General features: G+C 69.5%; 50 protein-coding genes (2 of these 50 only partly in view). 23 read left to right on the top strand and 27 right to left on the bottom strand.

Going from position 1 to position 57163, the window contains the following annotated elements:
- Positions 1 to 889, bottom strand: partial view of a peptide chain release factor 2 gene (gene prfB / locus ACYVDG_RS16590; protein WP_460752845.1) — the 5' portion only. The gene continues 221 nt to the left of window position 1, outside the view; 889 of the gene's 1110 nt are visible here — the first part of the coding sequence; its start codon is at positions 887 to 889; its stop codon lies off the left edge, out of view.
- A gap of 212 nt (positions 890 to 1101) precedes the next feature.
- Here prfB and ACYVDG_RS16585 point away from each other — a divergent pair, with 212 nt between their 5' ends.
- The 7 genes from ACYVDG_RS16585 to ACYVDG_RS16555 are packed head-to-tail and all read left to right on the top strand — an operon-like array spanning position 1102 to position 6450.
- Positions 1102 to 1551 carry a hypothetical protein gene (locus ACYVDG_RS16585; RefSeq protein ID WP_460752815.1) on the top strand — a complete coding sequence of 150 codons (450 nt, stop codon included), beginning with the start codon at positions 1102 to 1104 and terminating at the stop codon, positions 1549 to 1551.
- A 33-nt stretch (positions 1552 to 1584) separates the two neighbouring features.
- Positions 1585 to 2682: a peptidoglycan-binding protein gene (locus ACYVDG_RS16580; RefSeq protein ID WP_460752812.1), complete on the top strand. Its 1098-nt coding sequence runs from the start codon at positions 1585 to 1587 to the stop codon at positions 2680 to 2682.
- Complete coding sequence (locus ACYVDG_RS16575) at positions 2679 to 3146, top strand: ATP-binding cassette domain-containing protein (RefSeq protein WP_460752807.1); 468 nt, start codon at positions 2679 to 2681, stop codon at positions 3144 to 3146. Before ACYVDG_RS16580 ends, ACYVDG_RS16575 begins: the two co-directional genes overlap by 4 nt.
- Entirely contained in the window at positions 3034 to 3393 is a 360-nt protein-coding gene (locus ACYVDG_RS16570) for an ATP-binding cassette domain-containing protein (RefSeq protein ID WP_460752840.1), read from the top strand. Before ACYVDG_RS16575 ends, ACYVDG_RS16570 begins: the two co-directional genes overlap by 113 nt.
- Positions 3390 to 4580, top strand: a complete 1191-nt coding sequence (locus ACYVDG_RS16565; protein WP_460752803.1) for an ABC transporter permease — start codon at positions 3390 to 3392, stop codon at positions 4578 to 4580. The genes ACYVDG_RS16570 and ACYVDG_RS16565 overlap by 4 nt, the downstream gene beginning before the upstream one ends.
- A 17-nt stretch (positions 4581 to 4597) precedes the next feature.
- On the top strand, positions 4598 to 5779 hold the full coding sequence (locus ACYVDG_RS16560; RefSeq protein ID WP_460752799.1) for a sensor histidine kinase: 1182 nt from the start codon (positions 4598 to 4600) through the stop codon (positions 5777 to 5779).
- Between the two features lie 53 nt (positions 5780 to 5832).
- A complete protein-coding gene (locus ACYVDG_RS16555; protein WP_460752837.1) occupies positions 5833 to 6450 on the top strand; it encodes a response regulator in 618 nt (205 codons plus the stop codon).
- Between the two features lie 65 nt (positions 6451 to 6515).
- Here the strand turns inward: ACYVDG_RS16555 and ACYVDG_RS16550 are convergent, their stop codons facing one another.
- From ACYVDG_RS16550 to ACYVDG_RS16510, 9 genes are all read right to left on the bottom strand, one after another.
- Positions 6516 to 11396, bottom strand: coding sequence for an NAD-glutamate dehydrogenase (locus tag ACYVDG_RS16550; protein ID WP_460752794.1), 4881 nt, complete (start codon positions 11394 to 11396; stop codon positions 6516 to 6518).
- A 476-nt stretch (positions 11397 to 11872) separates the two neighbouring features.
- Positions 11873 to 12619: an HAD family hydrolase gene (locus tag ACYVDG_RS16545; protein ID WP_460752790.1), complete on the bottom strand. Its 747-nt coding sequence runs from the start codon at positions 12617 to 12619 to the stop codon at positions 11873 to 11875.
- A gap of 477 nt (positions 12620 to 13096) precedes the next feature.
- Entirely contained in the window at positions 13097 to 14257 is a 1161-nt protein-coding gene (locus ACYVDG_RS16540; protein WP_460752785.1) for a pectate lyase family protein, read from the bottom strand.
- A gap of 257 nt (positions 14258 to 14514) precedes the next feature.
- Entirely contained in the window at positions 14515 to 14982 is a 468-nt protein-coding gene (locus tag ACYVDG_RS16535) for a DUF6912 family protein (RefSeq protein WP_460752782.1), read from the bottom strand.
- A 78-nt stretch (positions 14983 to 15060) separates the two neighbouring features.
- Positions 15061 to 15717, bottom strand: a complete 657-nt coding sequence (locus ACYVDG_RS16530) for an HAD family hydrolase (protein WP_460752777.1) — start codon at positions 15715 to 15717, stop codon at positions 15061 to 15063.
- A gap of 101 nt (positions 15718 to 15818) precedes the next feature.
- Positions 15819 to 17501 (bottom strand): glycoside hydrolase family 3 protein, encoded by a 1683-nt coding sequence (locus tag ACYVDG_RS16525; RefSeq protein WP_460752774.1) that lies wholly within the window; start codon positions 17499 to 17501, stop codon positions 15819 to 15821.
- Positions 17502 to 17579: 78 nt separating this feature from the next.
- Positions 17580 to 18068: a PTS sugar transporter subunit IIA gene (locus ACYVDG_RS16520; protein ID WP_460752771.1), complete on the bottom strand. Its 489-nt coding sequence runs from the start codon at positions 18066 to 18068 to the stop codon at positions 17580 to 17582.
- A gap of 92 nt (positions 18069 to 18160) precedes the next feature.
- Positions 18161 to 18397 (bottom strand): PTS transporter subunit EIIB, encoded by a 237-nt coding sequence (locus ACYVDG_RS16515; RefSeq protein ID WP_460752766.1) that lies wholly within the window; start codon positions 18395 to 18397, stop codon positions 18161 to 18163.
- Between the two features lie 120 nt (positions 18398 to 18517).
- Complete coding sequence (locus tag ACYVDG_RS16510; protein ID WP_460752763.1) at positions 18518 to 19255, bottom strand: GntR family transcriptional regulator; 738 nt, start codon at positions 19253 to 19255, stop codon at positions 18518 to 18520.
- Between the two features lie 182 nt (positions 19256 to 19437).
- Between ACYVDG_RS16510 and ACYVDG_RS16505 the strand changes: the two genes are divergently transcribed.
- Positions 19438 to 20481: an SIS domain-containing protein gene (locus tag ACYVDG_RS16505; protein WP_460752760.1), complete on the top strand. Its 1044-nt coding sequence runs from the start codon at positions 19438 to 19440 to the stop codon at positions 20479 to 20481.
- A gap of 57 nt (positions 20482 to 20538) precedes the next feature.
- Here the strand turns inward: ACYVDG_RS16505 and ACYVDG_RS16500 are convergent, their stop codons facing one another.
- Positions 20539 to 21138, bottom strand: a complete 600-nt coding sequence (locus ACYVDG_RS16500; RefSeq protein ID WP_460752757.1) for a LysE family translocator — start codon at positions 21136 to 21138, stop codon at positions 20539 to 20541.
- A gap of 143 nt (positions 21139 to 21281) precedes the next feature.
- On the opposite strand from ACYVDG_RS16500, the gene ACYVDG_RS16495 reads away from it, so the two are divergent.
- Positions 21282 to 21734 (top strand): Lrp/AsnC family transcriptional regulator, encoded by a 453-nt coding sequence (locus ACYVDG_RS16495; RefSeq protein WP_460752753.1) that lies wholly within the window; start codon positions 21282 to 21284, stop codon positions 21732 to 21734.
- Between the two features lie 140 nt (positions 21735 to 21874).
- Here the strand turns inward: ACYVDG_RS16495 and secA are convergent, their stop codons facing one another.
- Entirely contained in the window at positions 21875 to 24721 is a 2847-nt protein-coding gene (gene secA, locus ACYVDG_RS16490) for a preprotein translocase subunit SecA (RefSeq protein ID WP_460752750.1), read from the bottom strand.
- 326 nt (positions 24722 to 25047) lie between these two features.
- On the opposite strand from secA, the gene ACYVDG_RS16485 reads away from it, so the two are divergent.
- Positions 25048 to 25494 (top strand): hypothetical protein, encoded by a 447-nt coding sequence (locus ACYVDG_RS16485; RefSeq protein ID WP_460752747.1) that lies wholly within the window; start codon positions 25048 to 25050, stop codon positions 25492 to 25494.
- A gap of 118 nt (positions 25495 to 25612) precedes the next feature.
- Here the strand turns inward: ACYVDG_RS16485 and hpf are convergent, their stop codons facing one another.
- Both hpf and ACYVDG_RS16475 read right to left on the bottom strand, forming a co-directional pair.
- A complete protein-coding gene (gene hpf / locus ACYVDG_RS16480) occupies positions 25613 to 26290 on the bottom strand; it encodes a ribosome hibernation-promoting factor, HPF/YfiA family (protein ID WP_460752744.1) in 678 nt (225 codons plus the stop codon).
- Positions 26291 to 27021: 731 nt separating this feature from the next.
- Positions 27022 to 27873, bottom strand: a complete 852-nt coding sequence (locus tag ACYVDG_RS16475) for a ComF family protein (RefSeq protein ID WP_460752742.1) — start codon at positions 27871 to 27873, stop codon at positions 27022 to 27024.
- 171 nt (positions 27874 to 28044) lie between these two features.
- Here ACYVDG_RS16475 and ACYVDG_RS16470 point away from each other — a divergent pair, with 171 nt between their 5' ends.
- Complete coding sequence (locus ACYVDG_RS16470) at positions 28045 to 28431, top strand: VOC family protein (RefSeq protein ID WP_460752739.1); 387 nt, start codon at positions 28045 to 28047, stop codon at positions 28429 to 28431.
- Between the two features lie 36 nt (positions 28432 to 28467).
- Here ACYVDG_RS16470 and ACYVDG_RS16465 read toward each other — a convergent pair whose 3' ends face one another.
- The 3 genes from ACYVDG_RS16465 to mtrA are packed head-to-tail and all read right to left on the bottom strand — an operon-like array spanning position 28468 to position 32868.
- Entirely contained in the window at positions 28468 to 30384 is a 1917-nt protein-coding gene (locus tag ACYVDG_RS16465; RefSeq protein ID WP_460752737.1) for an LpqB family beta-propeller domain-containing protein, read from the bottom strand.
- On the bottom strand, positions 30381 to 32174 hold the full coding sequence (gene mtrB, locus ACYVDG_RS16460; RefSeq protein ID WP_460752734.1) for an MtrAB system histidine kinase MtrB: 1794 nt from the start codon (positions 32172 to 32174) through the stop codon (positions 30381 to 30383). Before mtrB ends, ACYVDG_RS16465 begins: the two co-directional genes overlap by 4 nt.
- Positions 32175 to 32190: 16 nt before the next feature.
- Positions 32191 to 32868: an MtrAB system response regulator MtrA gene (mtrA, locus tag ACYVDG_RS16455; RefSeq protein WP_014908694.1), complete on the bottom strand. Its 678-nt coding sequence runs from the start codon at positions 32866 to 32868 to the stop codon at positions 32191 to 32193.
- A gap of 439 nt (positions 32869 to 33307) precedes the next feature.
- On the opposite strand from mtrA, the gene ACYVDG_RS16450 reads away from it, so the two are divergent.
- The 6 genes from ACYVDG_RS16450 to ACYVDG_RS16425 all read left to right on the top strand — a co-directional run bounded on the left by ACYVDG_RS16450 (position 33308) and on the right by ACYVDG_RS16425 (position 41097).
- Positions 33308 to 34729, top strand: coding sequence for a glycerophosphoryl diester phosphodiesterase membrane domain-containing protein (locus ACYVDG_RS16450; protein WP_460752731.1), 1422 nt, complete (start codon positions 33308 to 33310; stop codon positions 34727 to 34729).
- Positions 34726 to 35412: a DUF4129 domain-containing protein gene (locus ACYVDG_RS16445; RefSeq protein ID WP_460752729.1), complete on the top strand. Its 687-nt coding sequence runs from the start codon at positions 34726 to 34728 to the stop codon at positions 35410 to 35412. The genes ACYVDG_RS16450 and ACYVDG_RS16445 overlap by 4 nt, the downstream gene beginning before the upstream one ends.
- Positions 35409 to 36602 (top strand): DUF4350 domain-containing protein, encoded by a 1194-nt coding sequence (locus ACYVDG_RS16440; RefSeq protein WP_460752726.1) that lies wholly within the window; start codon positions 35409 to 35411, stop codon positions 36600 to 36602. The genes ACYVDG_RS16445 and ACYVDG_RS16440 overlap by 4 nt, the downstream gene beginning before the upstream one ends.
- A gap of 88 nt (positions 36603 to 36690) precedes the next feature.
- On the top strand, positions 36691 to 37674 hold the full coding sequence (locus ACYVDG_RS16435) for an AAA family ATPase (protein WP_460752722.1): 984 nt from the start codon (positions 36691 to 36693) through the stop codon (positions 37672 to 37674).
- Complete coding sequence (locus ACYVDG_RS16430; RefSeq protein WP_460752719.1) at positions 37674 to 38972, top strand: DUF58 domain-containing protein; 1299 nt, start codon at positions 37674 to 37676, stop codon at positions 38970 to 38972. Before ACYVDG_RS16435 ends, ACYVDG_RS16430 begins: the two co-directional genes overlap by 1 nt.
- A 70-nt stretch (positions 38973 to 39042) precedes the next feature.
- A complete protein-coding gene (locus ACYVDG_RS16425) occupies positions 39043 to 41097 on the top strand; it encodes a tetratricopeptide repeat protein (RefSeq protein WP_460752714.1) in 2055 nt (684 codons plus the stop codon).
- Here the strand turns inward: ACYVDG_RS16425 and ACYVDG_RS16420 are convergent.
- Together ACYVDG_RS16420 and ACYVDG_RS16415 are read right to left on the bottom strand one after the other, a co-directional pair.
- The gene (locus ACYVDG_RS16420; protein ID WP_460752709.1) at positions 41081 to 41293 is read right to left on the bottom strand and encodes a DUF397 domain-containing protein; all 213 of its coding nucleotides are present in this window, start codon (positions 41291 to 41293) and stop codon (positions 41081 to 41083) included. The two genes, ACYVDG_RS16425 and ACYVDG_RS16420, sit on opposite strands and share 17 nt — an antisense overlap.
- Positions 41294 to 41351: 58 nt before the next feature.
- Positions 41352 to 42344, bottom strand: coding sequence for a stage II sporulation protein M (locus tag ACYVDG_RS16415; protein WP_460752704.1), 993 nt, complete (start codon positions 42342 to 42344; stop codon positions 41352 to 41354).
- Positions 42345 to 42461: 117 nt separating this feature from the next.
- Between ACYVDG_RS16415 and ACYVDG_RS16410 the strand changes: the two genes are divergently transcribed.
- The 3 genes from ACYVDG_RS16410 (at position 42462) to ACYVDG_RS16400 (ending at position 43873) form a co-directional block, all read left to right on the top strand.
- Positions 42462 to 43376, top strand: a complete 915-nt coding sequence (locus ACYVDG_RS16410) for an RDD family protein (protein WP_460752700.1) — start codon at positions 42462 to 42464, stop codon at positions 43374 to 43376.
- A 78-nt stretch (positions 43377 to 43454) separates the two neighbouring features.
- A complete protein-coding gene (locus tag ACYVDG_RS16405; protein WP_460752696.1) occupies positions 43455 to 43652 on the top strand; it encodes a type II toxin-antitoxin system HicA family toxin in 198 nt (65 codons plus the stop codon).
- A 2-nt stretch (positions 43653 to 43654) separates the two neighbouring features.
- The gene (locus tag ACYVDG_RS16400; RefSeq protein WP_460752692.1) at positions 43655 to 43873 is read left to right on the top strand and encodes a type II toxin-antitoxin system HicB family antitoxin; all 219 of its coding nucleotides are present in this window, start codon (positions 43655 to 43657) and stop codon (positions 43871 to 43873) included.
- Between the two features lie 26 nt (positions 43874 to 43899).
- On the opposite strand, the gene ahcY (ACYVDG_RS16395) is transcribed toward ACYVDG_RS16400, so the two are convergent.
- Complete coding sequence (gene ahcY, locus ACYVDG_RS16395; protein WP_460752689.1) at positions 43900 to 45162, bottom strand: adenosylhomocysteinase; 1263 nt, start codon at positions 45160 to 45162, stop codon at positions 43900 to 43902.
- A gap of 34 nt (positions 45163 to 45196) precedes the next feature.
- Positions 45197 to 46633 carry an adenosylhomocysteinase gene (gene ahcY / locus ACYVDG_RS16390; protein WP_460752685.1) on the bottom strand — a complete coding sequence of 479 codons (1437 nt, stop codon included), beginning with the start codon at positions 46631 to 46633 and terminating at the stop codon, positions 45197 to 45199.
- A gap of 129 nt (positions 46634 to 46762) precedes the next feature.
- Here ahcY (ACYVDG_RS16390) and ACYVDG_RS16385 point away from each other — a divergent pair, with 129 nt between their 5' ends.
- Together ACYVDG_RS16385 and ACYVDG_RS16380 are read left to right on the top strand one after the other, a co-directional pair.
- Positions 46763 to 47209, top strand: coding sequence for a MerR family transcriptional regulator (locus ACYVDG_RS16385; protein WP_460752682.1), 447 nt, complete (start codon positions 46763 to 46765; stop codon positions 47207 to 47209).
- Between the two features lie 82 nt (positions 47210 to 47291).
- A complete protein-coding gene (locus tag ACYVDG_RS16380; RefSeq protein WP_460752679.1) occupies positions 47292 to 48443 on the top strand; it encodes a hypothetical protein in 1152 nt (383 codons plus the stop codon).
- Positions 48444 to 48493: 50 nt separating this feature from the next.
- Here the strand turns inward: ACYVDG_RS16380 and ACYVDG_RS16375 are convergent, their stop codons facing one another.
- The 4 genes from ACYVDG_RS16375 to ACYVDG_RS16360 form a co-directional block, all read right to left on the bottom strand.
- Positions 48494 to 49900 carry a protein kinase domain-containing protein gene (locus ACYVDG_RS16375; RefSeq protein ID WP_460752676.1) on the bottom strand — a complete coding sequence of 469 codons (1407 nt, stop codon included), beginning with the start codon at positions 49898 to 49900 and terminating at the stop codon, positions 48494 to 48496.
- A 181-nt stretch (positions 49901 to 50081) separates the two neighbouring features.
- A complete protein-coding gene (locus tag ACYVDG_RS16370) occupies positions 50082 to 50258 on the bottom strand; it encodes a Trm112 family protein (RefSeq protein WP_460752673.1) in 177 nt (58 codons plus the stop codon).
- A 46-nt stretch (positions 50259 to 50304) separates the two neighbouring features.
- Positions 50305 to 51657: a phosphomannomutase/phosphoglucomutase gene (locus ACYVDG_RS16365; protein ID WP_460752670.1), complete on the bottom strand. Its 1353-nt coding sequence runs from the start codon at positions 51655 to 51657 to the stop codon at positions 50305 to 50307.
- 144 nt (positions 51658 to 51801) lie between these two features.
- Positions 51802 to 52203 (bottom strand): DUF3499 domain-containing protein, encoded by a 402-nt coding sequence (locus ACYVDG_RS16360; protein WP_460752666.1) that lies wholly within the window; start codon positions 52201 to 52203, stop codon positions 51802 to 51804.
- 222 nt (positions 52204 to 52425) lie between these two features.
- Between ACYVDG_RS16360 and ACYVDG_RS16355 the strand changes: the two genes are divergently transcribed.
- Positions 52426 to 52821: a metallopeptidase family protein gene (locus ACYVDG_RS16355; protein ID WP_460752663.1), complete on the top strand. Its 396-nt coding sequence runs from the start codon at positions 52426 to 52428 to the stop codon at positions 52819 to 52821.
- A gap of 42 nt (positions 52822 to 52863) precedes the next feature.
- On the opposite strand, the gene ACYVDG_RS16350 is transcribed toward ACYVDG_RS16355, so the two are convergent.
- Both ACYVDG_RS16350 and ACYVDG_RS16345 read right to left on the bottom strand, forming a co-directional pair.
- The gene (locus tag ACYVDG_RS16350; RefSeq protein WP_460752658.1) at positions 52864 to 54558 is read right to left on the bottom strand and encodes a DUF5719 family protein; all 1695 of its coding nucleotides are present in this window, start codon (positions 54556 to 54558) and stop codon (positions 52864 to 52866) included.
- A 3-nt stretch (positions 54559 to 54561) separates the two neighbouring features.
- Positions 54562 to 57163 carry the 3' portion of a glycosyltransferase family 2 protein gene (locus tag ACYVDG_RS16345; protein ID WP_460752654.1) on the bottom strand. It continues 785 nt past the right edge of the window, so 2602 of the gene's 3387 nt are visible here — the last part of the coding sequence; the start codon falls outside the window, past its right edge — the gene reads right to left on this strand; the stop codon is at positions 54562 to 54564.

Raw genomic sequence — 57163 nt, 5'->3', positions numbered from 1 at the left:
GCTGCTTGCGGTAGAGGAGCTTGGCCTGCAGCATCGACATGGCTGTCGCCTTGTTCTGGAGCTGCGACCGCTCGTTCTGGCAGGAGACCACGATGCCGGTAGGCGCGTGGGTGATCCGCACCGCGGAGTCCGTGGTGTTGACGCCCTGCCCGCCGGGACCGCTGGAACGGTACACGTCCACTCTCAGCTCGGACTCGTCGATCTCGATGTGGTCGCTCTGCTCCACCATCGGCACGACGTCCACTCCCGCGAACGAGGTCTGCCGCCGGTTCTGGTTGTCGAAGGGTGAGATGCGCACCAGGCGGTGCGTGCCGTGCTCACCCCGCAGGGTCCCGTAGGCGAAGGTCGACTTGACCGCGAACGAGGTGGACTTGATGCCCGCCTCCTCCGCGTAGGAGGTCTCGTAGATCTCCGTCGGGTACCCGTGCCGCTCCGCCCAGCGCAGGTACATGCGCTGGAGCATCTGTGCCCAGTCGGCGGCATCGATGCCCCCGGCCTGGGAGTTGATGGTGACGATGGCCTCGCGCTCGTCGTGCGGGCCGTTGAGGAGCGTACGCACCTCCAGTTCGCCGATGTCCGCGCGCAGCTGCTCGAGCTCACGGTCCGCCTCGGCCCGGGTGTCGGAGTCGTCCTCGGCTTGGGCGAGCTCGTAGAGCACCCCGAGGTCCTCGAGACGCTGCGTGATACCTGCGACCTTGTTGACCATGGACTCCAGGCTGGAGAGCTGGCGCGTCACCTTCTGCGCGTTGGCCTGGTCGGACCACAAGTCGGGGTCCGCGGCCTGCTCGCGCAGCTCAGCGATCTGGGTCTGCATCGCCTCCAGGTCCAACACGGCAGTCACACTCGCCAGGGTCGCCGCGAGTTCCTTGATCTTCTCTGCTGGGTCCATTTCTGCCACGGAACCCAGTGTAGGACCCAAGGGAAGGCCGGGCCCCATCCGCGGCGCCGCCGAACCGCCCGGGAACCTCCCGGCGCCTACGACTTTCGGCGTACCCGCCGTCCCGTTCCGGGTACCCGCGGCGTATGGGTGCGCGCTCCCCCGGTCCGTAGCTTCGGAAATGCCGGAGGAGAACGGCCTCCGGAAGCGAAGAGGAGGATCGGATGACGTTCGCACGGATGACGTTCACGGGCACCGCCGCCGCCCTGCTGATCGCCGCCACCGCGGCCTGTTCCGCGGACGAGGCGGGTGGCGTGCCCACCACCGGGGGTTCGGGCCAGGACTCAGAGAGCATCAACACCGAGGCGCAGATGGAGGAGTACGACGACTGCATGCGGGAGCACGGCGTCGAGATGCCCGCCGACGGCACGCCGCCTGAGGACCTCGACGTCGACGGCGAGACGGTGATCTCGGCCATGGAGGCCTGCGAGGACATCCTCGAAGGCGTGGACCTCGAATTCGACGAGGAGACCGTCGAGGAGCTCCGGGTCTGGGCCGAGTGCATGCGCGACGAGGGCATCGACATGCCCGACCCCGGCCCGGACGGGGAGCTGGACCTGGAGGGCATCGACGTCACCGGCGACGAGTACGCGGAGGCCGACGCGGCCTGCTGACCGTCCTGAGAACACGAGCGGAGGGGGTCCTGTATGGCTGAGGACATCCGGGACGGGGCACGCGGGCGGCGTTCGCGACGGCGGGTCACCCGTGTGGCCTGGGCGGCCGGGGCCGCGGCGGTCGCACTGGGGCTGGCCGCCACCGCCTCGGTCGCGCTGACCGGCGAGGACGAGGACGGGCTCGCCGCGGTCCCGGCCACGGCCGAGGTGGTGCGCACGACCCTGGTCGAGCGCGAGGTGCTGGACGGTGCGCTGGACTACGAGCCCGCCCGCACCGTCACCGGCGTGGGCACGGGCACCCTGACCTGGCTCCCCGAGGAGGGTGACCTCCTCTCGCGCGGGGAGGCCGTCTACCGCGCGGACGAGCGGCCCCGGGTCCTGCTGTACGGGGAGACGCCCTTCCACAGGGAGATCGGTGCGGGCGACCTGGGCCGGGACGTTCGGGTCCTCGAGGAGAACCTGGCCGAACTGGGCTACTCGGGCTTCACGCCGGACGACCGCTACACGTGGGCGACGTCGCAGGCCGTCCGCTCCTGGCAGCGGGACACGGGCGTGGCGCAAACCGGCCGGGTGGGACCGGATGACGTGCTGGTGCTTCCGGGCCCCGCCCGGGTCGGTGAGGTGGTCGCGGACCCGGGCGGCCAAGACGGCGCCGAGGTCCTGGAGCTCACCGCCACTGAGCGGAACGTCACCGTGGACCTGGAGGCGGACCGCCGCCACCTGGTCGAGGAAGGCGGCGCCGTGACGGTGGAACTGCCCGACGGGGACCGGGTGGACGCCGAGGTGGCGGAGGTGGGCGCGTCGGTGTCGCCCCCCGAGGACGGTGACGGGCTGGACGGCGCCACCGTCCGGCTGGTCATCGTGCTGTCCGAGGACGCAGAGGAAGGGCTGGACGAACACCTGGTCGCGCCGGTGGAGGTAGCGGCTGAGGTCGGTCGGGCCGAGGACGTGCTGGCCGTTCCGGTGGAGGCCCTGGTGGCCCTGCGCGAAGGCGGCCACGGCCTTCAGGCGGTGGGCGCGGAGGGGGCCACTGAGTACGTGGAGGTGGAGGCCGGCCTGTTCGCGGACGGGTTGGCGGAGGTGTCGGGCGGCGGGGTCGTCGAGGGAATGAGCGTGGGGGTGCCCGAATGACAGCGCGGACGAGTGCCCGCGAGACCGCGGGGGCGGGTGTCATCTCCCTGGAGTCCGTGGCCAAGGTCCACCCCGGAGGCGTACACGCGGTGCGCGACGTCAGCCTGGAGGTCGGCCGAGGCGAGCTCTTGGGCATCGTCGGGGCCTCGGGCTCGGGCAAGTCCACCTTGCTGCACTTGATGGGCGCACTGGACCGGCCGTCCTCCGGGACGGTCCGGTTCGAGGGCCGCGACGTAGCGCTCCTGCGGGACCGGGAGCTGTCCGCGCTGCGCGCCGCACGCATCGGTTTCGTGTTCCAGCGTTTCCACCTCGCGACCGGGGTGCGCCCTGGACGCGGTGGCGGACGGTGCCCTGTACGCGGGGATACCGCACCGGGAGCGCAGGGAGCGGGCCGCGGCCGCACTGGAGAGGGTCGGGCTGGGGCACCGGGTCGGCCACCGCCCGCACGAGATGTCCGGCGGTGAACGGCAGCGGGTGGCCGTGGCGCGGGCGGTGGTCGGGGACCCCGCGGTGCTGCTGGCGGACGAGCCCACCGGCAACCTCGACTCCGCTTCCGGGGGCGAGGTCCTGTCGCTGCTCACCGAACTCCACTCCTCAGGTACCACCGTCGTGATCATCACGCACGACCACGCCGTGGCTGCCGCCCTCCCCCGACGGGTGGAGGTCGTGGACGGCAGGGTCACGGCCGGCCCCGGGACGGTGGCGGCGTGAGCCGGGAGCGCCGGGTCGGCACCGCCGACCTGTTCAGGGTCGGCGCGGCCGGGTTGTTCGCCCGCCCCACCAGGGTGGTGCTCTCCGCGCTCGGCGTGGCGATCGGCATCGCCGCGATGGTCGCCGTGGTGGGCATCTCCGAGTCCAGCCGGGCGGAACTCAACCAGCGAATCGACGCCCTGGGCACCAACCTGCTGCGGGCGGGCCCCGCCGAGGACCTGATCGGCGAGCGTTCGGTCCTGCCGGAGGCGGCGCCGGCGATGATCGGCAGGGTCCCGCCGGTGGAGTCCACCGCGTCGGTCGGCTTGGTCGACACCAGCGTCTACCGCAGCGACCGGGTCCCGGAGGAGCGGACCGGGGGGATCGCTGTGCTCGCCGCCGACCCGGAGCTGCCGGGCCGCGTCGGGCTGGAGCTGGCCGCCGGTACTTGGTTGGACCCGGTCTCCGCAGAACTGCCAACGGTCGTCCTGGGCTCGCGGGCCGCGGAGCGGCTGGGAGTGGGCGCCGACGGGATCGGCCAGCAGGTGTGGCTCGGCGACCGGTGGTTCACCGTCGCCGGGGTCCTCGAACCCACACTGCTCGCGCCGAAGTTGGAGACCGCGGCATTGGTGGGGTGGCCGGTCGCCGAGAGGCTCCTGGGATCCCGGGGTGAGGTGACCACCGTCTACGCGCGGGTGGCCCCGGAGGAGGTGGAGGAGGTACGCGAGGTGCTGGCGGCCACCGCGAACCCGGAGCGGCCGGGTGCGGTGGAGGTCTCCCGTCCTTCCGAAGCTTTGGCGGCGCAGCGGGCCGCGGACAGCACCCTGACCACCATGCTTCTGGCCCTGGGCGGAGTCTCGCTGCTGGTCGGCGGGGTCGGGGTGGCCAACACGATGGTGATCTCGGTGTTGGAGCGGCGCCAGGAGGTGGGTCTGAGGCGGGCTCTCGGGGCCAGCCGCGCGGACATCCGGGCCCAGTTCCTCATCGAGTCCCTGGTCCTCGCTCTGTTGGGCGGGGTCGTCGGTAGCCTGCTCGGTGCCGGTGTGACCGCGGGCTACGCGCTGAGCCAGGGGTGGGCGCCGGCACTGCCGCTCTGGGCGGTGGGCGCGGGTGTGGGCGCGACCGTGGTGATCGGGGCGGTGGCGGGCCTCTACCCCGCGGTGCGGGCCTCCCGCCTCTCCCCCACCGAAGCGCTGGCGACCGGCTGATGACGGAAGGAATGAGGGTGGGCACGATTCTGCTTCCGGCCCTGCTGTTCCTCGCGGGACTGCCCCTGCTGTGGTTCAACTACTGGTTCGACCCGGTGCCCCTGGCCCTGCATACCGTTCTGTGCGCGGTACTGCTTCCGCGCCACCGGTTTCCGGTGGGGGTGTTCGTGGCGGCAGCGGCGCTGGCCGCCGCAACACCGTTCCTGAGCGGGGCCCACGTGCTCGGCGAGCTCGGGATGTTCGCCGCCTACTACCGGGTTCTGGTGCACCGGCCGCTCGCCTGGGGTCTGGGCGCTTCGGTCTCGGTGGTGGGGGTGATCGCCCTACTCACCCTGCGGCCGCTCGGGGACGTGCCCGGGGCTCTCACTCAGGGGTTGGACCCGGATTCCGCCCTGTTCGTGGAGGTCCTGCTCCGCCTCCTCACGTCACTGGCCATGGTGGTGACCGCGCTGGTCACCGGGGTGGTCGCCCTGGTGGTGCGGGACCGGCGGAACGCCGTCGCCGCCGCGCTGGCCGAGACCGAGCGGCTGCGGGTCGAGCGCGACCAGCGCGCCCGGTTGGCCAGGGAGGCGGAGCGGACCCGTATCGCCCGCGACCTCCACGACGTGGTCGGGCACAGCCTGGGCGTCATGGTGTCCCTCAGTGACGGTGCCGCACGGTTGGTGGGAAGCCAACCGGAGCGGGCCGGGGAGGCCATGGGGACGGTGGCCGAGACCGGACGGACCGCGCTGGCCGAGGTCCGGGACGTACTCGGACTGCTGCGGGACGGCCGGGGCCAGCCGCCGCATGTCCAGGACGTGGCGGATCTGGTCGAACGCTTCCGTTCCACCGGCACGGACGTGGACTTGGTGTGCGAACGTGAGCTCAGTCGGCTTCCGGAGCACGTGCGCCTGTGCGTGTACCGGGTGGTCCAGGAGGCGCTGACCAACGTGGGTCGGCACGCCGGAACAGGAACCGGGGCGAGGGTTCTGATTGGGGATGAACCGCTGGTGGCGGACGGCGGAGAGCTGGTCGTGGTGACGGTGACCGACGACGGCACGGGGCGACCGGCGGAGCGGGGCGCCGGCCTGACCGGGCTCGCCGAACGGGTGGCGCTGCAGGGTGGAACGCTCAGCGCCGGCCCTCGAGACGGGGGCGGATGGGCTGTGCGCGCCCGGATCCCGGTGCGGCGCCCGGCCGCGGAGGTGGTTCTGCCGTGAGGCACTCGGTACTGCTGGTGGACGACCAGCCGTTGCAGCGGACCGGACTGCGGATGATCCTCGAGGCCGAGAGCGACCTCGAAGTCGTCGGCGAGGCCGGGGACGGTGAGTCCGCGGTCCGGCAGACAGAGGCGCTTCGGCCGGACGTGGTCCTCATGGACGTGCGCATGCCGGGCACGGACGGGATAGAGGCGACCGCGCGGATCGTCGCCGCCCGGCCCGACGTGCGGGTCCTCATCCTCACCATGTTCGACCTGGACGAGTACGCGCACCCCGCGCTGCGGGCCGGGGCCAGCGGGTTCCTCCTCAAGGACACGCGGCCCGAGGAGCTGGTGGCCGGGATCCGCGCGGTCCTGGCAGGCGGCGCGATCGTCGCCCCCACGCTCACCCGCCGGTTGCTCGACATCGTCACACCCCAGCTGGCCGCCCCGGATCCCGCCGCAGAGGAAGGGGTCCGAGAGCGGCTGGCCCTGCTCACCTGCCGCGAGCGGGAGGTACTCGTGGAGGTCGCCCACGGGCACTCCAACGCCGATATCGCCCGGCGTCTGCTCATGGCCGAGGCCACGGTGAAGACCCATGTGGGCCGGTTGCTGGCCAAGCTCGGGCTCCGAGGGCGCGTACAGGCGGTGATCTTCGCCTACGACGCGCGCTTGGTCGTCCCCGGCGGGTAAGGCCCTGCGGGAACGAGGTCGGGGCGCACGGATGGCTCCGTGCGCCCCGCCTCCGTTCCTGTCCCCTAGCCGGCCAGCGAACGGATCGACCGCAGGGCCACCGACAGGGTGGCGAGGTCGAAGCGCTCGTTCTCCTGGATCTCCGAGAGCGTGATCCCGGCGCGCTGCACCGCGACCTCGTTCTGCTCGGCCCACTGGGCGATGAGCTCGGTGTTGGACCCGGACGAGCCCGACTCCAGGACCCGGCTGGTCAGGTCCGCGTGCACCGCGTACAGGTCGTCACGCAGTGCGGAACGGGCCATCGTGACCCAGCGGTCGTCCCGCGGCAGGTCGATGATCCGCTCGCGCCACCAGCTGATGTTGAACCGGTCCGCTAGCTCGAAGTACAGGCTGGCCACGCGGCCGACGGGGTGGCCCGTGCGGTGCGCGATCTCCACCAGGTCGAACGTGGAGTAGGCGGGCACCATGGCGGCGACCCGCTCGGCCAGGTCGACGGGCACACCGAGCGAGGTGTACCGGTCGCGGCGCTCCTCGAACGCCTCCCGGTCCCGGCCGCGCAGCAGGTCCACCAGCTGGGGCAGGACCTCGCCCACGTCCTCGGCGAAGAACCCGATCTCACTGCTCAGGTCGAACGGGAAGCTCCGGTTGCGCAGCAGCCACCGGGCGGAGCGCTCAGCGAGCTTGCGGGTCTCCAACAGCAGCAACAGCTGGCTGTCCACGGAGATCTTGTGGTCCAGCTCCTCGACCACACCCCAGAACTGGCGCAGCTGGAGGACGTCCTGGACCACCAGGAAGGCGCGGGCGATGTCCGCTGCGCTGGACCCCAGCTCCTCGTTGAGGCGGAACGCGTAGGTGATACCCGACCGGTTGACCAGCTGGTTGGTCACCTGGTTGACGATGATCTCCCGGCGCAGCGGGTGGGACGACACCCCCGTGTGGAAGCGGTCCGAGCGCAGCGGTGTCGGGAAGTACTCCGTCAGGGTCGACGCCAGGTACGGGTCGTCCGCCAGGTCGGAGAGGCCGATCTGCTCCTTGAGGCTGATCTTCGTGTAGGAGACCAGCGTCGCGAACTCGGGGCTGGTCAGGCCCTTGCCCGCGGCACGGCGCTCAGCGATCGTCTTGTCGGAGGGCAGGTCCTCCTGCTTGCGCTTGAGGACCTTGGTGCGCTCCAGGTGGCGCATGTAGCGGCCGTGGACGTGCAGCATGCCGTGGCTCTGCTTGCGCGCGGCGGCCAGCACCGTGTTCTGCGCGTAGTTGTTGTCCAAGACCAGTGAGGCGACCTCGTCGGTCATGTCGATGAACAACTGGTCGCGGTCGCCCTTGGCCAGTTCGCCCTCCCGCACCTCGCGGTCGAGCATGATCTTGATGTTGACCTCGTGGTCGGAGGTGTCCACACCGGCGGAGTTGTCGATGAAGTCACTGTTGACGCGGCCGCCGTTGCGGGCGAACTCGATCCGGGCCGGCTGGGTCAGGCCCAGGTTGCCGCCTTCGCCGACCACCTTCACCCGCAGGTCGGCGGCGTCGACGCGCACCTGGTCGCTGGCCTTGTCGCCGACGTCGGCGTGGGTCTCGCCGCTGGCCTTGACGTAGGTGCCGATACCGCCGTTCCAGAGCAGGTCCACCGGCGAGGTGAGGACGTGCCGGATGAGCTCGTCCGGGGTGAGCGCCGTGACTTCGGAGTCGATACCGAGGACCTCGCGGACCTGCGGGGTGACCGGGACGGACTTGGCGGTGCGCGGGTGCACCCCGCCGCCCTCGGAGATCAGCGCCGGATCGTAGTCCTCCCACGTGCTGCGCGGGAGGCGGAACATGCGATGGCGCTCCTCCCAGGAGGTGTGCGGGTCGGGGTCCGGGTCGAGGAAGACGTGTCGGTGGTCGAAGGCGGCCACCAGCTTGATCTGCTTGGACAGCAGCATCCCGTTGCCGAACACGTCCCCGGACATGTCGCCGACGCCGACGACGGTGAAGGGCTCTTCCTGGACGTTGACGCCCATCTCGCGGAAGCTGTACTTCACCGATTCCCAGGCGCCCCTGGCGGTGATGCCCATTCCCTTGTGGTCGTAGCCGACCGAGCCGCCGCTGGCGAAGGCGTCGCCCAGCCAGAAGCCGCGCTCGGCGGAGATCTCGTTGGCGATGTCGGAGAAGGTCGCGGTGCCCTTGTCCGCGGCGACCACCAGGTAGGAGTCGTCGCTGTCGTGCAGGACCGTGCGCTCGGGATGCACGACCTCGCCGTCGACCAGGTTGTCGGTGACGTCCAGCAGGCCGCTGATGAACTGCTTGTAGCAGGAGACGACCTCGGCCATCACCTCCTCGCGGCCTCCGCCCGCGGGCAGGCGCTTGCAGACGAACCCGCCCTTGGCGCCGCTGGGCACGATGACGGAGTTCTTCACCATCTGGGCCTTGACCAGGCCGAGGATCTCGGTGCGGAAGTCCTCGAACCGGTCCGACCAGCGCAGTCCGCCGCGCGCCACGGAACCGTAGCGCAGGTGGACGCCCTCCACCCGCGGCGAGTAGACGTACATCTCGAACCGGGGCCGCGGGTGCGGCAGGTCCGGGATCGCCTGCGGGTTGAGCTTGAGCACCAGGTAGGGGCGCCCCTCGAGGCCGCCCTGGTAGTGGTTGGTGCGCAGGGTGGCTTGGATGACCGACAGGAACGAGCGCAGGATGCGGTCGTGGTCCAGGCTGGCCACGCCCTCCAGCGCGCTCTCGATCTTGCCCTCGAGCGTCCTGCCGCGCTCCTCTCGGCCTTCGTCTGCTTGGTCCGGGTCGAAGCGGGCCTCGAAGAGCTCCACGAGCAGGCTGGCGATCCCGACGTTGGCGACGAGGACGTCGGCCAGGTAGTCGGGCGTGAAGGTGGATCCGGTCTGGCGCAGGTACTTGGCGTAGGCCCGCAGCACGGTGAGCTGGCGCCAGTCGAGACCGGCGCGCACCACCAGGGCGTTGAACCTGTCGGACTCGCCGAGGTCGCGCCAGGAGGCGTCGAACGCATCCTCGAAGAGCGACTTGAGGCGGTCGGAAGACAGGTCGGTGGCCTCGACGGGGCCGAGGCCGAAGTCGTAGATCCAGATCGTGCCGACACCCTCGACGTTCAGCTCGTAGGGCCGCTCGTCGACCACCTCGATGCCGAGGTGCTCCAGGACCGGCAGCACGCGGGACAGCGAGATGGGCTGGCCGATTCGGGAGAGGCGGAACCGCCAGGTCGTGGCGTCGGCCCCCTCGGGCTGGTACAGCGACGCCGTGAACTCCCCCGTGCGCGCGGCCGGGGCGGTACGGGCGAGCAGCTCCTCGATGCCGGCGATGTCCTTGGCGGCCGCGGTCGGGGTGTTGTCGACCTTGTAGGCCTCGGTGAGCCCGGAGCTGTAGCGCTCCTTGAGCGTGGTGGCCCGGGTCGGGCCGAACTCGTCGACGAGCGCGTCGTCGAAGTCGACGTCCCAGGAGCGGGCAGCCTCGCGGACCTTCTCCTCCAGGGCGACCTGGTCGATGTCCGCGAGGGTGTGCCCGGGCCTGGCACGGGCCACCAGGTAGAGGCGGGCCAGCGGGGCCGCGCCGATCAGCACGTTGTGGTCCATGGTCGCGCCCTGGAAGGCGTCGGCGAGGACCCGTTGGATGTCGAGGCGCACCCGGGTGCTGTACTCGTCACGGGGCATGTACACGAAGCAGGACATGTACCGGCCGCCGTAGGGGTCGCGGCGCATGAAGAGCTTGGTGCCGCGGCGGTCGCGTAGGCGCAGGACACCGCGGACGATGCTGTACAGCTCGCCCACGGGGATCTGGAGGAGCTCCTCGCGCGGGAAGGTCTCCAGGAGTTCGATCAGGTCCTTGCCGTCGTAGCTGTCGGCCTCGAAGCCGGCCTGGGCGAGGACCTCTGCCTGCTTGCGGCGGAGGATGGGGACCTGGCTGATGCTGCTGGTGTTGGCCTGAGAGGTGAACAGGCCGAGGAAACGGCGCTCACCCACGATGTTGCCCTGGGCGTCGAACTTCTTGACGCCGATGTAGTCCAGGTACTTGGGCCGGTACACGGAAGCGCGGGAGTTGGCCTTGGTGAGCACCAGGACGTAGGGCTCGCGGGCCTTGGCGCGGATCTCGGGGGGCAGGGCCGAGAAGCTGGTGGAGGCGGGCGAGTCCATGCGCAGGAGCCCCAGACCCGTTCCGGGCTCGGGGCGCAGCGAGTCGTCGCCGTTCTCGTCGGTGACGAGGGCGTACTCCCGGTAGCCCATGAAGGTGAAGTGGCGCCCGGCGAGCCAGCGGAGGAAGTCGACGCTCTCGCCGACCTCCCGGGGGTCGACGCCGCCCGCGACCAGGCGGTCCGGGTAGGCGGAGAGTTCGTCGGCGATCCGGATGACCCGGTCGCTCATCTTGGCGGAGTCCTCGTCGACGTAGCGGACGTCGTTGAGGACGGTCTCCAGCTTGGTGGTGATCTCCTTGACGCGCTCGGGATCGCTCTGGCGGTCGATCTCGATGTGCATCCACGACTCGTCGGTGGGCAGGAGGCCCTCGCCACCGATCTCCGGGTCGACCTCGATGAGGTTGCCGGCCAGGTCGCGGCCGACCGTCATCTGGGGGTGGATGATGAGTCGGACCCCGGCTTGTAGCTCGCCCAAGGTCATGGTGACCGAGGAGACGAGGAAGGGGGCGTTGTCAGTGACGACCTCGACGATGCTGGTCTGCTGTTCCCAGCCGTCGCGGTCGAGGTCCGGGGTGTAGAGCCGGACCTTGGCACGTCCTTGGTCCCGCTGGGCGCCGAAGGAGCGGTGGGCTGCGGCCGTGCCGCAGATCTGTTCAGGGCTGCGGCCGCTGATCTCTTCGGGGTCCGTGTGGCGGTAGTAGAAGGGGAGGAAGCGTCGGACCGTGTCGGCGGCCTCGGGGCTCATTCGAGTCCCGGGGTTCCACCGGGAGGCCGCGTCACTGAGCAGCTTCTGGAGGATGACGTCGGATTGCCCGGACATAGGGATCTCTCACTCCTTTGTGAGCAACGTCGCACGAGCGCTTGGAGAACACCCGGTCATGTGACGTGTCGTGTGGCTCATTGGTTGAGTCGCGTGGCTCGTCGGTTGACCTGTGAACTTCTGTGCTGAGTTGTGACTTCCCGTGAGGGTCTTGGGCCGCAAGGCACCCACGGGGGTGGTGGTTGGGTTGGTACCTGTGCGCACAGGTCGCGTGACACGAGGCGGTGGAACACCGTTGTTCCGGCCTCTTCGCCCCCGCCGGAGCGGAGACGGATCCAGGCTACTGGTTTTCGCGCAGGAGAACAGGACCAACACCGTTACACGGTGGTTACGCACTGTTAGAAGTGGATTGCCGGAGTCGGCGCACCGGACCCGGGGGCGGCCAATGAAACGTTCAGCGGAGATGCGCACGAAGCCAGGGCTCCCTCGCGAAGGGTTCTCACTGTCGTTGTCGGGCTGGAGTCATCGGGCTGGGGTTATCGGGCTGTTGCCTGGTGGACGGCGGTCATCACGGCTCTGGGGTCACTGAGGTCGGGCAGCACGATCTGCGCACCCGCGTCGCGCAGCTGCCCCTCGGTCGTCGACCCGTTGAGCACGGCGACGGGGGTCGCCCCACCGATCATGGCGGCCCGGATGTCCGGGGCGGATCCGGTGATGAACACAGTCTCCTCCTCGGTGTAGGCCCGGCCGCCGTCGCCGGTGGCGTGCAGTCGGATGGACTGGATCAGGCTGGACTTGGGGTAGTTGACCGAACCGAACCCGCCCACGGACAGGTTGAGGTGGGTGTCCAGGCCGAAGGCCACCAGCTTCGCGGTGGCGTTGGCGCGGGTGCTCCCACTGACCACGGTCTGCATGATGTCCGGCAGGGAGGCCACAGCGGCCAGTGAGGCGGCCGCACCGGGCATCACCCGACCCTTGGCCAGCAACTGGTCGTTCCGGGCGCTGAAGGCTATCTCCAGGGCCGCGAGGAAATCCGCCAGGGTCTCGGCGTCCGGCTCCAGGTCCACGTAGTTGCGGGCACAGAACTCGAAGAACATCTCCGAGTCGGTCCTGCCCGCCGAAGAGGTCAGGTAGACCAGCGGCTCGCCGGTGACCTTCTCGAAAGCCTCGGCGTAGGCGGCCCTCATCACCTGTCCCACATCGAGGAGTGTCAGGTCGACGTTCCATAGCACCAGGCGGCTGATGGCTGACTCCTCGGCAATCGGGGTTCGGGACGCCTCCATTGTGCCGGATGGGCGATTCAAGGAGGAAACGGCGTCCGCTCTCGGCCAGAATCCAAGGCCCAAGGCCTGCTCGGGGCACTGGCGAGGGGCGCCGCTGGGGTCCCTGTTGCAGATGGGCGCCTTGCTTCAACCGGCCACGGGTCGGTGGAGCGGCAGGATGCTGTCCGCGCTCGGACACCGGCCCGGGAGCAGGTGATCTCGCGCTCATCCCCGGCCAACCGGCCGGGACCTTGCCGCACCCACCCACCGGCCATTCACCCGGCCCCATCTTTTCCCTACACGAAAAGAAAGGCCTTCCGATTCAATCGAAAAATACGAAACCCACCCACCTGGCACCTTTATCCAGGATTCGCTGGACGCGCGCTCCAATGCCGACGCAGCAGGGTGCCGAGGGATCCCCCCGGCACCCTGAACTGGTGATAACAAGACCAACCAAAACCGTATGAGCTGAATCCGGGTCAGCTAAAACCGGTCTGGCTACGGCTGGACGTCGATGACTCCCGTGCCGGCGTCCGCTTCGACGGCGTCCTTGGCGTCTTCGGGGCTCTGCGCGGTGTAGTCATAGGGGACCGTGAAGTCGGTGGTGGACTCCAGGTGCTCGTGGGGGGTGTCCTCGAAGGTGTTGTCGACCAGGTTCCAGTAGCCGGTCTCCGAGCTGCCGTACCACCAGCCGACCGCACCCTCGATCTGGTCCGCGTGGCTGTCCTCTTCGCCGGAGCCCACGTTGTCGAAGTGGTTGCCCTCGACCAGGATCTCGGCTCCCATGCGGGCGTTGATCGCGGAGCCGTCGATGTCCTCGAAGACGTTGTTGAGCATGTGCACGTCAGCGTGGCGGACCAGGGGCACCCGGGTGTTCAGGTTGCTGAACAGGTTGTGGTGGTAGGTGATGAGGTCCGGGGCGGCGTCGGCGTCGTCGTTGTGGCCGATCAGCGAGGTCTTCCAGTGGTCCTCGAAGCGGTTCCAGGAGACGGTGATGTACTCGGAACCGTGCTTGATGTCGACCAGGCCGTCGTAGTAGTCCTTGTCGACGCCTTCCTTCTCACTGCTGAACTCGTTGTGGTCGATCCACACGTTGGAGCTCTGCTCGGTCACCTCGATGGCGTCGCCCTCGCCCTGGGAGACCTCGCGGATGGCCAGGTTGCGGAAGACGACGTTCTCGGCGCGGGTGACCTTGAAGCCGATCTCGTCGAACTCGCCGCCGTCGCCGACCCCGAGGATGGACACGTTCGTGAGGTCCTTGACGTCGATCTTTTCTTCACTGACCTGATCCGGGGTCACGGTGACGTCGACGTAGACGACCAGACCGTCGTCGTCCTCGTCGCTGTGGTCGTTGAGGACCGCGTAGAGGGCCTCGCCCGGGGTGCTTTCCTCGCTCCAGGACTCGTACTCGCTGAGCAGGTACTCGTCGACCGTGTCACCACCGAAGCCGCCGGTGGTACCGCCGTTCATCGAGGCGTAGCCGACGGGCTCGTCACTGAGGGGATCGGCGGCGGTGGACGCGTCGAGCGCGTCGGTGCTGCCGCTGAGCTCACCGGACGTACTGCCTTCGGGGACCAGGAACCAGGCACCCGCGAACAGGCCTAGGCCCGCTGCGGCCGCGCCGACGACGAGCGGGGTTTTCTTCTTGGGAGTAGGCATGAATTCCTTTCGGCCGGTGGCAGCGGGAAGATGGGGGTAAAGGAAAGAAACACCACCGGCGGGAGCGCGCAAACCCAGTCAGATCAGATCTGCGCGCTGATGACGTATCTTTACCACCATCCCAATGGTTGTCAAATATCGCTGATCAGGGGGGTACGGAAAACCACACCCAACCACACCAGCCATTGTGGAAAATTTTCCAGTCCAACTCAGCCATGAAAACATCGGGCGAGGTCAGGACGGGAAAGATCGGGAAATCATTTCTCCTGGTCGCGGGATTCCGCCACGAGATAGCGGAGTTCCTGGACGGCGAACCACATGAGTTCGTGGTCTTCGGCGTCCCCGGAGGCAGGGTCGGCGACGGCCTTGGCGATGTCAGCGGCCGCGTCCGGGTCGTCCACGTGGGCGGACTTGAGCTTCTTGAAGGGGACCGGCATGGTCACGCTGACCCTGGCGACGCCCTCCGTGTGACGGGCCTCGTGTTCGACGATGTGGTCGGGCATCTCGGCGGCGAGCACAACGCGGCGGCGGGGCGCCTCGGAGTCCGCGGCCAGGAGCCCCAGTGACTCCTCAGCGGCCGCGTACATCGCGTCGTACTCGGCCTCCTCGGAGTCGCCGCTCGGGCCGGGATCGGCCGTGAACGCGGTCAGGGGCGCACCCTCCAGCCGCCCTTCGTCGAGTAGGGCAGCCAGGGCGGGGACGGTGCTGGGCAGGAAGACGTACATGGGAACTCCAGGGCGCGGTCAGGTCACTACGAGTTTCCCAAAGAACCCGAGGTGACCGAACCGGCGCCCCGCCGGGGGTCAGACCGGCTGGCGGTCCTGGCCGTCCTCGGCTGCGAGGAAGCGGGAGAGCTCCCTGCGGGTGTCGGTCACATCGGAGTGCAGGATGCCGGTCATACCGAGCGCTTCGGCGGTGCGGACGTTGTGTTCGAGGTCGTCGATGAACACGCAGTCCTCGGGTTCCAGGCCCATCCGCTCACAGGTGTGCAGGTAGATGCGTTCCTCAGGTTTGCGCATGCCGACCTCACCAGAGATGACCACGGTGTCGAAGGTCGAAGCGAAGTGCTCGCGCGGGTAGCCGTTGCCCCAGGAGTTGGACAGCAACGCCGTGCTGGCTCCGTCCTCTCGCGCCGAACGCAGGGTGTCGTACATGGCGTGGACCGGGTCGAACCGCGAGAACATGCGGCGGACGAGGCCGTCCGCCACGACCGGTGCCCCGTGCGTGGAACGCAGCAGGGAAGCGAGGTCGCGTTCGAACTCGTCCGTGTCGATCTCGCCCCGTTCCAGGGCGTGTACGGGGTTGTCGGACAGGCTGCCGTCGAAGTACGGCCGCATGACCTCGTAGTAGTGGTCGGCATCGATCCGGTCGGCGTGCAGCCAGGCCCGGATCCCGTCCGTCAGCGGCGGCGTGAGGACACCGCCCCAGTCTGAGATGACCCCTCGTCGGGTGGGTCGCATCCCATCCCCTCCATTCCTGGTCGTCCGCCGCCCGGAGGGGGTCCGGACGGGGAACCGTTGTTCCCGTTCCCCGTCCGGTTCAATCTTCGCGAAACGCCCAGTCAGTAGCTGAGCCCGGTTCCGGCGGACACGTCGGCGCCGGGGATGTCGACCGGAAGCGTTCCGGACGGGTCGATCTCGCCCGCGATCGCCTTCGCCGCGGCCACCCGGGACACCTCCACGGCCGAGTAGAGGGCGATGAAGCCGTCCACGTCGGGGAAGGCCTCCAGGTCGTAGGGGCCGCCCTGGGCGACCACCACGACGGGTGTGCCCTGGTCCTGGCCGGAGGAGACCATGGCGCGCTGCTCCTCCGAGCCGCGCGCCCCGTTGGTACCCACGACGAGGACGTCCGCGTCGCCGTCCACCACATCGAGGCCCGCGTCGGTCAGGGCCGGCGCGATCCGGTCCGCGCCCACACCGTCGACGCGCACACTGGTGCCCGCGGAGAGCGGCAGGAGGTCGTCCTCGTTCCGGACGAGGGTGACCGAAGCGTCGGCCACCCGCTGGGCGGCCTCGGCGTGCTCAGGGTCCTCCAAGGCATCCGCGGCGGCGGCTGGGTCGGCTGGTGACTCGGCCTCGAGGATGCCTCGCTTCTCCTTGAGCGTGAGGATCCGCAGGACGGACTCGTCGATGCGCTCCTCCGTGATGCGCCCGCTCTCGACCGCCTCACGCAGCGCGGACACCGCCTCGGTCGGGTCCGGAGGCATGAGGAGCTGGTCGACCCCGGCCTCGACCACCCGGATGGCGACCTCTCCGTCGTCGTGGGTCTGGCGCACGCCCTCCATGTTGAGTGCGTCGGTGGTGACCACCCCGTCGTAGCCGAGTTCGTCGCGCAGGATCCCGTCGATGATGGCCGGGGACAGCGTGGCCGGATCCGGGTCCTCGCTGGTGTCCAGCTGCGGCATGAGCACATGGGCGGTCATGATCGCGTCCACGCCCGCGTCGACCGCGGCCTGGAACGGCGGGAGGTGCTCGGCTTCCCACTGGTCACGGGGCAGGTCGATGACGGGCAGTCCCGTGTGGCTGTCGACGTCGGTGTCCCCGTGCCCGGGGAAGTGCTTGGCCACCGGGGCCACCCCGTGCTCGGCGTAGGCTTCGGCCTCGGCGAGCGCCATCTCCGACACCGAATCCGGGTCTGAGCCGAAGGAGCGGATACCGATGACCGGGTTGTCGGGGTCGGTGTTGACGTCGGCGTCGGGTGCGTAGTTCATGTTGATGCCGACCGCGGTCAGTTCGTCCGCGGTGGTGGCGGCGCGCAGGGCGGCGAGCTCGGTGTCACCGGTCGCGCCGACCGCCATGGCATCGGGGAACAGGGTGCCCACGGGCATGCGGACCACGAGTCCCTGCTCCTGGTCGATGCTGATGAACAGGGGGACGCCCTGCCCCTGTTCGGCGGCCAGGTCCTGTGCTCCCGCCGACATCTCGGCGATCTGTTCGGCGTCGTTCAGGTTGGCGTCGAAGTAGATGATGCCGCCGGGGCGGTGTGCCTCGATCATCGCTGCGTTGTCGGCGGCCGACGTGCCCTGTGCGGTGAGCACCAGGAGTTGGCCGATCTTGTCGTCCAGATCCATGTCGGCGAGCAGCTGTGGGGCCAGGACCGGCTCGAAGGGCTCAGCGGTCGCACCGGGCTGCTGGTCGTTGTCCTCAGGCGAGGGATCCACCTCCTCGGTTGTGGTGCAAGCTGTGGCGAAAAGGGCAAGACCCACGCAGGCCGGGGCCAGGGCGCGTGGAACGGACGGTCTCATGTCGGTTTCATCTCCGAGGTCGCTGGTTGCCGCCGGAGAATACCGGGCTGCCGGGCCCGGAAGGGCACACCCCGCCGGTCAGGCCCAGACGAAGAGGATCTCGTCCTGCTCGACGGCCCCGCTCGCCTGCTCCGAGAGGGCGTCCGGCGCAGCGTCCAGGGCCACGACCGGAACGACCGAGGGCTTGCCCAAGGAGGCCACCATGCCCGGGGACCACCGGATCACCGGAGTCCCCGCCTCGACCTCGGCGCCCTCCTGTGCGAGGAGGGCGAAGCCCTCACCGGCGAGTTCGACGGTGTCGATGCCCAAGTGGACGAGGACACCGCGTTCGTTGTCGGCCGCCATCACCACGAACGCGTGCGGGTGGAGCTTGACCAGGGTCCCGGCGATGGGCGCCACCACCTCGTGCCGGGACTCCAGGCCGCCCTCCTGCCCGGGTTCGGGGTGGACCGCGACCCCTGGGCCGACCATGCTCTGGGAGAACACCGGATCCGGCACCGAGTCCAGGGACATGGCCGTTCCGGCGACGGGGGAGCGTACGCACAGCGCACCGTTCACGTCTGACATGCAGGAGGTCTTCCCCTGACAAGGCACTTAATCCGGAAAGCGGCCGTCCAAAAGGGACCAATGGCCTGACTTTTCGGTAGGGCCCTCCCCCGCTACTCCAGGAGGTCCCGGATGTCGTCGGTGAGGGAGTCGGCTTCAGGGCCGACCACGACCTGGACGACGTTGCCCGAGACCAGGACCCCGTGCACGCCCGCCGCCTTGAGGTCACCGTCCCGAACCAGACCGGGGTCGGCCAGTTCCGTGCGCAACCGGGTGATGCAGGCCTCGATGTCCTCGATGTTGGCCGCTCCGCCCAACCCGGCGACGATCGCCGCTGCCTTGTCCGCCATGTGTCCTCCGTGCTCTACCCGGGACGCAACTGTTCCCAGGGGGTCTGTGGCGAGCTTAGAGGTGACGTGATCCACACGCCAGGGTCGGCGTGGGGCCGGACCGGCGCTGGGCGCGGCGCGTCAGTCGCCGTGCTGCCGCGGGTCCAGGCGGGAGTGCAGCTGGTAGCGGTCAGCACGGTAGGTGGACAGTGCCAGCTCCACACACTGTCCCTTGAGGAAGCTCCGGCGCTGCATGATCAGCACCGGGCTCCCGGCGGGCAGACCGAGCAGGCGGGAGTCGGCTGAATCGCAGATTCCGGCCTCGATGGTCTGCTCCCCGGAATCCAGCAGGATGTCGAACTCGTTCTCCAGGACCTCGTAGAGGGAGCGCTCGGCGAGGTCGTAGTCCTCGAGCCCCGGAACCAACTCCGCGGGGATGTTGGAACGCTCCACCGCCATGGGTTCGTCGTCGGCGGTACGCATGCGTTCAATGTGGTGCACCAGCGTGGCGGGGGCGATGTCGAGCATCCGCGCGGTGTGGCCGCTGGCGGGGATGACCTGGCGGATCAGTTCCCGCGCGCCCGGCTCGTAGCCGCGGGCGCGCATGTCCTCGCTGAAGGAGGCCAGGACCAGGGACATCTCTATCTTGGGGCGGGCCACGAAGGTGCCCTTTCCCGGTACACGGTAGATCCGCCCTTCGGCCACCAGCAGGTCGATGGTCTGCCGGACGGTCATGCGGGAGAGGCCGTAGGTGGAGCTGAGCTCGCGTTCGGAGGGAACCATGTCGTCCACGCCCAGTCCGGCCGAGGTGATCCAGTCCAAGAGCAGATCGCGGAGTTGGACGTACTTGGGCATGGGGTTGCTGGCGTCGATCGACATGGAACGGCTGGCCTTCTCGGTCGTCGGGAGAGGTTGGCGTAAGACCCTAGCGCGAGAGGTGGGCTCCGGAGCTCGACATCTACCGGGTCATACCGGATCCTAACTGGTATAGTCCGGACTAGACCATAGTCCTCGATCAGACGCACGTCCAGGACCGCCGCCGCTACCTCGGAAGGTTCCGCATGACCACCACCACGAGCGTGATGCGCTCCGAGATCGCCGAACAGCCCGAAGCGCTGCGCCGCACCTTCGCCGACCTGCTCCCCCTGCGCAAGGAGATCGAGGCGCTCGGCCGCTCCACCAAGCACGTCCTCTTCATCGCCCGCGGCTCCTCGGACAACGCCGCCGTCTACGGCAGCTACCTGCTCCAGGCGCACACGGGCCGCCTGGCCACCCTGGGGTCGCCCTCCATCGCGACCGCCTACGGCGCCAAGATCGACCTCTCTGACGTCCTCGCCGTGGCCATCTCCCAGTCCGGCAAGACCGAGGAAATCGTCGAGACCATGCGCTGGGCCGCCGACTGCGGCGCCCGTACCGCCGCCGTGACCAACGGCGCCGACTCCCCGCTTGCCGCAGAGGCCGACGTCGCCTTGGTCACCCGGGCCGGGAACGAGCTCGCGGTACCGGCCACGAAGACCTACAACACCCAGCTGGCCGCGCTCGCAGTCCTCGCTCTCGGGCTGGGCGCCAACTTGGACGCCGGTGAGCTGGACCTGGTACCCGAAGGCATCGAAGAGACCCTCGCGGCGCCCTCAGATGCCCTGGAGGAGATCGTGGAGCGGATGGTCGCCGTGCAGGGCACGGTGATCTCCGGGCGCGGCATGGCCTTCTCCACGGCCCTAGAGGCTGCCCTGAAGCTCAAGGAGGCGTGCTACCTGCACGCCATGGGGCTGTCCTACGCCGATCTGCTGCACGGCCCGATCGCCGTGGTGGACCCGCGCACACCTGCCCTGCTGGTCGCCGCGCCCAGCGGGCCCACGCTCCAGGGGACGGTCGCCCTCGCGGAGAGGGCCCGCTCCGCCGGGGCCCCGGTCTTCGGCTTCGGCGGCGGGGAGGCCCTGGCCACCGCGAGCGACCTGTCCGTACCCGTCCCGAACGTGCCGGAGTGGGTGTCGCCGATGAACCTCATCGTCCCCGCCCAGCTGCTCACTGAGCATCTCGCGCGCCGCCTGGGCTACAACCCCGACGTCCCGCGCGGCCTCAACAAGGTCACCCAGACTTCCTGAGCCCACCAGGGCATGTCCGGCGGACTACCGAGGTGGTTCCGGCGGGTCCCGGGTGGTTCAGAAGAGGCGGCCGACCAGCAGGCCCGCGCCGACGAGGATCATCGCCGCCCCGGAGATCCTGGTGACCGCGCGGGCTGCGGCGGGACGGGCCCCCAAGACCGTGCGGGCGAGCACGCCGACACCCAGGTAGACCACAGCGCAGCTGACCGTGTGCACCAGGCCGAGGGTGCCGATCTGCGCCGCCAGCGGCCAACCGTCTTCGGGGTCGGTGAACTGTGGCAGGAGGGCCAGAAAGAGCAGCAGGGCCTTGGGATTGAGCCCGCTCACGCCCGTTCCGGTCAGCATGCGCACGCCCCACGAGGCCGCGGGGACTCCGTCGGCCGCGGTGCCCGGGGCCGCTGGGCGCGCCAGGGTCGCCGCGCCCAGCCACACGAGATAGGCGGCGCCGAGAACGGTCAGGCCGGTGAGGACGGCAGGGGTCTTGGCGACCAGTGCGGCGACCCCTGCGGCCACCACTCCGGTGAGCGCCACGTAGCCGAGGAGCAGCCCGCCGACCGCGGGGAGCACTGAGCGGTCGCGCAACCCCGCCGCGATCGCGTACGCCCAGTCTGCACCAGGCACCAGGATCAGCAGGACGGAGACCGTCCAGAAAGCCACGATCGAACCCGCATCCACCGACCCACCCCCATGAGCACCTGCCAGGAAGCCCCTGGTCAGCATGGGGAAGACTAGCCGGAAATCAGCCAAATATGGTTCTATTATTTGCGCATTGAACCGGAAACCGTGGAATAATCTTCCCCATGGACGCTGTGGATCGAAAAATTCTTGCGGAGCTCCAGGAAGACGGTCGCCTGAGCATCACCGAACTCGCCCACCGGGTGGGGTTGAGCGTCTCCCCCTGCCACCGTCGGCTGCGCGAACTCGAACGCGCCGGGGCGATCAGCGGCTACCGCGCAGTGGTCGACGCCGAGGCCGTGGGGCTCGGGTTCCAGGCTCTGGTCTTCATCACCATGAGGCAGGGCGACCGGGACACCGTGGCCGCCTTCGAGCAGGCGGTCGAGGACATCCCCCAGGTAGTCCGTGCCGAGCGGCTGTTCGGTGCTCCCGACTACCTTCTGCGCGTGGTCAGCACCGACCTGGCCGCCTTCCGCGTCCTGTACGACGAGGCGCTCGCCACTCTTCCGGGGGTCCAGCAGCTGAGCTCCACCCTGGTGATGAAGCACGTGGTCCAAGAACGACCGCTGCCCGCCTGAGGAGGTTCCACGCGCCCGCAGGCGGCAGGTCTGAAGGCTGCAGGTCGGCAGGTCGGCAGGTCGGCAGGCACACGAAAACGTGTGGGCGCGGCCCCGAAGGAGCCGCGCCCACACGCGTGTCTACCGGTGATGCCCGGCGGCTACTTGGCCGCGGGGTCTCCGTGGCACTTCTTGTACTTCTTGCCGGAGCCGCAGGGGCAGGGCGAGTTGCGGGCGGTCCCCGCGTACTCGTCGTCCACCGTCTCGCTGCGCTGCTCGACGGAACCGTCCTCGCTCGGCGCGGAGTACTGGAGGCGGTTCGGCTGGTCCTCGCCGAAGCCCGGCACCACTACGTCCTCGCTGGACTCGGCCTCGGTGCTGGGCGCGGCGGCGCTTGCGGCCTCCTCGTCCTCCTCCACCGCGGTGGCGACGGCGGTCGCACCGGTCGAGCCGCCGACGGTGGCGGCGGTCTTCGCGGCGGCGGAGGCCGTGAGGGTCGACTCCTCCTTCTTGCGGACCTGGACCTCGACGTTGAAGATGAAGCCGACCGACTCCTCCTTGATGGCCTCCAGCATCTGCTGGAACATGTCGAAGCCCTCGCGCTGGAACTCGATCAGCGGGTTGCGCTGAGCCATCGCGCGCAGGCCGATGCCCTCCTGGAGGTAGTCCATCTCGTAGAGGTGCTCACGCCACTTGCGGTCCATCACCTGGAGGATGACGCGCCGCTCGACCTCGCGCATGGCCTCTTCGCCCAGTTCGGCCTCGCGGGCCTCGTAGGCGGCCTTGGCGTCCTCGATCACCTGAGTGGCGATGAGGTCCGTGGTGAGGGTCTGGACGCCGCCGTTGTCCTCGACGAACTCGTCGACGGTGAAGCTGATCGGGTAGACCTGCTTGAACGCCCGCCAGAGCTTGTCGAGGTCCCACTCTTCCGCATCGCCCTGGGCCGTCTCCTCGACGACGTAGCCGCGGAGCACTTCCTCGAGCATCTCCACGACCTGGTCGCGAAGGTCCTGGCCCTTGAGCACCTTGAGGCGCTCGGCGTAGATGACCTTGCGCTGCCGGTTGAGGACCTCGTCGTACTTGAGGACGTTCTTACGGATCTCGAAGTTCTGCGTCTCGACCTGGCCTTGGGCGGAGGCGATCGCCTTGCTCACCATGCCGGACTCGATCGGCTGGTCGTCCGGAATGCTCAGCTGGTTCATGAACACCTCCAGACGGCTGGAGTTGAACAGACGCAGCAGGTCGTCCTGGAGGGAGAGGTAGAAGCGGGACAAGCCCGGGTCACCCTGACGGCCGGAACGGCCACGGAGCTGGTTGTCGATACGCCGCGACTCGTGGCGCTCGGTACCGAGCACGTACAGGCCGCCGGCCTCGACCACCTGCTCGTGCTCGGCCTCGAAGGCCGCCGTGGCCTTCTCCAGCGCCTCCGGCCACGCCGCCTCGTACTCCTCCGGGGTCTCCAGCGGGCTCAGGCCCCGGGCCTGGAGCTCCTCGTCCGCGAGGAAGTCGGGGTTTCCCCCCAGCATGATGTCGGTACCGCGGCCGGCCATGTTGGTGGCCACGGTGACGCCGCCGAGCTTGCCCGCACGGGCGATGATCGAGGCCTCACGAGCGTGGTTCTTCGCGTTGAGGACCTCGTGCGGAACGCCCTCGCGCTTGAGCATCCGGGCGAGGAGTTCGGACTTCTCGACGCTGGTCGTACCGACCAGGACGGGCTGCCCCTCCTTGTGGCGCTCGGCGATGTCCTCGGCGAGGGCCTGGAACTTGGCGTCCTCGTGCTTGTAGACGACGTCCTTGACGTCCTCGCGGATCATCGGCTTGTTGGTCGGGATGGGGACCACACCGACGCTGTACGTCTGGGTGAACTCGGCCGCCTCGGTCTGGGCCGTACCGGTCATGCCGGCGAGCTTCTCGTAGAGGCGGAAGTAGTTCTGGAGCGTGACCTTGGCGAGAGTCTGGTTCTCGTCCTTGATCTTGACGCGCTCCTTGGCCTCGATGGCCTGGTGCATGCCCTCGTTGTAGCGGCGGCCGGCCAGGACACGTCCGGTGAACTCGTCGACGATGAGGACCTCACCGTCCTTGACGATGTACTCCTTGTCCTTCCGGTACAGCTCCTTGGCCTTGAGGGAGTTGTTGAGGAAGCTGATCAGCGGGGTGTTGACCGCCTCGTAGAGGTTGTCGATGCCCAGCCAGTCCTCGACCTTGGCCACGCCCTCCTCGGTGATGCCGACGGTGCGCTTCTTCTCGTCGACCTCGTAGTCGTCGTCCCGCTTGAGGCGGGGGGCGATCTTCGCGAACTCGGAGTACCAGCGGGAGTTCTGCTCGGAGGGGCCGCTGATGATCAGCGGGGTGCGCGCCTCGTCGATGAGGATGGAGTCGACCTCGTCGACCAGGGCGAAGAAGTGGCCTCGCTGGACCGTGTCCTTGAGCGAGAGCGCCATGTTGTCGCGCAGGTAGTCGAAACCGAACTCGTTGTTCGTTCCGTAGGTGATGTCGGCCTGGTAGGCCTTGCGCCGCGCGGCCGGCGTCATCTGTGGCCCCACCACACCGACCTCGAGCCCGAGGAAGTGGTAGATGCGGCCCAGGTTCTGGGCGTCGCGTCGGGCGAGGTAGTCGTTGGTGGTGATGACGTGGGTGCCCTGCCCGGCGAGGGCGTTGAGGTACACCGCGAGGCTTCCGGTCAGGGTCTTGCCCTCACCGGTCTTCATCTCAGCGATGTTCCCCAGGTGCAGGGCTGCCGCTCCCATGATCTGGACGTCGAAGGGGCGCTGGCCCAGAGTGCGCTGGGCCGCCTCGCGGACGGTCGCGAAGGCTTCGGGGAGCAGGTCGTCCAGCGACTCACCGTCCTCGTAGCGCTCCTTGTACTCCTTGGTCAGGTCGCGCAGCTCCTCGTCGCTGAGGTCGGTGTAGTTCTCCTCTAGCGCGTTGACCTGTTCCTTCAACTTCTTGAGCCGGCGCAGGATCTTTCCTTCACCCGCGCGCAGGAGCCTGTCGAGTATGCCTGGCACTTCCTATGCGCTCCTCGCAGATCGCGGTTGGTTCCGCCCGGGGCGGAGAGTCAGATCTAGGCCCGCTGACCGCTGCCCTTGGCCGCGGACGTCAGGGGGAACTCGGTCCTCGGGCCTACATCTTAGAGGACCCGGAACCGCTTCCCGTCCTCTCGACGAACGAGTAGAGCAGGGGTGAATGTTCCCGCCCTTTTCATGATGTTTGTGCAGACTCGCGCATTTCTTCGGGTAGTGCAATGGGAAGAGGGGCGGTTCCGGGCGGCTATGGGCCGATTCGCGCCACCGCGGTTCCGTCGAACGCGAACGTGTTCCCAGGGGGGATCGCCATGCGAAGCAACAGGGAGCGGGACCAGGGCGTGAGTTCGGAGGGCACGGGGCCACCGTCGCCGCGGACTTCGGCCGAGGCGGACGACCCGGCGCTGGTCTGGGAAAGGCACCGACCGACGGTTGAGGAGGAGGACCGCAACGGCCGCATCCGGGGGTTCCAGCGCCAAGGAGGGTCCTGGGCACCGAGCAACAGCCACCGGGGCAGGGCTGCTTCTTGGATCTGTGTCGCGCTGACGACCGCGGGTTTCGCCCTGGGCGGTCTGGCCATCGCCATGGGGGGCTCTCTGTTGCTTCTCATCGTGGGCGGGGCCCTGATGCTGGCGGCTTTCGTGGTGGCGGTAGCCTGCGACATTCTCAGTGACGTTGTGCTCGACCCGCCCCGCACTGAGTCCGAAGAACCGCACCAGACGCCTCTGCACCGCATCAAGAGGAACCAGCGCGCCTGACGGGGGTGCCCGACAGCGGGCCGCGGCGGCCTGAATGGTCCGCCGCGGCCCGTTTCCGGCTCGGCTCACCTGCCTCTCAGCCGGGAGGGGACCCTAGGGTGTTTCCGGCGGACACGTCCTAGTCAACGAGCCTGAGTACGCCGTAGTTGAAGCCTTTACGCCGGTAGACGACGCTCGGGGTGTCCTTCACCTCGTCGTGGAAGAGGTAGAAGTCGTGCCCGATGAGTTCCATCTCCATCAGCGCCTGGTCGATGCTCATCGGCTTTGCCCGGTGGTTCTTCTCCCGCACGATCACGGGAACGTCCCCTTGGGTGTCGAGTTCGACGAACTCGTCGGAGAAGCGGTTGTCGACTTCGACGCCGTCGATCTCCTCGTCGTCCCCACTGCGCTGGGCAGGGGCTGCCGTGGCTTTCGTCGCGTTGGGTGAGGGCAGGAGGTCTCCGGGGAGGTCAGCGGTCGCGGCCGCGACGGAGACGGGAGTGTGGTTGCCGCGGTGGACCTTGCGACGGTCCGCGGCCTTGCGGAGACGGGCCTCGACCTTGTCGAGGGCGAGATCGAGGGCGCCGTGACGGTCCACGGACGCGGCCTCGCTCCTGATGACAGGGCCGTCAGAGTGGATGGTCAGTTCAACCCGCTCGCGGACGTCAGCGAGCTTGGGGTTGCGCTCCTGGGACACCTCCACATCGACGCTCATGCCCTTCTTCTCCCACTTGGAGAGCCTGTCGAGCTTGTTCTCGACGTGCTGTCGGAACTTCTCACTCACACCGGTGCGTCGACCTTTGACGATGATGTCCATAGGACCCCCTTCATCGCGTGGCCGTCGTGAAGGCGACGGCCAGGCTGGCTCTGCTCCACCTCCCGCGGCGGGGAGGGGTGTGACGCGTTAGCCCCCTTCCGTCTGCACTCCGGGCGAATCCGGAATACCGCTCGGTTGGATGTGCGTATACCCATCAGAGGCAGGGTCATCACGCACCCCATCGACACGATTGCCTGAGGCCTCTGAACTGGAAAAGGGACGTTTGCCCCGCATTGGACACAGCACCCGGCAGGTGGGGCGCCGCGGAGTGAATGTCACGGAGGGACCGATTGGGGGTCCGCACCCCCGGAGCTCGCACTCCAGGAACGACGAACCCCCGCGCGTCGGCATGCCACCCGTCCGGCCGACCTGGTCTTCGTCCCCACATCCGCCTGCTGAGAGTGTCGCCGCTCTTATCCGCGACTACTGCTCTTCTCCCTGTCATGAGGGACATCGGGACCCTCCGCGGGGCAGGACTTACCTCTAAGGCGCACCGTGATCGGTCGACGAAAAGTCGCCTTACGTGGGCCGTTTCGCCTGCGCCTGGCATCGGCTTGCCGGCGTCGCTCCCCGGTGCTCCCAGGGACCTTGAAAATCCGGCGCAACCACGGACCCGGACGGGTGCCATACCTGGACCGTAACCTGTCCCTGCGCGCTTGTCAGGTAGCGATCAGGCACTCAACCAGCCAACAAACGACGCAAACCCCTGCGAACATGCGCCTTTCGCCTGTTCAGAGGGGTTTGTAAAACCTTCTTTCCGGCCGCTCCCCCGTGACCGGAGCCGCTAACGCCGTTGGGCGGGACCGTTCGGCCAGTACCACCGCGCCCGCCACCCGGGCCCCCTCTTCACGCAGCGCACGCGCGGCATCAGCGATAGTGGCACCGGTGGTAACGACGTCGTCAACGATCACCACCCGTCGCCCGCGCACCTCCGTTGCGCGGCTCGCTCCCTCACCGCTACCGGGACCGCCCCGGACCGCCCACCGAGCGCACCGGCCGCTCCGTGGCTCCGGCCGAACCGTGAAGGCGCCCCTGCGGTTCACCAGGCGCTCGGCCCGACCCAGCCCGACCTGTGGACGCACGTTACGCCGGTAGCGCAGCACCGGGGCCACGGTGGCCGACGCCGCACCGCCCGACCGGAGTGCGCACAGACGCGCCAGCCGGGAAACCGGACCGTTCCGGGCACCCGGCCCTCCGCGTGCGGGAACAGGCACCAGCAGCGTGTCCGGCGCCGCCCACCCCGAGGCCAGGTAGGCGGCGGCCAGGCGCTCCCCCAGCACTTCGGCGAGTTGCCCGTCCGCCCGCTCCTTGTAGGCGAGCAGGACCCGGCGACCGTATCCGGCGTAGGGCCCCGCCGCCCAGACCGGCGGGCAGTGCGCGCGCGGCACGCAGGGACGCGGTCGGCCCTCCAGCACCGTCCGGCAGTGACCGCACAGGGGCCCGCCCGGCCCGCCGCACCCCGCGCAGGGCACCGGCAGGAGCAGTTCGAGGAGAGCGTGGACGAGAGCGGTGAGAGCACGGACCACCCGAGAAGTCAGGCCGCGCGACCACCGACCGTGAGGGGCGCCGGTCCGCTGGTTCATGAATCCAGTTTCGGCCGTCCCCGCAGCTCACACCAGTGCCGATTCGCCGCCTGTGGACAACCCGTCGAAGACCTGACCCCTGACGGCTCGCCCCAGGACACCCGGAATCGAACACAAGAACGAAAGAGAGTCTAGGATGCTGCCCGAACCCTCATCCCCTGGAGCACACGCATGTCCCTGCACCACCTGGCGGTCACCAGCCACGTGCCGACGGAGGCCGCACGCTTTTACGACGCGGTCCTCCCCATCCTCGGCTACACCCGTGCCGCGGGCGAGGCGGAACCCCGTGTCTGGCACGGCCCCTCTCCGGAGATCCTGTTGTACGGGGTCGAGGGCCCGGACCGCTCTTCCCACACGCACGGGCGCCCGGGCTGGCACCACGCCGCCTTCCGCACCGCCGACCGCGACCGGGTCGAAGCCGTCCACAAGGCGGTGTGCTCCGGCGGCTGGACCGTCGTGCACCCACCCCGCGCGTATCCCGAGTACACCGAGGGCTACTACGCCGTGTTCGTAGAGGCTCCGGGCGGCCAGCGCCTGGAGTTCGCACACATACCATGATCCCTGGTACAGCTCCCGCCGCAGACAGGTTTCGGGTCAGCCCGGGAAGGTCGGAGATCCGCCCTCCACCACGTTCTGCCAGTTCAGAGGGTCGTTGGACACCCAGATATTGCCGTCGTCGGAACCCGCGACCAACGGCTGCCCGGGGGCTCCCGAGATGGTCACCATTCCGGCGGCCGGGGTTCCGGCGCTGGCCGCCGGCGTTCCGCCGTCCAGTGAGATCAGGAAGGCCTGGCTGGCGCCGCCCTCACGGCTCCCCAACGCGACCAACTGGTCGCTCGAACGCCACGCGACGCCGGTGACCTCCTCCAGTTCCTGGGCCAGGGTGATGAAAGAGGTCACCGTGACCTGGCCGTCGGAGTCCTCCTCCACACGGCCGACCTGCAGCGCCCGCTCCCCGTCCAGCTCGGTGATCACCGCGGCTCGGGTGCCGTCCCTGGAGATCTGGAAGTTCACCAGGGAGTGGTCTCGCAGCCCCGACACCTCGGCGCCGACCACCTCGTCGCCGTCGCGCAGCAACCAGAGGTCGGAGGAACCGGGCGGGGGCGGGTCCTCAGTACCCGATCCGCTGAGGTTGGGGTCGTCACCCGCCTCAGGGGAGTCGTTCTCCTCGTCGTCCTCTGCGTCTTCGCCGTCCTCGCCGTCCTCGTCGTCTTCCCTGGTCTCCTCGACGACCCAGAGGTCACCGTTCACATCCCAGGACAACTCGGTGAAAGTGCCGTCGCTGAGGACCTCCTCGGTCTCCGCGTCGGGACTGGCGAGGCCGGTGACGACCTCCCCGCTCGGGGTGATCCCCGCGATGGTGCTCTCGTCGAGCGACACCGCGAACCGGTCCAGCTGGATGTCCCCCGCACCCAAGGGCCCCGGGACCCGTTCAGCGTCGTCGAAGGTCTCGGCGTCCCAGTCGCTGGCGGACCACAGCTGGCCCTCGTACGTGTAGTAGGCGCGGATGTTGGCGGACGTGGCGCCGGGACTCACCGGCGCCCAGAAGTCGCTGCCCGGACGCGGCCGGTCGGAGCTGTCCCCGTCGGCCTGCGGGTAGGCGACCTCCTCGCCGTTGACCCGAAGGGTGAACTCCTGGATCTCGGGCAGCTGCCGTAGTGTCCAGGCGATCTGGGCGCCCATGCTGAACTCGTCGGCTTCGCCGACGCCGCTGACGTCGATCACGGCCCGCTCTTCGTCGACCTCCACAGTGGGTGTCGTCCCGTCCGGGAACGAGGACAGCACCGACGGACCCAACCAGTCCGTGGGCCCCACGATGAGCTTGCGCAGCAGGCGCTGGGCCAACTGGTCAGTGATCACCGGCAGGTAGACGGGGTCGGGGACGAGGGCCGAGCCCTCGGGGTTGAAGTAGTAGAGGTTGAACGGGTGGTGCGTGCGCTCGACGTCGAGCTGACTGAGGATGAGGTCGTCGGGCAGGTTCTGGATCCGCCACTCGCCCTCGGGGTCGTCGTCCTCGCGGGCCAGGCTGAAGGTCTCGTCGAGGAGGGTGCCGGGCTCCGCGGGGACGTACTTGCCGCTCTCGTCGATGACGGCCACCTGGGAGCTGAGCATCCGCACGGTCGCGCCGAGCCCGTCGCTGCTGACCTCCGCGTCGAGGTCGACTGCGTCCAGGTCGGCGAAGACCCGCACGGCACCGTCCGGCGACCACTCCTCCCCCATCTCGGGAAGCATGTAGCTGCGCGCGGCCTTGTGGTCCTCTTCGAAACTGCCCAAGTCCTTGAGGAAGCCGTCGACCAGGCCTTCGGGGCCGACCCCCGGCTGGGGTCCGGCGGGCAGGAGGCGCACATAGCTGCCGTACGGGTCGGAGGAGGTGTCCTCGGCCTCGCCGGGGACGACGGGGCCGGTCATGGGAACGGTCGTGCAGGCCCCCAGTGTCACGCAGGCGAGCGCGCCCGCGGCCGCGGTACGCGCGATCCGGACCAGGCGCCCTGGTCTCTCCACGTCGCTCACAGGGCCTCCTCTTCGTCGGCTCCGAGCCGACCCGTCTCCGGGCTCCTGGACTCCTCGTTACCGTTTCCGCCGTCCTTGTCGGTGAAGGCGGTGAAGTTGCGTCCCAGGGCGATCTCCGGCGGCACCAGCGGCAGCGGTGACCCGCGCAGTTCGGAGCCGGACCGGCGGGGCAGTGACAAGCGGAACTGCGACCCTTGACCGGGCATGCCCCAGGCCTGGAGCCAACCGCCGTGCAGGGCCGCGTCCTCCTTGGCGATGGACAGGCCGAGGCCGGTACCGCCCGTGGTGCGCACCCGCGAATAGTCGGCCCGCCAGAAACGGTCGAAGCACAGGTGCTCCTCCCCCTCCTTCAGCCCCACCCCGTAGTCGCGTACGGCCACGGCGATGGAGTCACGGTCCCCGGCGGCGTTGACCACCACGTCACGGCCCTCGCTGTGCTCGATGGCGTTGACGACGAGGTTGCGCAGGATGCGGTTGATGCGCCGGGTGTCGAACTCGGCGACGCAGGGCTCCGCCGGCAGGCGCAGGACGACCTTGATGCCGCGCCGCTCAGCGATCTGCTCGGCGTCACCGACCGCCTTCATCACGGAGTCACGGATGTCGGCGGACTCGATGCCCAGGGTTGCGGCGCCCGCGTCGTGGCGGCTGATCTCCAGCAGGTCCCCGAGCAGCTCCTCGAAGCGTTCCACCTGGCCTTGGAGCAGTTCCACGGAGCGCCGGTGTGAGGTGTCGAGCTCCTCGCGGTCGTCGAAGAGCAAGTCACCTGCCATGCGGATGGTGGTGAGCGGGGTCCGCAGCTCGTGCGAGACGTCGGAGACGAACTGGCGCTGGAGCTTCGACAGCTCCTCTAGCTCCTGGATCTTCTCCTGGAGGTTGCCCGCCATGTCGTTGAAGGACATGGCCAGCCGGGCGAGGTCGTCCTCTCCCTGCACGGTCATGCGTTCGGTGAGGTCGCCCGAGGCCAAGCGTTCGGCCGACTGCGCGGCGGAGCGCACCGGTGTGACCACCATGCGGGTGATCATGAACGCGATCACGCCGAGGAGTATCACCAACAGGACGGCGATCAGGGCCACCGTGCCCTGGACCAGGTCCAGGATCTCCTGTTCGTGCTGGAGCGGGAAGATGTAGTAGAGCTCGTAGGCGTGCGTGAGCTCAGCGCCCACCACCAGTGCGGGATCGGCGGATCCGTCCAGGTCGATCCGGGTGTAGGTGTGGTACTGCTGATCGGCGGCCTCGGACTGGCGGACCTGCTCGATCAGGCGGTCCGGGACGCTGTCGTTGACGCTCCCCTCGTCAACGGTGGCCCAGCCCCTCTCGTCACTCACCGACGGGAGGATCACCACGCCGTACAGGCCCGTTTCCCCGCTGCGGCTGGTCAGCTCACTCGCGATGTTGTTCAGGAGCCGGTCCCGGTCGCCGCCCTCGTTCTCCTGGAGCTCGGCCATTGCGTAGCTGAGACCCGCCCGGTGGTCGTTGACCGCGGCGTTGGTCTTGGCCTCCAGCAGACCGCCGCGCACTTCGGAGATCAGAACGTAGCCAAGCCCCGCCATGACCAGCAGGGACAGGACGAGCGTCGTGCTGATGACCCGGAGGTGCAGCGAACGGCGCCAGTTGGTGTGCACCCCGCGGACCAGCGCGCGGGCAGCCCGCTGCGCCAAGAGGTAGGCACGGGTCAGGCCGGAGTTGTTGTCGCGCCAGCGGCCGCCGTTCTCGGGCAGGCCGGGGGAAGGGACGGACGGCTCCGTGCTGGAGTCGGCCACCCGCCCCTCCTCGGGTTCGGACGCGGTCATGTGGGTCCCGGCCGGGTCAGGCGGTACCGGCCTTGTAGCCGACACCGCGAACGGTCACGACGACCTCGGGGTGCTCCGGGTCCTTCTCGATCTTGGCGCGCAGACGCTGCACGTGGACGTTGACCAAGCGCGTGTCGGCGGCGTGGCGGTAGCCCCAGACCTGCTCGAGCAGGACCTCGCGGGTGAAGACCTGGCGCGGCTTCCGGGCCAGGGCCACGAGGAGGTCGAACTCCAGCGGGGTGAGGCTGATCTGCTCGCCGTCGCGGCGCACGGCGTGCCCAGCGACGTCGATGGTGATGTCGCCGATCTGGAGGACCTCGGGCGCGGGCTCTTCGGTACGGCGCAGCCGCACACGCACACGCGCCACGAGCTCCTTGGGCTTGAAGGGCTTGACGATGTAGTCGTCGGCCCCCGACTCCAGACCAAGGACGACGTCGACGGTGTCGCTCTTGGCGGTGAGCATGACGATGGGAACCCCGGACTCGGCGCGGATCTGACGGCAGACGTCGATCCCGTCGGCCCCGGGCAGCATTAGGTCGAGGAGGACCAGGTCGGGCTTGGTCTCGCGGAAGGCCTCCAGGGCCTTGTCCCCGTCGTGAACGAACGAGGGCTCGAACCCTTCACCCCGCAACACGATGCCCAGCATCTCGGCGAGGGCGAGGTCGTCATCGACAACCAGTACACGTCCCTTCATCGGTGTATCCGGCGCCAGACGACCGCAACAGCCTCGATGACGGTGCGGGTCTCGGCGCCTACTCCTCTCTCCTGGAACACTCAAGCGGCGTCAGTGGTCGGTGCCCGCGTTCCCCACGTTGCGGGGAACTGCGTTCGACTCTCCCAACCTTGCCAGCTTCGGGCGGTGTTGGGAGAGCGGTCAGCGGTGTTGGGCCCTTTTGGACCGTTTTCGGTCGCCGGCGGCGTCGCCCCTGGCTAAGCAGCCCCGGAAAGCTTCGCGACTTGGCCGGTTGGTAACAGAAAGCATACAAAAGGAATGAAGTGCGTCGGTTGTCCTTGGACACACTCCAACACCGCTGAGGAGCAGTGGAACCGGCCGGTAGGTTGGTTTCCGACAGGTCAGAATTGGCGCGAAAACGTTCGCGCAGAGTCACCGAGCCTCACGGAGGGCGGGCTAGATGAGCCAGGAGGACGGCCGCCGGGACGAGCCGGAAGGCAGCCCGGACCACGAAGGGTCGCCCGAATCCGCACACCCCCCTGGGTCCGGCGGTTGGGCCGCACCCGGACAGGGTTCCCCGGCCGCTCCGCCGCAGGACGTTCACTCCACCAGTGATCAGGGTGCCGACGCGTACGGCACGCGCACGCCGAGCTTCGCCCCGCCGGAGCAGGGCCAGCAGCAGGACCCCCAGCAGTCCCCCGGCTACGGTCCGCCGCCCGGCCAGGGCTACGGCTCGCCCGGGTACGGGACGGCCCCGGGCTACGGGCCTCCGCCCGGGCAGGGCTACGGGCCCCAGGGCTACGGGCCCCAGGGATACGGGGCACCGGGGCCCGGCCGAACGGGGCACGGGCAGCCGCAACCGCCCAAGCCCGGGGTGGTCGCGCTCCGCCCCATGACACTCGGCGACATCTTCAACGGTGCCTTCAGCTACATCCGCAACAACCCGAAGACCACCTTCGGCTTGGCCATGATCGTCATGGCGGTCGCGACCATCATGAGTTCGGTCGCGTCGGTCTTCTTCCTCAACGACTACACGACCTTCCTCGACGAGGTCATGGCCGACCCCATGGCGGCCGACCCCACCGCACCGATCTTCCCGGTCTCCCCCGTCGTTATGGGCTTCACCTACCTCGGTGAACTCCTCATCTACGTGGGCGGGGCCGTCCTTCTCGGACTGCTCGCCGCGGTCGTGGGCATGGCCGTACTCGGCTACAAGCTCACCCCCGGTCAGGCGTGGGCGGCCGTGCGCGGCAGGGTCGGTGCCATCCTCGGTCTGGCCTTCATCAAGCTGGGCATCCAGCTGGTCATGGTCGTCGCCCTCGTCGTGGTCCTCTTCGTCGGGCTCTTCGCCGGGTTCATGGTCGGTGTCGAGGTCGGTGGTGGCGCCGGCCTGGCGGTCGGCTTCTTGGTACTGCTGGTCGGTGTCCTCGCCATCGGTGCCCCGTCCCTGTGGATCTGGATCCGCCTCTACTACGCCATGCCGCTGATCGTGCTCGAACGCCTCGGCCCGGGCCAGGCCATGGCCCGGTCCTGGCGGATCTCGCAGCAGAGCTGGTGGCGCACGCTGGGCTACTGGCTGCTGGCCGGCATCCTCGTCGCCGTCGTGAGCATGGTCCTGACCACGCCGCTGGCCCTCGTCGGCGGGCTCCTCACGTTCGTCGCGCCGGAAGCCCTGTGGGCACCGATCACGGCGGGTGTGATCACCTACGTGGGGAACGTGGTCGTCTACGCCATCGCCCAGCCGTTCGCGGCCGGTGTCAACACGCTGCTCTACATCGACCTGAGGATGCGCCGTGAGGGCCTAGACCTGAAGCTCCACCAGGCCTCACAGCGGGGTGAGACGGTCGGCCCGGAGATCTACCTGCCGGAGAACCGCACGTGAGGCCCCTCCTTGCCGCACCGGCGGAGGTGACCCGGGAGGAGGGCCGTCGGCGCGCCATCGAGGAACTGTCCGACCCCCTCTACGGTGAGCACGAGCCGTCACTGTTCGACCGCTTCCTCGCCTGGTTGGACGAGCTCCTGGGACGACTGGTCTCGGCCGGTGAGGGCGTCGTCCCGGGAGGCTGGCTCCTGGGCGTCGTCCTCCTGGTGATCCTGGTCCTGGTGATCGTGTTGATCGTGTACCTGCGCCCCTCCTGGAACCGCCGGGCCGGGGTGCCGCTCCACGAGGGGCAGGTCCTGTCCGCCACCGACCACCGGGCCGCTGCCGACCGGCACGAGGCCGAGGGCGCCTTCGCCGCCGCCGTGACCGAACGCCTGCGCGCGATCAGCGTGGACCTGGAGGAACGGACCATCGTGAGTCCCCGGGCGGGGCGTACCGCCACCGAGCTCGCCGACGAGGCCGCTACGACGCTCCCGGGTGAGGCCGCTGGCCTGCACGACGGCGCCCGTATCTTCAACGACGTGGCCTACGGCGACCGGGTCGCGACCGCCGAAGCCGTTCGGACGCTGCGCGAACTAGACGTCCGGCTGAGCGCGGCACGTCCCGAGTTCCCTGAGGCGGGGCTGTCCCGGCCCACGGCTCCGGGGCAAACCACGTCTTCGGAGCAGGAGGGGCGACGATGACGACCACCGCGCCGCCCGAACCGCGGGCAGGTACCTCCGCCGCGCCCCCTCCCGAGTCGACGTCCGCCGTCCGGCGCGTGTGGCGGGCCGGGCGCGCCCCGGCCGCCCTGATCAGCGCCTTGGTGCTGGTGGCCGTCCTGCTGTCCCTGGGCAGCGAGCAGTTCCCGAGCGGCTACTTGGAGCCCGGCAACCCCGAACCCACCGGGTCGCGGGCCCTCCTCCAGCTCGTCGAGCAGGACTCGAACGTCACCGTCACCCGCTCCTCCGAGGACGCGGCCAGTGCCGTGGAGCGTGCGGGCGACGACACGGTGCTCGTGGTCTTCCTCGACCACCGTCTACTCCCCGAGGAACTGGAAGGCTTGGCGGAGCTGGAGGCCGACACCGTGCTGGTGCAGCCCTCCCTGCGCTCCCTCTCGGCCTTCGCGCCCGGTGCCGACATGACCGGGCGGACCGACGAGGACAACCTGGACCCCGAATGCTCCCTGCCCGCCGCGGAGGCGGCCGGGACAGCAGGGGTCGGCGGTGAGCTGTACTCGGCCGAGGGCGACGGTGCCTCCGGCTGTTACCCGGCCTCCGGCGGTTCGGCGCTGATCGAGGTGGACGCCCCCGACGGGACCACCACGACCGTGCTGGGCGCCGGCAGCCCGCTGACCAACCGCGACCTGGACTCCCAGGGCAACGCGGCACTCGCGTTGAACCTGCTCTCCGCCGAAGACGTGGTGTGGCTGCGCCCGAGCGTCCCCGAATCGGTCGGCAGCGCCGACCTGTGGGATCTCCTCCCCTTGGGTCTGCGCTGGGCTCTGGCCCCGCTGGCGCTGACCCTGCTGTTGTTCGCGGTCTGGCGCGGACGGCGGATGGGTGCGCTCGTGCCGGAGTCCCTCCCCGTCGTGGTGCGTGCCTCGGAGACCACCGAGGGCCGTGCCGGGATGTACCAGTCCCGTAAGGCACGGGACCGGGCCGCGGCGGCGCTGCGAGCAGGCTTCCTGGAGCGTTCGCTACCGAAGCTGGGCCTGCGGTCCGACGCGGGGGCGGACGCGGTGGTGACCGCCGTGTCCGGACGCACCGGGGACGACCCCCAGGCGCTGCGGCAGGTGTTGTACCCCTCGGTTCCGGACCCTTACGCAACGGACGACGACGCGATGCTGCGTCTCTCCGGCAAACTCGACGAGCTCGCCGGGAAACTGCGGTGAGCCCGGCCGCCGCGCCGACCGGGCGCCCCGGCAGCGCCCCCCACAGACAAGATCAGACCACCGAGGTATCGAGAGAGGTAGACGGCACGTGAACGCCTTCACACCCGAGGCACTGCCATCCGCCGAAGAGGCACGGGCGTCCCTGACCGCCCTGCGCCGCGAGGTGGCCAAGGCGGTCGTGGGCCAGGACGAAACGGTGACCGGCCTGGTCGTGGCATTGCTGTGCCGCGGCCACGTGCTGTTGGAGGGCGTGCCGGGTGTCGCCAAGACACTGCTCGTTCGCACGGTTTCGCAGGCCCTGTCCCTGGACCACAAGCGGGTGCAGTTCACCCCGGACCTGATGCCGGGCGACGTGACGGGTTCGCTCGTCTACGACCAGCACACCGCGAAGTTCGAGTTCATGCAGGGTCCGGTCTTCACCAACCTGCTGTTGGCCGACGAGATCAACCGCACCCCGCCCAAGACCCAGGCCTCGCTGTTGGAGGCCATGGAGGAGCGGCAGGTCACCGTCGAGGGCCGGCCGGCCGCCCTTCCGGATCCGTTCATGGTGGCCGCCACCCAGAACCCGGTGGAGTACGAGGGCACCTATCCGCTGCCCGAGGCCCAGCTGGACCGGTTCCTGCTGAAGGTGACCATCCCGCTTCCCGAGCGCGCCGCCGAGGTGGACATGCTGGGCCGTCACGCCGCCGGATTCGACCCGGGCAACCTCGCCGCCGCCGGTGTGACCGCGGTGGCCGGCGCCGCCGATTTGCAGGCCGCGCGGCACTCGGTGGCCCAGGTGCGGATCGCCCCCGAGGTCCTCGGCTACATCGTGGACCTGTGCCGGGCCACCCGCTTCTCGCCGTCCCTCCAGCTGGGCGCCTCGCCCCGCGGTGCGACGGCGCTGCTGCGGACCAGCCGTGCGTGGGCATGGCTTTCCGGTCGCGACTACGTGACCCCGGACGACGTGAAGGCCTTGGCCAAGGGCACCCTGCGGCACCGCATCGGGCTGCGTCCGGAGGCCGAACTGGAGGGTGCCACCACCGACGGCATCCTGGACGGTGTGCTGGCCTCCGTCCCGGTGCCGCGCTGATGGTGGTCACCGGCCGGGCCGCGCTGCTTGCGCTCCTCGCGACGGGCGCTGTGGCCATCTCCGGCGCGATCGGCGAGACCATCGCCTACGCCGCCGTGGGCCTGGTGGTGCTGCTCGTCGTGCTGGACGTGCTGTTGGCGACCGGCCCGAGGCGGCTGCGACTCTCCAGGGAGGGCGATACCTCCCTGCGGCTCGGCGACTCCGCCGAGGTGTACGTGACGGTGGTCAACCCGACCAGGCGGCGGCTGCGCGGTTCGGTCCGCGACGCCTGGCCGCCGAGCTCGCGCTCCGAGCCCCGCCGCCAACAGCTTCGGGTATCCGCCGGTGAACGGCGCCGTGTCCGAACCACGCTCACACCGACCCGGCGCGGTGACGCCCGGTCCGCAGGGGTGACGGTGCGCAGTATCGGCCCCTTGGGGCTGGCCGGACGGCAGCGCACGCTCCCCGCCCCGTGGTCGGTCCGGACGCTGCCGCCCTTCCACAGCCGCAGGCACCTGCCGGGCAAGCTGTCCCGGCTGCGCGAACTGGAGGGACAGCACACGGCGATGGTGCGCGGCCAGGGCAGTGAGTTCGACTCGCTGCGCGACTACGTACCCGGCGACGACGTGCGGTCCATCGACTGGCGTGCCACCGCCCGCAACGACGGCGTGGTGGTGCGGACCTGGCGGCCCGAGCGGGACCGGCGCATCCTGGTCGTGCTGGACACCGGGCGCACCTCGGCGGGACGCGTGGGCGACACCCCCCGGCTGGACCACGCCATGGACGCCGCACTGCTGTTGACGGCGCTCGCCGGGAAGGCGGGTGACAGGGTGGACTTCATGGCTTACGACCGCGCGGTCCGCGCCCAGGTGAAGGCTTCGGGCAAGGGCAGCCAGGTGCACCGGGTCGTGGAGGCCATGGCGCCGCTGGAGGCGGAGCTGGTGGAGTCGGACCCGGCCGGGATGGTGAGCGCCGTCATGGTGCAGGGGCGGGCCCGCAAGCTCGTGGTGCTGCTGACCGACCTCAACGCCACTTCGTTGGAGGAGGGCCTGCTGCCGAAGCTTCCGGTGCTCTCCTCGCACCACCTGCTGATGGTCGCGGCGATCAAGGACCCGAAGGTAGAGGCGATGGCGGCCGAGCGGGGCAGCGCGGACGCGCTGTACCGGGCTGCCTCGGCGGAGCGCACGCTGAGCGAGCGGCACCGGGTCACCACCGAGCTGCGCCGGATGGGTGTGGAGGTGGTCGACGCCGACCCCGACCACATCGCCCCGGCCCTGGCCGACGCCTACATCAACCTCAAGGCCCAGGGCCGGCTGTAGCCGCGGGCACGACGCGGGGGCGCCCTACCCGGAGAGCGGATGGGCGCCCCCTGCGTGCACCATGGGAGCCATGACGCCACCCCCCGATGCCCCATCCCCCAAAGGCAACAGCGCGCGCGGCGATGTCTACGGGCAACTGATCCAGGCGCGCGACATCCACGGCGGCGTGACCGTGAACGCGCCGCAGGCGCCCGCTCCGGTCGCCGACGTGTCCCTGGACCCTCCGCGGCCCGCGACCGCCGTGCGCGGCCGTACGGAGCTACTGGCGGGCTTGCGGGCGGCGATGGAGCGCGGCGCACCGGTCCCGCACGTGCTGACCGGCCCGGGAGGGTTCGGCAAGACCACGGTGGCGGCCGCACTGGCCGAGCACGCCCGCTCTGCAGGGTGGACGGTCTTCTGGGTGCGCCCGGACGCGATCCTGCCGAGCATGCTGGAGGTCGCCGTGGAGCTGGGCGGCTCCCGGCAGGAGGCCGAGCAGTTCAAAACGGCTCCCCGCCAAGCCGCCCGCTGGGTCTGGCGCCACCTGGACCAGGCCCAGCGGCCGTGGCTACTGGTGATCGACAACGCCGACCGCCCGGAGGAGTTGGACCCCGAGAACCGGCCCGGAGAGCAGCGCGGTTGGATGCGCGCTAGCCCGGGAGGGTTCGTGCTGGTCACCAGCCGAGTGGACGACCCCGCGCTGTGGGCGCCCGCGAAGGTCCACCGGGTGGACGTTCTGGAAGGCGAGGACGCAGCCACGGCGCTGGCCGACCACGCGGGGACCGAAGACTTGCCAGGCGCCGATGAGCTCGCCGAGCGCCTCGGCGGAGTACCGCTTGCGCTCTCCTTGGCCGGACGCATCCTGGCTACCCACCAGATCCTCTTCCCCGATGCCGGCTCCTTGTTGGCGCGGGTCCAGGACGACATATCCAAGCTGGACCACCTCGCCACCCCCTTCGTCTCCCACGAGGACGACAGCGAGCGGCGAACTCTCTCCGGGGTATGGGACCTGTCCTTGAGCTTGGTGGGACAGCGGAACCCACGAGCCGTGCCATTGCTGAAGGTCCTGGCCCTACTTGGAACGGAGAACCAGGAGATTCCCGTGCGAAGGCTCTCCGTCCCGGCACTGCGGGGCGGGGTCTTCGATACCCCGGAGTCCCCGTTGGACGAGGTGGGCTTGGTGCAAGCAGTGAATAATCTCGTGGTGCACGGCCTGGTCACCACCTGCACCTCCAAAGGCGAGCCCGTGGTGAAGCTGCATCCGCTGGTAGCCGAGACAACCCTGGGCGGCCTCAGCGAGGAGCACACGCCTGTCTTGGAAGCAGCGGAGTCGTTGCTCGCCCACCGACGCGAACACGACCCGTTGCTGGAACTCAGGGCATATGTCGCCCTACTCAACCAACGCGCGCGCCTCAACTCCGAGAACCGCTCTTCCATCGCTCAGACAACGAACCTGATGGTGACGAGCATGTTCCTCCAGCACGGAGAGCTACTGCGTCTCATGCACCTCACGGGCCTGTACGAGTTGGCCGAGGATTTGGGCTCGGGCATGGCAGCAGCTGCTGAGGAGAGCTACGGCCCCCGACACACGGCCTCCCTCCGGGCGCGGCACCAGCTCGCAGAGGCCTGGCTCGAACAAGGGAAGGTCGCCGAAGCCGAGGAAGAGTACCTGGACCTGGTCGAGCTCAACACCACCCATCACGGACCCGAGCACGACAACACCCTCGATGCCCGGTTCATGCTCGCCCTTATCGCACTTCGCCGGGAGCAGTGGAGTGAGGCCTCCGCCGAGTTCCGCGCTGTGCGGGAGGTCGGGGTGAACTCGCACGGCCCCGAGGACCGCCGAGTCCTCCTCGCCCAGGAGAACCTGGCCTACGCCACCATGCGCCAGGGCGACCTGATCGCAGCGGAGCAGGGGTTCGCTGAGGTCAGGGCGATGCGGGCAAACACCCTCGGCGAGCACCACACGCTGACCGGGCAGGCCGACTTCTACCTGGGCCGGGTGGCCTTCGAGGCCGAAGACCACAGCAAGGCACGGGAAGCGTTCGCGCGCTGCTTGGGTATCCAGGAGCGTGCTTTGGGCCTGGAGCATCCGGATACCGAGAACGCCCGGAGATGGCTGGAGCAGGTCACCCCGGTTGAGTGACCACCGTGTGCGCTCGGAGCCGGGGCGCTCGGGCGAAGGCCCGCCACTCGCTCGTGCCGAACTCGAGCCACTCCCGGTGCGGGTGAATGGAGTCGCGCACCCGCACAACGGGAGCGTCGAACGCCACTTCGACGCAGTGACCGGTCTCAGCAGAGCTGTAGCTGCTCTTGAACCAGTGGGGGGTGTTCTCGCTCATGGCACCGATACTGACACGGGACCGTTGCTTTGTAAGGGTTTCGGGGATTCCGGTCGGATCAGGCCACCGGGACCGCCGCGGGGGCGTCCTCGATGTCGCCGGTCTCGCCCTCCTCATGGGCCTTCTTGCCCACGGTGAACACGTAGGCGAGGAACAGCACCTGGGCGACCACGCCGATACCGATGGCGACCCACGTATTGGTGACCCAGCCGGTGACCAGGCCCTCGATGAGGCCCGAGATGAACAGCACCACCACGAGGCCCAGCACCACGGCGATGGCCGCGCGGGCCTCCTCGCCGAGGGCGCGCAGGCGGGTCCGGTCGCCCGGGGAGATCAGCGACCAACCGATCTTCAGCCCCACACCCCCGGCCACGAACACGGCGGTGAGCTCCAACAGGCCGTGCGGGAGGATCAGCGCGAAGAACACGTCGCCCCGGTCGAGCGCGAACATCATGCCCGCTGCGGAGCCGAGGTTGACCGCGTTGAGCAGCAGCACGCCGAGTGTCGGCACGCCGAAGGCCACACCGAAGATGATGGCCTGGGCCGACACCCAGGCGTTGTTGGTCCACACCTGGGCCGCGAAGGAGCCCGCCGGGTTCTCCACGTAGTAGTTGGCGAAGTCGTGCTCCACGTAGCGCGCGATGGACTCGGGGGTACCCAGGGCCGCCAGGACGTCGGGGTTGGTGGCGATCCACACACCCGTCACGGTGGACACCGCGAGGGTGCCCGCGCTGACACCGATCCACCACCAGCGCAGGCGGTACAGCACGGCGGGAAACACCCTGGTGAAGAAACCGATCACATCGCCCCACCCGGAGGAGTGCGTGCCGGTGACCGCGGACCGCGCCCGGGCCACCTGGGTGGAGAGCCGTGCGGCCAGCGCCGGGTCCTGTGCCGAGGAGCGCACCACCGACAGATGGGTGGAGACCCGCTGGTACAGATCGACGAGCTCGTCGATCTCCTCACCTGTGAGCGAACGGCGCCTGCGCACCAGTTCGTCCAGCCGTTCCCACTCCCGGGCGTGCGCCGCGGCGAACACGTCGATATCCACGTATCGGACACTACTGGATCGGGCGCTGGGAACCGCGTCCGGTGCGAACACGCCCTCCTGACTGGCGGGTAGTGTCAAGGAGACGGTTTCAGACACCCGGCAAGGGAGCGTGTACTGGTGTCCAGTCCCGGCAGCGGCGAGATCCGCGGCGACGTGTACGGCGCAACGCCGCTGGTCACGGGCGACGCGGTGATCCTCGAACTGCGACCTGCCGGGTTCGCCACACGTGCCGCCTCACTCGCCATCGACGTCCTCGTACAGGTCATCACGCTGCTCGCGATGGCGGTCATCGTCTCCTGGATCGGGGTGACGGTCGACCCCGCCGCGACCGCGGCCATTTCGCTGACCCTCTCCATCCTCATCATCGTCGGCTATCCCACCGCGTTCGAGACCATCTCGCGCGGACGCTCCCTGGGCAAGATGGCCCTGGGACTGCGCGTGGTCGGCACCGACGGCTCACCGGAGCGCTTCCGCCAGGCACTGGCCCGCGCACTCTCATCGGTGGTGGAGATCTGGATGACAACGGGGGTCGTCGCGCTCATCACGTCGATGATCAACCGCGACGGCCGCAGGGTCGGCGACTTCGTGGCCGGAACCATGGTGGTCGAGGAGCGCACGGGCAGGCGCCGCGACGCGGTCATCCCGATGCCGCCGCACCTGGCCGCCTGGGCCGCCGGAAGCGAGCTGTCCCGGCTGAGCCCGGAGACCGCGAACGCGGCCCGTCAGTACGTGCTGCGCTACGGCGAGCTCGCCGAGCACACCCGGCACGAGATGGGCATCCAGCTGGCCGACTCGGTCGCCGCCCAGGTCAGCCCGCCCCCGCCGCCGGGGACCACACCGCCGTTCTTCCTGGCCGCCGTGCTCGCCGAGCGCCGACGCCGCAGCTTGGCGGCCATGGGCCAGGGACAGGGCCAGCAGGCGCCGTACCCGCCCCAGAACCCCTACCCCGCCCCCGGTGGGCAGCAGGCCCCGCACCCCGGCCAGTACCCGAGCCAGGGCGCTCCCGGCCAGTACCCGGGAGCGCCGCACTGAGCGGACTCCCATGCATCTGGGCCTCCCAGAAATGAGAAACCCCTCACAGGCGCGGCTTTCGGGAGCTAGGTTCGAGCCATGCCCCTCAAGGTCCGCGAGATCATCAAGCTTATCGAGGCCGACGGCTGGGTACTGCACCGAACGCGCGGGAGCCATCGACACTATGTCCACCCAGCCAAGCCCGGTGTGGTCACTGTCGCGGGAAACCACAGCCGTGACTTGCCTCCGGGTAATGAGCGAAGCACCCTTAAACAGGCGGGTCTCACATGGAGGTAGCGATGCGCACTTTCGCGGTCATCATCGAGCGGGCCGAAGACGGCGGATACGGTGCTTGGTCCCCTGACCTCCCAGGTTGCGTGGCCCTTGGGGAAACGGAAGCGGAAGCACTCCAACAGATGCACGAGGCTGTGCGGGGACACCTGGAAGTCCTTCGCGAGCGCGGTGAAGCCTTCCCCGAGCCCACAACGGTCGCGGCGACAACGTTGACGGCGGCCTGAGGCCGGGCCGCACTGAGCGGACCCGCTCAGGCGTGCCAGGAGTTCAGGTAGGCCTTCTGGTCCGCGGTGAGTACGTCGATCCCCACACCCATGGAGGCGAGTTCGAGCCGGGCCACCTCGTTGTCGGTCTCCTCCGGCACGTCGACCACCCCCGGTTCGAGCTCCGTGTGCGCCTTGGCCAGCCATTCCGCGGTGAGCGCCTGCACGGCGAACGACATGTCCATGACGGCCGCGGGATGGCCCTCGGCGGCGCCCAGGTTGACCAGGCGCCCCTCGGACAGCAGGAGGAGTCGGCGCCCGTCGGCGAACACGTACTCGTCCGCGTGCTCGCGCACGCCGTGTTTGACCTCCACCGCCAGTGTGTCCAGTGCGTTCAGGTCGATTTCGAGGTCGAAGTGGCCCGAGTTGGCGAGGATCGCGCCGTCCCGCATCTCGGCCAGGTGCTCTCGGCGGATCACGTCGCGGTTGCCGGTGGCGGTGACGAAGACGTCCCCGACCGGTGCGGCGGTGTCCATGGTCGCGACCGTGTACCCCTGCATCACGGCGTCCAGCGCCTTGACCGGGTCCACCTCGGTGACAACCACGTTCGAGCCCATGCCACGGAACCGTTCCGCCAGGCCGCGCCCGCAGTAGCCGAACCCGGCCACCACGACCGTCCGCCCGGCGAGGAGGGTGTTCGTGGCGCGCAGGACACCGTCCACGGTGGACTGCCCGGTGCCGTAGCGGTTGTCGAACATCCGCTTGGTACGGGTGTCGTTGACCGCGACCATCGGCAGCCGCAGCTCCCCCTCCGCGCTCATCCTGCGCAGCCGGATGACGCCGGTGGTGGTCTGCTCGCAGCCGCCCAGGAGGTCGCGCAGGAGTTCGGGGCGGTCGCCGTGCACCGTGTTGACCAGGTCGCACCCGTCGTCGAGCAGCAGCTGCGGACGGGACTCCAGGACCGTGATCAGGTTGCGGTCGTAGGAGGCAGTGTCCATACCGGCCCAGGCGTGTACCGCCACCCCGTACTCGGTGACCAGCGCGGCGGCGGTGTCGTCCTGTGTGGACAGCGGGTTGGACGCGGCGAGCCACACCTCGGCCCCGCCCGCGCGCAGGGCGCGGATCAGGTTCGCGGTCTCGGCGGTCACGTGCAGGCATGCGGCTACCCGCAGCCCCTCCAGCGGCCGTTCGGCGGCGAAGCGCTCGCGGACGCTGCGCAGGACGGGCATGGCGCGTTCGGCCCATGCGACGCGGCGGACCCCGGCCTGCGCCAGGCCGAGGTCCGCCACCTCGTGTGAGGGGAGTGTCATCTGTGGAAGGACTCGCCCTTGATAGCGGTGGTGGTTAGTAGCGGTAGTGGTCGGGCTTGTACGGGCCCGCCACGTCGACGCCGATGTAGGCGGCCTGCTCCTTGGTGAGCTCGGTCAGCTTGACGCCGAGCGCGTCCAGGTGCAGACGCGCGACCTTCTCGTCCAGGAGCTTCGGCAGCGTGTACACCTCGGTGGGGTACTCCTCCTGCTTGGTGAACAGCTCGATCTGCGCGATGACCTGGTTGGTGAAGCTGTTGGACATCACGAAGCTCGGGTGGCCGGTGGCGTTGCCCAGGTTGAGCAGGCGGCCCTCGGAGAGCACCAGAACGGACTTGCCGTTCTCGAAGGTCCACTCGTGGACCTGCGGCTTGATCTCCTTCTTCTTGATGCCGGGGATCTTCGCCAGGCCGGCCATGTCGATCTCGTTGTCGAAGTGGCCCACGTTGCCGACGATCGCCTGGTGCTTCATGCGCGCGATCTGGTCGGCCATGATCACGTTGAAGTTGCCGGTGGTGGTGATGAAGATGTCGGCGGTGTCCAGCGTGTCCTCGAGGGTGGCGACCTCGTAGCCGTCCATGGCCGCCTGGAGGGCGTTGATCGGGTCGATCTCGGTGACGATCACCCGGGCGCCCTGGCCGCGCAGGGAGTCGGCCGAGCCCTTGCCGACGTCGCCGTAGCCGCAGATCACGGCGACCTTGCCGCCGATGAGGACGTCGGTGGCGCGCATGATGCCGTCCGGCAGCGAGTGGCGGATGCCGTACTTGTTGTCGAACTTGCTCTTGGTGACCGAGTCGTTGACGTTGATCGCCGGGAAGGACAGGCTGCCGTCACGCTGCATCTCGTACAGGCGGAGCACACCGGTGGTGGTCTCCTCTGTGACGCCCTTGATGCCCTGGGCGATCTTGGTCCACTTGCCGGAGTCCTTCTTCAGGCTCTCCTGGAGCAGGGTCAGGACGACCTCGAACTCCTCGCTGTCAGCGGTGGAGGGGTCCGGGACCGCACCGGCTTTCTCGAAGTCGGCACCCTTGTGGACGAGCATGGTGGCGTCGCCGCCGTCGTCGAGGATCATGTTGGGACCCTCGGCGCCGGGCCAGGTCAGCGCCTGCTCCGTGCACCACCAGTACTCCTCCAGCGTCTCGCCCTTCCAGGCGAAGACCGGGACGCCCTTGGGGTCGTCCACGGTGCCGTCGGGGCCGACCACGGCGGCGGCCGCGGCGTGGTCCTGGGTGGAGAAGATGTTGCAGCTCACCCAGCGCACCTCGGCGCCAAGGGCGACGAGGGTCTCGATGAGGACGGCTGTCTGTACGGTCATGTGCAGCGAGCCCATGATGCGGGCGCCCGCGAGGGGCTTGCTCTCCCCGTACTCGGCCCGAGTGGCCATGAGGCCGGGCATCTCGTGCTCGGCGAGACGGATCTCGTCACGGCCGAACTCCGCGAGGGAGAGATCGGCGACCTTGAAGTCGAAAGCCATGCGTTCCTCAATCGTCTGGTCGTGGTTGCGAGACCACTCTAGGCCCGCGGCTGCCGATCGAGCACAAAGCTCACACTGGGATGTCAGATTTACGCGAATCGGCCTCGAAGATGCCTTAGAGTCACCTGCATGGCCGCCCTCGACGACGACCCTACGCCGACCGGACCCGACCCGTTCCCGGTCCCCATCTCCGCGGCCGCCGAGCGCGTCGGCAGCACCGCGCGCATGCTGCGCTACCGCGAGGGCCTCGGTCTGCTCCCCCGCACGCAGGAACAACCCACGGGCCGCGGCCACCGGCACCGCCGCTTCACCGAGGAGGACGTGCGCACCATCGAGGGCGGACTCGAGCTGGAGCGAGAGTTCGACATCCCTCCCGCGGCATTGGCCTTCGCCCTCAGGGTGCTCGCCGAACCGGACGTGCTGGCGCGCGTCCGTGCACACGGTGAACGCCTGGGCCGACTGGCCGCGGCACCCACCCGGGCCTTGGACTTCGAGAAGGAGAAGGCGATGCGCCTACTCCACGCGCGCCGCCCGGGCAACACGACCACCGGGACGCCCACGAAGCACTCTGGTTGACGCAGGGCAGCGGCCGTCACCGGACACCCAGACCAACCGTTCGGCATGTTTTGGCAAACAGCCCACGGGCTACGGAGACACCGTGGACAGCCAACTCGGCGGCGCGGTCTGGGAGTCTTTCCCCGGGCGCGTGCGCGAAGACCTCAGGGACGTCGACCGCCTGCGGGCGGTCTGGGCCAAGCAGCGCCAACGCCAGCCCTTGGACGTGCACGGAGCCGCGCGGCGCGCGCTGACGCACGAACGCGTCCGGGAATGGGGCGGTGGCGCGGAGCTCACCGAACTGCTGCTCGCCGACCCTTCCGTGTCCGAACCGCTGACCGCTCAGCACATCGCCGAACTCGCGAGGTCGTCCGCTGAGCTGCCCGAGGACTACCCCCTGCGCCCGGCTGCCGCGCCCCTGTCCTTGGACCACGCCGGTGTACTCGCCCGAGCCGCCGTGATCCCCGCCCATCCGGTGGTGCGTGCCGCGCACACCTACGCCGAGTGCGCGCGCCTGATGGCGGAGCCTGACGAGGACGAGCCGAACGAGTCGGATCCGCCCTGGGCGCTGCCGTGGGTACTGGCCTCGCGGGTCCTGCAGCGCGCCGACTTCCCTCCGCTGCTGCTCGACCGGCGCACGCCGCCCCCCGAACCGTGTAGCAAGCAGGAGCCCGCTGACCAGCTCGCCACACTGGTCTCACACCTCGCACGGCTGGTCACCGGTGCCCTGCGCGGCGAACTCGGCTGGAGCGCGGAATCGGAGCCCGGGCCGAGTGTGCCGGTCCCGCCGCTGGCGGCGGTGACGCGCCGCCGGGTCCTGGAGTACGTGCGTTCCCGGCGCGACCCGGTCGCGCTCATCCTGCGTGCTCTGGACCCCGAGGCGAGTGCCATCGTCTCCTCGGGTGACGACAGCGGCCCGGTCGCGGGTCCGCCGAGACCGCGGCCTGCGGAACCTGCCCTGTTGGCGCCGGGCGCCGCCCACTGGTGGACCTGCCTGGAGCTGGTCGTGGGCGAGGCCTCGCTGTGCTTGTACGTGGTGGTGCAGGACGTGGGCAGTCCGCCCTCGGGGGTACTGGCGGTGACCGCGGACGCGCGCCTGACCACCCCGGATGGGGTTTGGGACGCGTTGGAGATGCCCAGGACCGACAGTGTCACGGTGATGCCCACGGACTGCGTGGACGACCGCTGGCCCCAGGTGCGCGACCTGGTCGACGAGGCGGTGTCGCGTTCCATGAACGAACTCACCCGGGTCTGACGCCCCGCGCCCGCACCCGGCACGGACCACTCATGCCCGGTACGGCCCGCTCAGCCGCCGATCCACAGGATCAGCAGGAGCAGCAGCAGGATGATGATGGTGATCAGCACCGCGGGGATCACCCAGCCCTGCTGGAGGACGGAGTCCTGCTGGTCCGGCCGCGGGTAACGCACGCCGGGCGCGAAGGTCTGGTTGGGGTTCATCCCGCCGGTCATCATCGGGTTGCCGCCCTGGCGCATGCCGTGCTGCGGGTATCCCGGCATCCCCGGCCGCGGGTTCGACGTGCCCGGCTGCGCCCCGAATCCGCCGTGCCGCGGGTCGGAGCTCATCGGGTGCCCCATCTGGCCCGGCCGCGGGTTGGAGACACCGGGGTTGGCCATGGGGTTGGAGACACCGGGGTAGCCCATCGGGTTCGGGTGAGAGGTCCCCGGGGCGCCGTAGGGGTTCGGGTTCGAGATCCCGGGGCCCTGGCCCAGGCGCGGGTCCGAGACCCCCGGCGGGTAGCCCATCCCGGGCTGGGCGCCGGTGGGCGGGTGCTGTGGGGCCTGCGGCTGTACCGGCGGGAGCTGGTTGCCGTTGAGCAGACCGGTCTGGGCGACCTGCTCACCCTGCTTCAGCGCGTCCGCGGTGTCGGAGGACTCGTCCGGTCCGTCGTGGCCCAGCAGCCGCATGAGCAGTGTCTGGGCGTTGGGCCGCTTGGCAGCGTCCTTGTCCAGGCACGACTGGATGATCGGGTGCAGCGTGTCGTCGATGCCCTCCAGATCCGGCGGTGCGCTGACCACGCGGTGCACCACGGCCGGAACGGTGTCGGAACCGAAGGGCGCGCGGCCGGTGGAGGCGAAGGCCATCACACAGCCCCACGCGAAGATGTCGCACTTGTCGGTGATCCCGCGCCCCTCGATCTGCTCGGGCGCCATGTAGGAGGGCGTGCCGACGATCGAGTTCGTCATGGTGGCGGTGCCGTCGTCGACGCGGGCGATACCGAAGTCGATCACACGCGGCCCGTCCGGGCCGAGCAGCACGTTGCCGGGCTTGAAGTCGCGGTGGACGATCCCCGCCTTGTGGATGGCCACGAGCGCCGTCGCGGTGGAGACGGCCAGCCGCTGGAGCGAGGACCCCCGCACCACGCTGCCCTTGGCGACGGTCTCCTGGAGGTCCTTGCCCGGCACGAACTCGCTGACCACGTAGGGCGGGTCCCCGTCGAGCTGGGCGTCGATGATCGCGGCGGTGCAGAAAGAGGCGACCTTCTGGGCGGCGCGGACCTCCTTCTCGAACCGCTTGCGCAGGTCGGCGTCCTCGGACCACTGGTCGTTGAGGACCTTGACCGCGTACTCCTCGCCGTCCTGGTCCTCAGCGAGGTACACGACCCCCTGGCCACCCTTCCCGAGGCGTCCAGTCACGCTGTAGTCGCCGAACGCGGAGGGGTCGCTCGGCAGTAGCGATTCGGGACCGGGCATCGAAGTCCTCCAGGGAGGTCGTCATGAGCGGGGGCGCGCACAACCAGGGTACGGGTACGGGTCGCCGGGTATGCCGCGTGCGGCCTACGGCACCCGAAAGGGTGCCCCTTACCCTGGCGTATCCCTTATGACTACCGGAACCGGCAGAACGTTCCGTCCCACCTCGAACCTTTTTGGTTCCTCAACCGATTTTGCGCGCCTCGTCGACCAACAGGACCGGGATACCGTCCCGGATCGGGTAGGCCAGTCCGCTCTCGTCGCAGACCAGCTCGTCGGTCTCGGAGTCGTGGCGCAGCGGCGCCTGGCTCTGCGGGCAGGCCAGGATCTCCAGCAGCCAGCCATCGATCTTCGTGCTCATGGTTCTCGTTCCTCGTGTGATGGCCCGGTCGGGAGCGGGACCGCGTCTAGCTTCGGACGATGTCCAGGACTTCGTCGCACAGGCGTGCGACGGCGGCGTCGTCGGCGGCCTCCACGTTGAGCCGCAGCAGCGGTTCGGTGTTGGAAGCCCGCAGGTTGAACCACGCCCCGTCGGGCAGGGAGACGCTCAGTCCGTCGAGTTCGTCGACGGTGGCCCCGTCCCTGGCCTCAAACGCCCCGCGCACCGCAGCCATGCGCCCGGAGGCGTCGGCGACCTTGGAGTTGACTTCGCCCGAGGCCGCGTACCGGGAGTACTCCTCCGTGATCTCCGACAGCGGACGGTCGTCCTTGCCCAGGACCCGGAGGACGTGCATGGCCGCGAGCATACCCGTGTCGGCCTTCCAGAAGTCCCGGAAGTAGTAGTGGGCGGAGTGCTCTCCACCGAAGATCGCGCCGGTCTCAGCCATCGTCGCCTTGATGTAGGAGTGGCCGACCCGCGTGCGGACGGGGTTCCCGCCCCGTTCCGCGACGATCTCCGGGACCGCTGCGGACGTGATGAGGTTGTGGATGACCGCGGCGCCGGGTTCGCGCTTGAGCTCCTCCGCGGCGACCAGCGCGGTGACGGCGGAGGGCGAGACGGGGTCGCCCTTCTCGTCGATGACGAAGCAGCGGTCGGCGTCGCCGTCGAAGGCGAGGCCGATGTCGGCGCCGGTCTCGCGCACCTTGGCCTGGAGGTCGACCAGGTTGTCCGGGTCCAAGGGGTTGGCCGGGTGGTTGGGGAAGGTGCCGTCGAGTTCGAAGTAGAGGGGGACGACGTCCAGAGGCAGGCCCTGTTCCAGGACGGCGGGGACGGTGTGGCCGCCCATGCCGTTGCCCGCGTCCACCGCGATCTTCAGGGGGCGCACCTCGGAGAGGTCGACGAGGTCGCGCAGGTAGTCCGCGTAACCGGGCAGCAGGTCCTTCTCCGAGACCGTGCCCTTGGGGCCGTCGTAGTCCGGGACACCCTGCTCGGCCAGGGCGCGGATCTCGTCCAGGCCGGTCTCGGCGCTGATCGGCGCGGCCCCGGCCCGGCACACCTTGATGCCGTTGTACTCGGCGGGGTTGTGGCTGGCGGTGAACATCGCGCCGGGCAGGTCGAGGGAGCCCGAGCCGTAGTAGAGGAGGTCGGTCGAGCCGAGCCCGGAGAAGACCACGTCCACGCCCTGGCCGGTGACACCGTCGGCGAAGGCCCGGGCGAGTTCGGGTGAGGAAGGACGCATGTCGTGCGCGACCACGACGGCGGGGCCGCCGACGACGCGGGCGAAGGCCGCGCCGATCGCCCGTGCGATGTCGGCGTTGAAGGTGTCCGGAATCACGCCTCGCACGTCGTATGCCTTGAAGATGCTTCCGAGGTCAGCCACGTCTGCTCCGGCCAGGTCGGTTCTGCCGTGAATTCGGTCCAGCGCCCGGTCTTCCGCGCGCCGTACAAAACTAGCAAGCGGTGTGCGGGGTTCCCGACGGGCACTGCTCTGGGCGGCCGCAGGGACCGGCTGGAGCCGGTCGGATCAGCCGTTGGGGTAACGGGGCGGACGCTGGTTGTCCCGGTCGGACTTGACCACCCGGAGGTGGCCGCGGCGCATGGTCTCCTGGCCCTCGCCCACGGGTTCCCCAGGGGACGGCTCTTGGCGCGCCGGCGGCCTCGCCGCCTCACGTACGGCGTCGGCGAGTGCTTCCAGGTCATCACTGCCGGGCCCACCGCCCGACGTCTCAACCGGAAGCCTGACGACCTCCCAACCACGCGGCGCGGTCAGTCTCTCCGCATGCATGGCGCACAGGTCGTAGCAGTGCGGTTCCACGTAAGCGGCGAGCGGACCGAGAACGGCCGTGGAGTCGGCGTAGACGTACGTGAGCGTGAATACGGCGGGCTGCCTGCACGCAGTGCGGGAACAGCGTCGAACATGGCTCACAGCGTTTGACTGTATGCCTTTACCGAGGGACACGCCAGCATCGTCCCATGACCTGCACGGTTTTGGGCACGCGTTCTTGACCCGGGCAGGCCCTTCGGGCTCCGGCCCGGTTGGACCGGGCGTCCCCCGTTTCCAGGGCCGCCAGGACTACGCGCTGGCCCCGTCATGGCTTAGTCTCAAAGTGTGCGACGAGTGCGCCTTTCCAGTGGCCAACCAGACCGAGTGCGGCGCCGGGACCGCCGCGGCCGAGGCATCCGCGGTCCTCTCGTGCCCTCTGACCTGCCCGTCTACCGAAGCCGAGCGCAGGCCTTCGACGACCTTGTCCTGGACGCCGTCGAACGCCTCGAACGGCTGTGGGCGCGTGAGCTGGCGAACGTCGACTTCCTCGTGGAGGACGTTCCCCCGGTCCCGCCCCACGGAGACCTGTCCGAGACGATCCCCTTCTCCCGTTTGGAGACCGATCCCGCGGGCCGGGCGCGGATCATCCTCTACCGGCGGCCGGTGGAGATCCGGACGAAGGACCCCGAGGAGATGGCCCTCCTCGTCCACGAGACCGTGGTCGAAGAGGTCGCCAACCTCCTCGGAGTGGAACCGGAGTCGGTCGACCCGGAGGGGTGACCCCCGGGCCGCACACGCTCCGGTGCCGGGACGCCCGAGGCCTCAGGGCACCACACCGGTCATGCTGTCCCGCACGACCGGCAGTTCGACCTGCACCGGCGCGGGGCGCACCGGCATGACGCTCATCCCGTCGTCCGAGCGCAGTACGCGGGCGACGTACACCGGTCCGGAATCGTCCAGCAGTTCCAGGCGCACCGCGTAGCCGTCCTCGGAATCCACCCCGGAGGGCGGCCCCCACCCGTCGGTGTCGGTTCCGAACACGTGGGTGGTCCCCGAATCCACCTCCGTGCGCACTGCGTCGCCCATACTGCCGTCGGCCGCGATGGGGGTGGCCACGACATTGGCGTCACCGTCCAGAGCGCCCAGGACCAGCTCCACGTCGACGTCCTCCGGCATGTCCGGGATGACGGCCGTGGTGTCCAGCGGCCCTTCCATCGGGTCCACGGCGGCTGTGTAGGCTGCCTCGTCGCCGTCCTCAGCGATCACCCCGGCGACCACGGGCGCGTCCGCCTCCACGACGACAGTCCCGGACAGTCCGCCCAGAACGCTCTCCAGGGTCAGCCAGGCGGAAGCGGCGGGCGGGACGTGCAGAACCATCGGGTCCTCAGCGGTGCCCGCCCCGTCCCCGTGGTCGTCGCCGTCGTCATCGTCGTTGCCGTCGTCATCGTCCTCGGACACCTCCCCCTCGGTGGTGACCGCGTGGACGCGTACCTCGACGGGGTCGTCACCCGGGGCGGCCACGATCAGACGGCGGGTGCCGTCACCCTCCGGCACTCCCGGGATGACGTGTTCCTCGTCCGGTCCGCTGGTGGGCGTGACCCAGTCGCTGGATCCCCCAGAGTGCTCGGCGAGCAGTGCGGCGGACACCCGGCCCGTGCTGGTGCGCACGTGGACACCGATCGAGCTGGTGTTCTGGATGAGTTCGGTGACGTCGAGCTCGGTCGATTCCCCGGCGGCCAGGTGGACGCCCCGGCTCTCCGGTGAGTAGGAGGGCCCCTCCGCGGTGTAGATGTCGACACTGGCCGTCGCCCGGAAGTCCTCCGGGTTGGTCAGGTGCACGGTGAGGGTGTCGATATCGACGCCGTCAGGGTCGTTGGCCCCGGGCAGGGCGAACCACGTTCCGATCGACGGCTCAGCGCAGCGGACCTCCGTGATGCCGTCGGAGGAGACCGTGGTCTGTGCGGCGTCCAGACCGGTCGCCAGGACGCCCTCGGCATGCAGTGCGGTGGGCAGCTCGGCATCGCCCGTGTCGGTCCGCCAGACCCGGCCAGGCTCGGTCAACTCCTCGCCGAGGAGTTCTCCGCGCTCACCCGGCTCTCCCGCGGTTCCGGGGCTCGGGGTCGGGCTCGCCGCTTCTGAGCCGTTCCCGCCGTCGTCCTCGCCGTTGTCGCCGTTCTCATCGTCCTCGTCGTTGTCGTCGTCCTCGCCGTTGTCGTCGTCCTCGGCATCCCCGTCGTCCTCCGGCGCCTCAGCCGCCGGGACCGCCCACAGCGCGCCCTCGTCCTCGCGGCTGACGCGGGGCGCGAAAGCGGCCACGGAACTCTCGGCACCGTCGTCGGACGACTCGTGCGGGGCCGGACAGACCCTTGAGGTGAGCTCCGGGCGGACGGTGCCGGGCTCGGACACCCCGAGCTCGGGGCTGACCGGCCGGATCGCGAACGCGACCCCGAACAGGGCGAGCAGGGCCAGCGCGACCAGCCCGAACAGTGCGAAACGGTTCTCCACGATGAGTCGCACGACCTACTCCTCCCGCTCGTTGTCGTCGGTGCCGTTGCCCTCGTCCCGGGGTTCCCTGGCCGAGCCCGCGCGGCGCCGGCCACCGGCCCTCCGGGCCCCGGACCGCCTGGTGCCGCGGCCCGACCGGCGTTTACCGCGTACGACGGGGATGGATCCCGTCGTGGTCGGTTCCGGTTCGCCCTCCGGGCCCTCCTCGCCGTCGTCGAGCGCCACGCCGTCCGACGCGTCCTCATCCCCGGATGCGGCCAGCGGTCCGCTGCGCGGGCGCTGGGGCCTCGGCACCGGGGTATCGGCGATGAGCCTGCGCTCCTCCTCCGTACGTACGCCCGGGGCTGCGAGCACCGCGACCACCAACAGCATGAGGCCCTGAGTGGCCACCCAAGCGGTGTGCACGATGTCCGTGTGCCAGACCCTCAGCTCACCGCCTTCCACCGACAGGTCCCAGGCCTGGGTCCCGTTCTCGGTGCCCACCGGGTCCAGCTCGGCGCCGTCGAGGGTGGCTCGCCAGCCGCCGTCGGCCGGTTCGGCCAGCGCGAGTCGGCGCCCGGTATGGCCCTCCTCGACCTCGGCATGGAGGTCGTCGGCGGAGCCCTCCACCTGGAGCGCCTCGCCCTCCAGACCGTTCTCGGGGACCACGCGCAGGGCTCCGGTGGATTCGACGACGTGCCAGAGCCCGTAGTGGGCCGACAGCGACTGCCGCCCTAGGCCGGGGGTGCCGTCGAGGGTGTCGACCATGGTGGCGTCGGAGGGGGCACCCAAGTCCGGGCGCGGGTAGAGCACGTACTGGATGCCGTAGTCGAGCAGCGCGACGAGCTGGTCGCCGCCCTGTCCCCCGGCGAGTTCGGCGACGGCCCGGTCCACGGCATCGCGGCTCTCGCGCTCGGGGACGATGCGCTCTTCCCCCAGGCGGGGTTCGCGGCCGCGCACCACCACGTAGTCGACGCTGCCGTCCTCGGCGGGGGTGACGATGAGTGTCCGAGGCTCGGTGCCGTCCGAACTGACGCTCTCCAGAGCACCCGGGACGGCGGGTGTGGCGTTCGCGGTGACCGGGCCGTCGACGCCCTCCCACATCCACAGGGCGGCCGCCGAGACCGGAGTGAGCAGCGCGAGGGTGGCCACCCCCAGGGCGAAGTACCGCTTGAGCCCCCCGATACGGATCATGTTGCCGAAGGCTCGGGCCGCTGTGGACGCCGTCAGCAGCACTGCCGTAGCGGCGAAGGCCAGCGCCACCCCGGGCCAGACCTGGGCGGGCGGGCCGCCGAAGTACGGCTCGACGACGATCCTGCTCGTGAGGATGGCGACGAGCATCCCGAACAGGGCCAGGGACCACCCTGCCGCGACCAGCATCCGGTTGCGGAGCAGGAGCAGGGAGCACAGGGCCGCGGCGATGAATCCGGCGGTCACCCAGGCCGGCGGGGTGCCCGGCCCCCCTGGGGAGAGCATGAGCAGCTCAGCGGGGGTCGCTCCGGGGTCGGACAGCTCGGGGCTGTGCAGTCCGGCCTCCAGCAGCCACAGGCTCGGGTGCAGGAGCAGCTCGAGTGACCACGGCATGAGCAGGACGATCGGGACTGCCAGGCTGATCGCGATGCTGACGTAGATGCGACGGCCCAGGTGACCGAAGGCGAACGCGACCAGGAGTCCGGTGACCAGGCACAGCAGCCAGACGAGGGGCACGAAGGCGGTGGCCACGGTCAGGGCCAGTCCAAGCCCCCACGCGGCACGCCGCGAGGGCTTGGGCGGCATGGCGACCAACCGGACCAGCAGCAGGCCGAGGATGGGCAGCAGGGCGTGGACCAGGGCAGTTCCCAGGCGTCCCTGCGCGACGGCACCGGTGGCCATGGGCAGCAGGGCATAGGCCCCGGCCATCCACAGGCGTGCCGGACGGTAGCGCAGCACCTCGCGGGCGAGCAGGTAGGAGGTGAGGCCGGCCAGTGGGACACAGCCCAGCAGGATGACCATCACCGCGATCCACGGCTTGCCCAACGTGAGTGTGGACAGCAGCGCGAGCAGTCCCACGTAGGGCGGGACCGGACCCTCCGAACCGAGACCGCTGTCGGGGTGCCCGGACAGGTAGAGGTTCCACAGGTCCATCGCGTTGCCCGCGACCGGCGGCAGGGCGCCGCCGGCGAGCAGGCCCCCGAAGAACAGGGAGCGTTCGGCGATGATCGTGACCACGGTCAGGCCGAGCACCAACAGGACGCCCGGTTGGAGGACCACCCGGCGGAGGAACGAGGAGGAGTCGTCGTCGGGACCGTCGTCCTCCTCACCCGGAGGAACGGTGACGGCTTGGTGGCGTCCGGCGTTGTCGCCCACCCGTTCGCCGGTGAGGATTCCGGTGACCGCGTCGGCGAACTGCCGCATGGCCACGCCCCTGGCCAGGAACGGACGGATGGCGCTGTACTTGCGGCGGCGGTCTCGACGGCGCCTGTACCTGGCCCGGGCCAAGCGGAACGGCCGACCGTAGACCAGGGTGATCGCCGCGCCCTCGTCCAACGCGTTGGCCGGCTGTTTGATCAGCAGATACATGATCACGCGCAGCAGCGAGCCCACCGAGTTGCGGAGCAGCGCGAACACCATTCCGCCGAAGGGCAGGTTGGCCAGCAGC

It is taken from the genome of Nocardiopsis oceani, from assembly GCF_054777395.1.
The sequence above is the reverse complement of the archived record's forward strand: the minus strand, read 5'-3'. Positions and strand labels throughout refer to the sequence as shown.

Coding starts and splice junctions, on each gene's coding strand:
- ACYVDG_RS16585 (WP_460752815.1), top strand. CDS start 1,102: ATGACGTTCGCACGGATGACGTTCACGGGCACCGCCGCCGCCCTGCTG.
- ACYVDG_RS16580 (WP_460752812.1), top strand. CDS start 1,585: ATGGCTGAGGACATCCGGGACGGGGCACGCGGGCGGCGTTCGCGACGG.
- ACYVDG_RS16575 (WP_460752807.1), top strand. CDS start 2,679: ATGACAGCGCGGACGAGTGCCCGCGAGACCGCGGGGGCGGGTGTCATC.
- ACYVDG_RS16555 (WP_460752837.1), top strand. CDS start 5,833: ATGATCCTCGAGGCCGAGAGCGACCTCGAAGTCGTCGGCGAGGCCGGG.
- ACYVDG_RS16550 (WP_460752794.1), bottom strand. CDS start 11,396: ATGTCCGGGCAATCCGACGTCATCCTCCAGAAGCTGCTCAGTGACGCG.
- ACYVDG_RS16545 (WP_460752790.1), bottom strand. CDS start 12,619: ATGGAGGCGTCCCGAACCCCGATTGCCGAGGAGTCAGCCATCAGCCGC.
- ACYVDG_RS16540 (WP_460752785.1), bottom strand. CDS start 14,257: ATGCCTACTCCCAAGAAGAAAACCCCGCTCGTCGTCGGCGCGGCCGCA.
- ACYVDG_RS16535 (WP_460752782.1), bottom strand. CDS start 14,982: ATGTACGTCTTCCTGCCCAGCACCGTCCCCGCCCTGGCTGCCCTACTC.
- ACYVDG_RS16530 (WP_460752777.1), bottom strand. CDS start 15,717: ATGCGACCCACCCGACGAGGGGTCATCTCAGACTGGGGCGGTGTCCTC.
- ACYVDG_RS16525 (WP_460752774.1), bottom strand. CDS start 17,501: ATGAGACCGTCCGTTCCACGCGCCCTGGCCCCGGCCTGCGTGGGTCTT.
- ACYVDG_RS16520 (WP_460752771.1), bottom strand. CDS start 18,068: ATGTCAGACGTGAACGGTGCGCTGTGCGTACGCTCCCCCGTCGCCGGA.
- ACYVDG_RS16515 (WP_460752766.1), bottom strand. CDS start 18,397: ATGGCGGACAAGGCAGCGGCGATCGTCGCCGGGTTGGGCGGAGCGGCC.
- ACYVDG_RS16510 (WP_460752763.1), bottom strand. CDS start 19,255: ATGTCGATCGACGCCAGCAACCCCATGCCCAAGTACGTCCAACTCCGC.
- ACYVDG_RS16505 (WP_460752760.1), top strand. CDS start 19,438: ATGACCACCACCACGAGCGTGATGCGCTCCGAGATCGCCGAACAGCCC.
- ACYVDG_RS16495 (WP_460752753.1), top strand. CDS start 21,282: ATGGACGCTGTGGATCGAAAAATTCTTGCGGAGCTCCAGGAAGACGGT.
- ACYVDG_RS16485 (WP_460752747.1), top strand. CDS start 25,048: ATGCGAAGCAACAGGGAGCGGGACCAGGGCGTGAGTTCGGAGGGCACG.
- hpf (WP_460752744.1), bottom strand. CDS start 26,290: ATGGACATCATCGTCAAAGGTCGACGCACCGGTGTGAGTGAGAAGTTC.
- ACYVDG_RS16475 (WP_460752742.1), bottom strand. CDS start 27,873: ATGAACCAGCGGACCGGCGCCCCTCACGGTCGGTGGTCGCGCGGCCTG.
- ACYVDG_RS16470 (WP_460752739.1), top strand. CDS start 28,045: ATGTCCCTGCACCACCTGGCGGTCACCAGCCACGTGCCGACGGAGGCC.
- mtrB (WP_460752734.1), bottom strand. CDS start 32,174: ATGACCGCGTCCGAACCCGAGGAGGGGCGGGTGGCCGACTCCAGCACG.
- mtrA (WP_014908694.1), bottom strand. CDS start 32,868: ATGAAGGGACGTGTACTGGTTGTCGATGACGACCTCGCCCTCGCCGAG.
- ACYVDG_RS16450 (WP_460752731.1), top strand. CDS start 33,308: ATGAGCCAGGAGGACGGCCGCCGGGACGAGCCGGAAGGCAGCCCGGAC.
- ACYVDG_RS16440 (WP_460752726.1), top strand. CDS start 35,409: ATGACGACCACCGCGCCGCCCGAACCGCGGGCAGGTACCTCCGCCGCG.
- ACYVDG_RS16430 (WP_460752719.1), top strand. CDS start 37,674: ATGGTGGTCACCGGCCGGGCCGCGCTGCTTGCGCTCCTCGCGACGGGC.
- ACYVDG_RS16425 (WP_460752714.1), top strand. CDS start 39,043: ATGACGCCACCCCCCGATGCCCCATCCCCCAAAGGCAACAGCGCGCGC.
- ACYVDG_RS16420 (WP_460752709.1), bottom strand. CDS start 41,293: ATGAGCGAGAACACCCCCCACTGGTTCAAGAGCAGCTACAGCTCTGCT.
- ACYVDG_RS16405 (WP_460752696.1), top strand. CDS start 43,455: ATGCCCCTCAAGGTCCGCGAGATCATCAAGCTTATCGAGGCCGACGGC.
- ACYVDG_RS16400 (WP_460752692.1), top strand. CDS start 43,655: ATGCGCACTTTCGCGGTCATCATCGAGCGGGCCGAAGACGGCGGATAC.
- ahcY (WP_460752689.1), bottom strand. CDS start 45,162: ATGACACTCCCCTCACACGAGGTGGCGGACCTCGGCCTGGCGCAGGCC.
- ahcY (WP_460752685.1), bottom strand. CDS start 46,633: ATGGCTTTCGACTTCAAGGTCGCCGATCTCTCCCTCGCGGAGTTCGGC.
- ACYVDG_RS16385 (WP_460752682.1), top strand. CDS start 46,763: ATGGCCGCCCTCGACGACGACCCTACGCCGACCGGACCCGACCCGTTC.
- ACYVDG_RS16375 (WP_460752676.1), bottom strand. CDS start 49,900: ATGCCCGGTCCCGAATCGCTACTGCCGAGCGACCCCTCCGCGTTCGGC.
- ACYVDG_RS16370 (WP_460752673.1), bottom strand. CDS start 50,258: ATGAGCACGAAGATCGATGGCTGGCTGCTGGAGATCCTGGCCTGCCCG.